Origin of the sequence: Hydrogenophaga sp. ZJX-1 (genome assembly GCF_048590325.1) — a bacterium.
GTDB lineage: Bacteria > Pseudomonadota > Gammaproteobacteria > Burkholderiales > Burkholderiaceae_C > Hydrogenophaga.
The window spans coordinates 1-55676 of sequence record NZ_JBMBRA010000007.1 but is presented as its reverse complement, the minus strand read 5'-3'; the positions used below and the strand labels follow the sequence as shown (position 1 = coordinate 55676).

General features: G+C 66.5%; 53 protein-coding genes (1 of these 53 running past the window's edge). 28 read left to right on the top strand and 25 right to left on the bottom strand.

Annotated features, from left to right (window positions below; translation table 11 throughout):
* From ACN5W5_RS19045 to sufT, 8 genes are all read left to right on the top strand, one after another.
* Positions 1 to 273 carry the final stretch of a Bug family tripartite tricarboxylate transporter substrate binding protein gene (locus tag ACN5W5_RS19045; protein ID WP_420050036.1) on the top strand. 705 nt of this gene lie to the left of the window's left edge, so only the last 273 of its 978 coding nucleotides appear in the window; its start codon lies off the left edge, out of view; the stop codon is at positions 271 to 273.
* Between the two features lie 4 nt (positions 274 to 277).
* Entirely contained in the window at positions 278 to 1792 is a 1515-nt protein-coding gene (locus ACN5W5_RS19040) for an amidase (protein ID WP_420050035.1), read from the top strand.
* A 195-nt stretch (positions 1793 to 1987) separates the two neighbouring features.
* Positions 1988 to 3442, top strand: a complete 1455-nt coding sequence (gene sufB, locus ACN5W5_RS19035; protein WP_420050034.1) for a Fe-S cluster assembly protein SufB — start codon at positions 1988 to 1990, stop codon at positions 3440 to 3442.
* A 34-nt stretch (positions 3443 to 3476) separates the two neighbouring features.
* Positions 3477 to 4247 carry a Fe-S cluster assembly ATPase SufC gene (gene sufC, locus ACN5W5_RS19030; protein ID WP_420050033.1) on the top strand — a complete coding sequence of 257 codons (771 nt, stop codon included), beginning with the start codon at positions 3477 to 3479 and terminating at the stop codon, positions 4245 to 4247.
* Between the two features lie 2 nt (positions 4248 to 4249).
* A complete protein-coding gene (locus tag ACN5W5_RS19025; protein ID WP_420050032.1) occupies positions 4250 to 5560 on the top strand; it encodes a SufD family Fe-S cluster assembly protein in 1311 nt (436 codons plus the stop codon).
* Positions 5553 to 6809: an aminotransferase class V-fold PLP-dependent enzyme gene (locus ACN5W5_RS19020; protein ID WP_420050031.1), complete on the top strand. Its 1257-nt coding sequence runs from the start codon at positions 5553 to 5555 to the stop codon at positions 6807 to 6809. Before ACN5W5_RS19025 ends, ACN5W5_RS19020 begins: the two co-directional genes overlap by 8 nt.
* Positions 6806 to 7279: a Fe-S cluster assembly sulfur transfer protein SufU gene (gene sufU, locus ACN5W5_RS19015; RefSeq protein WP_420050030.1), complete on the top strand. Its 474-nt coding sequence runs from the start codon at positions 6806 to 6808 to the stop codon at positions 7277 to 7279. Before ACN5W5_RS19020 ends, sufU begins: the two co-directional genes overlap by 4 nt.
* Positions 7276 to 7821 carry a putative Fe-S cluster assembly protein SufT gene (gene sufT / locus ACN5W5_RS19010; protein ID WP_420050029.1) on the top strand — a complete coding sequence of 182 codons (546 nt, stop codon included), beginning with the start codon at positions 7276 to 7278 and terminating at the stop codon, positions 7819 to 7821. Before sufU ends, sufT begins: the two co-directional genes overlap by 4 nt.
* Before the next feature lie 43 nt (positions 7822 to 7864).
* Here sufT and fdxA read toward each other — a convergent pair whose 3' ends face one another.
* From fdxA to ACN5W5_RS18995, 3 genes are all read right to left on the bottom strand, one after another.
* Positions 7865 to 8188, bottom strand: a complete 324-nt coding sequence (gene fdxA / locus ACN5W5_RS19005; protein WP_420050028.1) for a ferredoxin FdxA — start codon at positions 8186 to 8188, stop codon at positions 7865 to 7867.
* Between the two features lie 15 nt (positions 8189 to 8203).
* Positions 8204 to 8500, bottom strand: a complete 297-nt coding sequence (locus ACN5W5_RS19000) for a DUF2249 domain-containing protein (protein ID WP_420050027.1) — start codon at positions 8498 to 8500, stop codon at positions 8204 to 8206.
* Positions 8501 to 8565: 65 nt separating this feature from the next.
* Positions 8566 to 9783 (bottom strand): NnrS family protein, encoded by a 1218-nt coding sequence (locus tag ACN5W5_RS18995; protein WP_420050026.1) that lies wholly within the window; start codon positions 9781 to 9783, stop codon positions 8566 to 8568.
* A gap of 123 nt (positions 9784 to 9906) precedes the next feature.
* Here ACN5W5_RS18995 and ACN5W5_RS18990 point away from each other — a divergent pair, with 123 nt between their 5' ends.
* Positions 9907 to 10416 carry an Rrf2 family transcriptional regulator gene (locus ACN5W5_RS18990; protein WP_177139336.1) on the top strand — a complete coding sequence of 170 codons (510 nt, stop codon included), beginning with the start codon at positions 9907 to 9909 and terminating at the stop codon, positions 10414 to 10416.
* A 43-nt stretch (positions 10417 to 10459) separates the two neighbouring features.
* Positions 10460 to 10717: a DUF2249 domain-containing protein gene (locus ACN5W5_RS18985; protein WP_177139334.1), complete on the top strand. Its 258-nt coding sequence runs from the start codon at positions 10460 to 10462 to the stop codon at positions 10715 to 10717.
* 310 nt (positions 10718 to 11027) lie between these two features.
* On the opposite strand, the gene ACN5W5_RS18980 is transcribed toward ACN5W5_RS18985, so the two are convergent.
* The 4 genes from ACN5W5_RS18980 to ACN5W5_RS18965 all read right to left on the bottom strand — a co-directional run bounded on the left by ACN5W5_RS18980 (position 11028) and on the right by ACN5W5_RS18965 (position 14026).
* On the bottom strand, positions 11028 to 12176 hold the full coding sequence (locus ACN5W5_RS18980) for a DUF3883 domain-containing protein (RefSeq protein WP_420050025.1): 1149 nt from the start codon (positions 12174 to 12176) through the stop codon (positions 11028 to 11030).
* Positions 12177 to 12411: 235 nt separating this feature from the next.
* Positions 12412 to 12915 carry a DUF3616 domain-containing protein gene (locus ACN5W5_RS18975; protein WP_420050024.1) on the bottom strand — a complete coding sequence of 168 codons (504 nt, stop codon included), beginning with the start codon at positions 12913 to 12915 and terminating at the stop codon, positions 12412 to 12414.
* Positions 12916 to 13335, bottom strand: a complete 420-nt coding sequence (locus ACN5W5_RS18970; protein WP_420050023.1) for a hypothetical protein — start codon at positions 13333 to 13335, stop codon at positions 12916 to 12918. It lies immediately after the preceding gene.
* A 97-nt stretch (positions 13336 to 13432) separates the two neighbouring features.
* Positions 13433 to 14026: a nucleotidyltransferase family protein gene (locus tag ACN5W5_RS18965; protein ID WP_420050022.1), complete on the bottom strand. Its 594-nt coding sequence runs from the start codon at positions 14024 to 14026 to the stop codon at positions 13433 to 13435.
* Positions 14027 to 14055: 29 nt separating this feature from the next.
* On the opposite strand from ACN5W5_RS18965, the gene ACN5W5_RS18960 reads away from it, so the two are divergent.
* A complete protein-coding gene (locus ACN5W5_RS18960; protein WP_420050021.1) occupies positions 14056 to 14352 on the top strand; it encodes a hypothetical protein in 297 nt (98 codons plus the stop codon).
* Positions 14353 to 14577: 225 nt separating this feature from the next.
* On the opposite strand, the gene ACN5W5_RS18955 is transcribed toward ACN5W5_RS18960, so the two are convergent.
* From ACN5W5_RS18955 to ACN5W5_RS18915, 9 genes are all read right to left on the bottom strand, one after another.
* Positions 14578 to 15462: a hypothetical protein gene (locus ACN5W5_RS18955; protein WP_420050020.1), complete on the bottom strand. Its 885-nt coding sequence runs from the start codon at positions 15460 to 15462 to the stop codon at positions 14578 to 14580.
* Positions 15463 to 15624: 162 nt separating this feature from the next.
* Entirely contained in the window at positions 15625 to 16326 is a 702-nt protein-coding gene (locus ACN5W5_RS18950) for a VOC family protein (protein WP_420050019.1), read from the bottom strand.
* Between the two features lie 19 nt (positions 16327 to 16345).
* Entirely contained in the window at positions 16346 to 17128 is a 783-nt protein-coding gene (locus ACN5W5_RS18945) for a hypothetical protein (RefSeq protein WP_420050018.1), read from the bottom strand.
* A gap of 72 nt (positions 17129 to 17200) precedes the next feature.
* The gene (locus ACN5W5_RS18940) at positions 17201 to 18520 is read right to left on the bottom strand and encodes an enoyl ACP reductase FabMG family protein (RefSeq protein WP_420050017.1); all 1320 of its coding nucleotides are present in this window, start codon (positions 18518 to 18520) and stop codon (positions 17201 to 17203) included.
* A 175-nt stretch (positions 18521 to 18695) separates the two neighbouring features.
* Positions 18696 to 19562, bottom strand: a complete 867-nt coding sequence (locus ACN5W5_RS18935; protein ID WP_420050016.1) for a shikimate dehydrogenase family protein — start codon at positions 19560 to 19562, stop codon at positions 18696 to 18698.
* 88 nt (positions 19563 to 19650) lie between these two features.
* Positions 19651 to 20667: a TRAP transporter substrate-binding protein gene (locus tag ACN5W5_RS18930; protein WP_420050015.1), complete on the bottom strand. Its 1017-nt coding sequence runs from the start codon at positions 20665 to 20667 to the stop codon at positions 19651 to 19653.
* Positions 20668 to 20739: 72 nt separating this feature from the next.
* The gene (locus ACN5W5_RS18925) at positions 20740 to 22017 is read right to left on the bottom strand and encodes a TRAP transporter large permease (protein WP_420050014.1); all 1278 of its coding nucleotides are present in this window, start codon (positions 22015 to 22017) and stop codon (positions 20740 to 20742) included.
* Complete coding sequence (locus tag ACN5W5_RS18920) at positions 22014 to 22523, bottom strand: TRAP transporter small permease (RefSeq protein ID WP_420050013.1); 510 nt, start codon at positions 22521 to 22523, stop codon at positions 22014 to 22016. The genes ACN5W5_RS18925 and ACN5W5_RS18920 overlap by 4 nt, the downstream gene beginning before the upstream one ends.
* A gap of 20 nt (positions 22524 to 22543) precedes the next feature.
* Positions 22544 to 23053 (bottom strand): gluconokinase, encoded by a 510-nt coding sequence (locus tag ACN5W5_RS18915; protein ID WP_420050012.1) that lies wholly within the window; start codon positions 23051 to 23053, stop codon positions 22544 to 22546.
* A 180-nt stretch (positions 23054 to 23233) separates the two neighbouring features.
* On the opposite strand from ACN5W5_RS18915, the gene ACN5W5_RS18910 reads away from it, so the two are divergent.
* Positions 23234 to 24277: a LacI family DNA-binding transcriptional regulator gene (locus ACN5W5_RS18910; RefSeq protein WP_420050011.1), complete on the top strand. Its 1044-nt coding sequence runs from the start codon at positions 23234 to 23236 to the stop codon at positions 24275 to 24277.
* A gap of 107 nt (positions 24278 to 24384) precedes the next feature.
* Here the strand turns inward: ACN5W5_RS18910 and ACN5W5_RS18905 are convergent, their stop codons facing one another.
* Both ACN5W5_RS18905 and ACN5W5_RS18900 read right to left on the bottom strand, forming a co-directional pair.
* Complete coding sequence (locus ACN5W5_RS18905; RefSeq protein ID WP_420050010.1) at positions 24385 to 25467, bottom strand: YadA family autotransporter adhesin; 1083 nt, start codon at positions 25465 to 25467, stop codon at positions 24385 to 24387.
* A gap of 200 nt (positions 25468 to 25667) precedes the next feature.
* The gene (locus ACN5W5_RS18900) at positions 25668 to 26819 is read right to left on the bottom strand and encodes a hypothetical protein (RefSeq protein WP_420050009.1); all 1152 of its coding nucleotides are present in this window, start codon (positions 26817 to 26819) and stop codon (positions 25668 to 25670) included.
* 766 nt (positions 26820 to 27585) lie between these two features.
* Here ACN5W5_RS18900 and ACN5W5_RS18895 point away from each other — a divergent pair.
* The 8 genes from ACN5W5_RS18895 (at position 27586) to xylB (ending at position 36667) form a co-directional block, all read left to right on the top strand.
* Complete coding sequence (locus ACN5W5_RS18895) at positions 27586 to 28893, top strand: ABC transporter substrate-binding protein (RefSeq protein WP_420050008.1); 1308 nt, start codon at positions 27586 to 27588, stop codon at positions 28891 to 28893.
* A gap of 182 nt (positions 28894 to 29075) precedes the next feature.
* A complete protein-coding gene (locus ACN5W5_RS18890) occupies positions 29076 to 29936 on the top strand; it encodes a carbohydrate ABC transporter permease (RefSeq protein ID WP_420050007.1) in 861 nt (286 codons plus the stop codon).
* Between the two features lie 7 nt (positions 29937 to 29943).
* Positions 29944 to 30774 (top strand): carbohydrate ABC transporter permease, encoded by an 831-nt coding sequence (locus ACN5W5_RS18885; RefSeq protein WP_420050006.1) that lies wholly within the window; start codon positions 29944 to 29946, stop codon positions 30772 to 30774.
* Between the two features lie 142 nt (positions 30775 to 30916).
* A complete protein-coding gene (locus ACN5W5_RS18880; protein ID WP_420050005.1) occupies positions 30917 to 31960 on the top strand; it encodes an ABC transporter ATP-binding protein in 1044 nt (347 codons plus the stop codon).
* A gap of 28 nt (positions 31961 to 31988) precedes the next feature.
* A complete protein-coding gene (locus ACN5W5_RS18875) occupies positions 31989 to 32723 on the top strand; it encodes an SDR family oxidoreductase (protein WP_420050004.1) in 735 nt (244 codons plus the stop codon).
* 21 nt (positions 32724 to 32744) lie between these two features.
* A complete protein-coding gene (dalD, locus tag ACN5W5_RS18870) occupies positions 32745 to 34163 on the top strand; it encodes a D-arabinitol 4-dehydrogenase (RefSeq protein ID WP_420050003.1) in 1419 nt (472 codons plus the stop codon).
* A 26-nt stretch (positions 34164 to 34189) separates the two neighbouring features.
* Positions 34190 to 35125 (top strand): AraC family transcriptional regulator, encoded by a 936-nt coding sequence (locus ACN5W5_RS18865; protein WP_420050002.1) that lies wholly within the window; start codon positions 34190 to 34192, stop codon positions 35123 to 35125.
* An 81-nt stretch (positions 35126 to 35206) separates the two neighbouring features.
* Positions 35207 to 36667 carry a xylulokinase gene (xylB, locus tag ACN5W5_RS18860; RefSeq protein ID WP_420050001.1) on the top strand — a complete coding sequence of 487 codons (1461 nt, stop codon included), beginning with the start codon at positions 35207 to 35209 and terminating at the stop codon, positions 36665 to 36667.
* A gap of 13 nt (positions 36668 to 36680) precedes the next feature.
* On the opposite strand, the gene ACN5W5_RS18855 is transcribed toward xylB, so the two are convergent.
* On the bottom strand, positions 36681 to 37472 hold the full coding sequence (locus tag ACN5W5_RS18855) for an IclR family transcriptional regulator (protein ID WP_420050000.1): 792 nt from the start codon (positions 37470 to 37472) through the stop codon (positions 36681 to 36683).
* A gap of 222 nt (positions 37473 to 37694) precedes the next feature.
* Between ACN5W5_RS18855 and ACN5W5_RS18850 the strand changes: the two genes are divergently transcribed.
* The 5 genes from ACN5W5_RS18850 (at position 37695) to ACN5W5_RS18830 (ending at position 43035) form a co-directional block, all read left to right on the top strand.
* Positions 37695 to 38150 (top strand): type II 3-dehydroquinate dehydratase, encoded by a 456-nt coding sequence (locus tag ACN5W5_RS18850; RefSeq protein ID WP_420049999.1) that lies wholly within the window; start codon positions 37695 to 37697, stop codon positions 38148 to 38150.
* Between the two features lie 63 nt (positions 38151 to 38213).
* Positions 38214 to 39203, top strand: a complete 990-nt coding sequence (gene dctP / locus ACN5W5_RS18845; RefSeq protein ID WP_420049998.1) for a TRAP transporter substrate-binding protein DctP — start codon at positions 38214 to 38216, stop codon at positions 39201 to 39203.
* A gap of 82 nt (positions 39204 to 39285) precedes the next feature.
* Complete coding sequence (locus ACN5W5_RS18840; protein WP_420049997.1) at positions 39286 to 39792, top strand: TRAP transporter small permease; 507 nt, start codon at positions 39286 to 39288, stop codon at positions 39790 to 39792.
* Positions 39789 to 41090, top strand: coding sequence for a TRAP transporter large permease (locus tag ACN5W5_RS18835; RefSeq protein WP_420049996.1), 1302 nt, complete (start codon positions 39789 to 39791; stop codon positions 41088 to 41090). Before ACN5W5_RS18840 ends, ACN5W5_RS18835 begins: the two co-directional genes overlap by 4 nt.
* 118 nt (positions 41091 to 41208) lie before the next feature.
* Positions 41209 to 43035: a sensor domain-containing diguanylate cyclase gene (locus tag ACN5W5_RS18830; RefSeq protein WP_420049995.1), complete on the top strand. Its 1827-nt coding sequence runs from the start codon at positions 41209 to 41211 to the stop codon at positions 43033 to 43035.
* Here the strand turns inward: ACN5W5_RS18830 and ACN5W5_RS18825 are convergent.
* Positions 42984 to 46046 (bottom strand): transglycosylase domain-containing protein, encoded by a 3063-nt coding sequence (locus tag ACN5W5_RS18825; RefSeq protein WP_420049994.1) that lies wholly within the window; start codon positions 46044 to 46046, stop codon positions 42984 to 42986. The two genes, ACN5W5_RS18830 and ACN5W5_RS18825, sit on opposite strands and share 52 nt — an antisense overlap.
* Before the next feature lie 134 nt (positions 46047 to 46180).
* Between ACN5W5_RS18825 and ACN5W5_RS18820 the strand changes: the two genes are divergently transcribed.
* A complete protein-coding gene (locus tag ACN5W5_RS18820) occupies positions 46181 to 48490 on the top strand; it encodes a penicillin-binding protein 1A (RefSeq protein WP_420049993.1) in 2310 nt (769 codons plus the stop codon).
* A gap of 18 nt (positions 48491 to 48508) precedes the next feature.
* On the opposite strand, the gene ACN5W5_RS18815 is transcribed toward ACN5W5_RS18820, so the two are convergent.
* The gene (locus ACN5W5_RS18815; RefSeq protein ID WP_420049992.1) at positions 48509 to 49297 is read right to left on the bottom strand and encodes an SDR family NAD(P)-dependent oxidoreductase; all 789 of its coding nucleotides are present in this window, start codon (positions 49295 to 49297) and stop codon (positions 48509 to 48511) included.
* 105 nt (positions 49298 to 49402) lie between these two features.
* On the opposite strand from ACN5W5_RS18815, the gene ACN5W5_RS18810 reads away from it, so the two are divergent.
* Together ACN5W5_RS18810 and ACN5W5_RS18805 are read left to right on the top strand one after the other, a co-directional pair.
* Positions 49403 to 50326, top strand: coding sequence for a LysR family transcriptional regulator (locus tag ACN5W5_RS18810; protein WP_420049991.1), 924 nt, complete (start codon positions 49403 to 49405; stop codon positions 50324 to 50326).
* Between the two features lie 243 nt (positions 50327 to 50569).
* Positions 50570 to 50809 (top strand): osmotically-inducible lipoprotein OsmB, encoded by a 240-nt coding sequence (locus tag ACN5W5_RS18805; RefSeq protein ID WP_420050198.1) that lies wholly within the window; start codon positions 50570 to 50572, stop codon positions 50807 to 50809.
* A gap of 230 nt (positions 50810 to 51039) precedes the next feature.
* Here ACN5W5_RS18805 and ACN5W5_RS18800 read toward each other — a convergent pair whose 3' ends face one another.
* The 4 genes from ACN5W5_RS18800 to ACN5W5_RS18785 all read right to left on the bottom strand — a co-directional run bounded on the left by ACN5W5_RS18800 (position 51040) and on the right by ACN5W5_RS18785 (position 55675).
* Positions 51040 to 52017 carry an NAD(P)H-dependent flavin oxidoreductase gene (locus ACN5W5_RS18800; protein ID WP_420049990.1) on the bottom strand — a complete coding sequence of 326 codons (978 nt, stop codon included), beginning with the start codon at positions 52015 to 52017 and terminating at the stop codon, positions 51040 to 51042.
* A gap of 91 nt (positions 52018 to 52108) precedes the next feature.
* Positions 52109 to 53899: an acyl-CoA dehydrogenase gene (locus ACN5W5_RS18795; RefSeq protein ID WP_420049989.1), complete on the bottom strand. Its 1791-nt coding sequence runs from the start codon at positions 53897 to 53899 to the stop codon at positions 52109 to 52111.
* Positions 53900 to 53980: 81 nt separating this feature from the next.
* Complete coding sequence (locus ACN5W5_RS18790) at positions 53981 to 54913, bottom strand: electron transfer flavoprotein subunit alpha/FixB family protein (protein ID WP_420049988.1); 933 nt, start codon at positions 54911 to 54913, stop codon at positions 53981 to 53983.
* 12 nt (positions 54914 to 54925) lie between these two features.
* On the bottom strand, positions 54926 to 55675 hold the full coding sequence (locus ACN5W5_RS18785; RefSeq protein WP_420048748.1) for an electron transfer flavoprotein subunit beta/FixA family protein: 750 nt from the start codon (positions 55673 to 55675) through the stop codon (positions 54926 to 54928).
* Position 55676 lies beyond the last annotated feature (1 nt).

Genomic DNA, 55676 nt, shown 5'->3' with positions numbered 1-55676 from the left:
ACCGTGCCGACCATCGCCGAGGCCGGTTTCCCCGACTACGAGATGGTGCCGTGGATCGCCATCGTCGCGCCGCGTGGCCTGCCCGGGCCGGTGCGCGCGGCCCTGGGCAAGGCGCTGGCCGACACGGTGAACGACCCGGCCACCCGGGCCGAGCTGGAAAAAATCGGTGTGGAGGTGGCCTACGAGCCGGGCAGCGCCTACGACACGCGCGTGGCGCGCGAACTGCCGCTGCTGCGCGCCTACGTGCACAAGGCCGGCATTCCGCTGGAGTGAACGGATGTCCCTGGTCCAGCTGAGCGCGGTCGAACTGTGCCGACGCATCGGCAACAAAGACATCTCACCGGTCGAGCTGCTCGACGCCTGCATCGCGCGCATCGAAGCGGTGAACCCGGCGGTGAACGCGATCTGCGCCACCGATTTCGAGCGTGCCCGCGCCACCGCCCGCGAAGCCGAGGCGCAGGTGCTGCGCGGCGAGCCGCTGGGCGCGCTGCACGGCCTGCCTCTGGGCGTGAAAGACCTGCAGGACACCGCCGGCCTGCTCACCACCAGCGGCAACGTGGGGCGGCGCGGCAACGTACCGCAGCACGACAACGCGCTCGTGGCCCGGCTGCGCGCGGCCGGCGCCATCGTCACCGCCAAGACCAACGTGCCCGACATGGGCGCTGGCGCCAACACGCGCAACCCGGTCTGGGGCGCCACCGGCAACCCCTTCAACCCCCTGCTCAACGCCGGCGGTTCGTCGGGCGGATCGGCCGCCGCGCTGGCCACCGACATGCTGCCCCTGTGCACCGGCTCCGACACCGGCGGCTCGCTGCGCATCCCGGCCGCGCTGTGCGGCGTGGTGGGCCTGCGGCCCTCGCCCGGCGTGGTGGCCAACGACGCGCGCCCGCTGGGCTGGTCGGTGATCTCGGTGCTCGGTCCCATGGGCCGCACCGTGGCCGACACCGCGCTCTTGCTCTCGGCCAGCGTGGGCCGCCACAACATGGACCCGCTCAGCGTGTCCGGTGTCTGCCAGGGCTGGCCACTGCAAGCCGCCGATCTGTCCAGCCTGCGCATCGGCACGGTCGAAGACTTCGGCACCTGCGCGGTGGACCCGGGCATCCGCCGCAGCTTCCGCCAGCGCGTGGCCGCGCTCGCGCGCCACACCCGGTCTTGCGAGCCGTTGGCGCTGGACCTGAGCGACGGCCACCGCTGCTTTGACATCCTGCGCGCCGAGAACTTCGTGGCGGCCTTCGCCGACACCTACCGCCAAGACCCTCAGTCGCTCGGCCCCAACGTGCGCGCCAACGTGGAGATGGCCCACGCCATCACGCTGGGCGACCGCGCCTGGGCCCACCTGGAGCAGACGCGCATCGCGCGGCGTTTTGAACGCGCCTTCGAACACGTGGACCTGATCGTGGCGCCGGTCACGCCGGTCTCGCCCTTCCCCTGGAGCGAGCTGTACGCCGAGCGCATCGACGGCCAGGACATGCGCAACTACTACGAGTGGCTGGGCCTGACCTACCTGGTGACGCTGGCCACCAACCCCGCGCTCTCGCTGCCCTGCGGCGTGGACGAACACGGCATGCCCTTCGGCCTGCAGCTCATCGCCCCGCTGCGCGCCGACGACCGCCTGCTCGCCATGGCCAGCGCGATCGAAGCCGCCTTCGCCACGAATGCCGAACTGTGCCGCCCCCGCCCGCCGGAATCCGTTCTCGCGCAGGCCCAGCCGGCGCTGAAAAGTCTGGTGACACACCCGCCCCTGATGCATGGGGATGCAGGTGCTCCGGGGTCCGCGCACACGGCGGTGTGAACCAGGGCCCGAAACTGGGCCCCGCCCCGGTCTGGCTCAGGGCACGGGCGCTTGCCCAATGACCCTGGCAGACAAGCGGGCAACACGGTTTTTGATGGTGCGGACATTTAAAGAGGCATACACTGTGCATCTTTAAAAGAGGGTTCAGTTCGGTCGCGCATCGAAGCTGCACCCCATCGCCGCAGGAGCCCCGCCATGACCACCGTTGAACAAGCACCGCCGCTGACCCAGGCGTTGCAGCAGTCCTACCGACACGGGTTCGTCACCGACGTGGAGAGCGACTCGCTGCCGCCGGGGCTGGACGCCGACACCGTGCGCGCCATCTCGCGCCGCAAGCGCGAGCCCGATTTCCTGTTGCAGTGGCGCCTGGCGGCCTTCGAGCGCTGGCAGTCCATGGCACATCCGCACTGGGGCCAGCTCCGCATCGAGCCGGTGGACTTCCAGGCCCTGAGCTATTACTCGGCGCCCAGGTCGCAGAAGGACGGCCCCAAGAGCCTGGCCGAGGTGGACCCCAAGCTGCTGGAGACCTACGAAAAACTCGGCGTGCCGCTGCACGAGCGGGCGCGCCTGGCCGGGGTGGCGGTGGACGCGGTGTTCGACTCGGTGTCCGTCGGCACCACCTTCCGCGAGCAGCTGGCCGAAGTCGGCGTGATCTTCTGTTCGTTCTCGCACGCCGTGCAACACCACCCGGAACTGATCGAGCGTTACCTCGGCACGGTGGTGCCGCCGGGCGACAACTTCTACGCCGCGCTGAATTCGGCGGTGTTCTCCGACGGCTCCTTCGTCTACATCCCCAAAGGTGTGCGTTGCCCGATGGAGCTGTCGTCCTACTTCCGCATCAACGCGGCCAACACCGGCCAGTTCGAGCGCACGCTGATCATTGCCGAGGAAGGCAGCCACGTGAGCTACCTCGAAGGCTGCACGGCGCCGCAGCGCGACGAGCACCAGCTGCACGCGGCGGTGGTCGAGCTGATCGCCCACGACGACGCCCACATCAAGTACTCGACGGTGCAGAACTGGTTCCCCGGCGACGAACGCGGCCGGGGCGGCATCTACAACTTCGTCACCAAGCGCGGCCTGTGTGCGGGCCAGCGTTCGCACATCGCCTGGACGCAGATCGAGACCGGATCGGCCATCACCTGGAAGTACCCGAGCGTGGTGCTGCGCGGCGACGATTCGCGCGGCGAGTTCCATTCGATCGCGGTCAGCAACCACTTCCAGCAGGCCGACACCGGCACCAAGATGATCCATCTGGGCCGCAACACCAAGAGCCGCATCGTCTCCAAAGGCATCAGCGCCGGACACGCCCAGAACAGCTACCGCGGCCTGGTGCGCGTGGCCCCGACCGCGGCCGGCGCCCACAACCACACGCAGTGCGACTCGCTGCTCATCGGCCCCGACTGCGGTGCCCACACCTTCCCGTACATCGAGGCCGCGCGCGACGACGCCCTGGTGGAACACGAAGCCACCACCACCCGCATCTCCGAAGAACGCCTGTTCTATTGCCAGCAGCGCGGCATCCACCCACAGGACGCCACCGCCCTCATCGTCGGTGGCTTCTGCCAGGCGGTGCTGGACGAGCTGCCGATGGAATTCGCGCTCGAAGCCAAGGCGCTGCTGGCCGTCTCGCTCGAAGGCGCTGTCGGCTGAGCCCCCCCACACGATCCATCAGGAAAGACACACCATGACCCATGCCGAACCCCTGTTGCAGGTGCGCGATCTGCGCGTTGACGTTGGCGGCCGCCACGTGTTGAAGTCGATCTCGCTCGATGTCCCGGCCGGTGCGCTGGTGGTGCTCATGGGCGCCAACGGCAGCGGCAAGAGCACCCTGGGCCTGACGCTGGCCGGCCATCCGCGTTACAGCGTGGTCGGTGGCCAGGCCCGCTTTGGCGGCCAGGACCTGCTGGCCATGAGCCCCGAGGCGCGCGCACGCGCCGGGCTGTTTGTCTCGTTCCAGGCGCCGCCCGAGATCCCCGGTGTGAAGAACAACCTGTTCATCCGCACGGCCCTCAACGCCGTGCGCGAAGCGCGCGGCGAAGCACCGCTCGATGCGTTCGATTTCCTCGGCGACGCGCGCGCCGCGGCCACCCGGCTGGGCCTGCCCGAGGCGATGCTGGCGCGCCCCGTCAACGACGGTTTTTCTGGCGGGGAGCGCAAGCGCAACGAGCTGCTGCAGCTGGCCCTGCTGCGCCCGCGCCTGGCGATGCTGGACGAAATCGATTCGGGCATGGACGTGGACGGCACCCGCGCGGTGGTTGAGCTGGTGCAGTCGTTGCGTGCCCAGGGCACCGCCTTTGTGGTGGTCTCGCACTACCTGCAGCTGATCGAGTCGCTGCAGCCCGACGCGGTGCTGCGGCTCGACCAGGGCTGCATCGCCGAGACCGGCGACCTGGCGCTGGCCCAACAGATCGCGCGGACCGGCTTCGTGCGCGCAGCCGACGCACTGGAGGCCTGAGCATGGACCACGCACGCGCCGACATCCTGGCCGCCCGCCACCGGCTGCAAGACGCGGGCTGGATCCCGCGTGACGCCGAGGCGTTTCGCCATCTGCCGCCACCGCCGGCCGCCGTCTGGCTGGGCGAAGCGCCCGAGGCCGCATCGGCCGGCTGTGATGCCCACCCACTGAGCGGCGCCGGCTGGACGCTGCACCCGCTCGGTCAGACGCCGCAGGGCCGTGTGGACGCCCGCTGGCTCGATGCCGCCGACCCGGCGCAGCGCAAGGAGCTGTTCGCCGGCCTGCCGTTGCCCATCCACCCCGATGGTGCGGCCCCCGGTGACACCGCCCAGCACGATGCCGCGCCGTTTGCCTGGGTGCACCACGCGCTGTGCCGTCACGGCCTGCGGCTGCGCATCGGTGGCGAACACGACAGCGGGCGCGGGGCCGCCGAGACGGTGTGGATACAGCTGCGGCACCAGCCGCGCAGCGCGGTCGAAGCGCCGATGCTGGTGATCGATGTGCAAGCCGGCGTGCACTGCGTGCTGGTGGAAACCCACCACCGCCATCATCGCGAAGGGGTGGCCTGCGAACAGCCGGTGGTGCAGAACCTGCACACCCACATCCGGCTTGGCGCGGGCGCCACCCTGCAGCACCTGCGCAGCGTGCAGCCCGGTGCGGCCGACCGGGTCGCCCACCACCTGCAGCTGCAGCTCGGGCCGGACGCGCGCTACGAACAAGGCCTGATCGCCACCGGCAGCCGCTACCACCTGCAACGCCAAGTGGTCGAGCTGGCGGGGGACCGCGCAGAGGCCCGCAGCGCCGGTTTGCTGCTGGCGGCCGGCGCCGACCTCGAACAACAGGTGCGCATGCATCACACCGGCGAGCGCACCCGCAGCCACGTCGAGGCGCTGGCGCTGGCCAGTGGTGCGGCGCGCGCGGTGGTCAACGCCCACACCCGCATCGCACCGGGTGCGGCCAACGCCGAGGTGCGCCAACGGCTCACGGGCGTGCCCACTGGCGGCCAGCCCAGGCTGGTGTTGCGGCCGCACCTGGAGATCCACCACGACCAGGTGCAGGCGGCCCACGGCGCCACCTGGGGTGCCTTGCCGGAAGACGCGCTGTTCTATGCCCGCCAGCGCGGCCTGGACGAACGCAGCGCGCGCGGTCTGATCATCGAAGGCATGGCCAGCGCCTTGCTCGCGCGGGCCTTTGGTGATCCCCTGTTCATCGAGTCGCTGGACCTCGCGGGCCTGCTGAGCCAGGCGGTGACCCAACACCTGAGCGATGACCCCACCGACCCCACCACTCCGCAGGAGGTCGCCCATGGGTGACGCCCTTTTTACCGACCGCAGCGCGCTCGATACCGTGCGCTCGCAGTTTCCGGTGCTCGCCCAGCGCATCCACGGTGCCGAGCTGGCCTACCTCGACAACGCCGCCACCACCCAGATGGCCCTGGCGGTGCAGGACGCGATGCGCGCCTTCGAGCAGCACGACCGGGCCAACATCCACCGCGGTGTGCACACGCTGAGCCAGCGCGCCACCGACGCCTTCGAGCGCGCCCGCAGCGATCTCAAGCGCTTTGTCGGCGCCGGACCCGACCACGAGCTGGTGTTCACCTCGGGCACCACCGACGCGCTGAACATGGTGGCCCATGGCCTCTCCACCTCCGGGATACAGCCCGCCTGGTTGAAGGCCGGCGACGAGATCGTGGTGAGCGGCCTGGAGCACCACGCCAACCTCGTGCCCTGGCAACAGGCGGCGCGGCGCACCGGCGCGGTGTTGCGCGTGTTGTTGCCCGATGCCCAGGGGCGGCTGCATGTGGCCGACCTGCGCCGCCTGCTCAGCCCCCGCACCCGCGTGCTGGCGCTCACCGCCTGCGCCAACGCCACCGGCGAGTGCCCGCCCTACGAGGCCCTGCTCCAGCTCGCCGCCGACGCGGGCGCGTTGACCGTGCTCGACGCGGCCCAGGCCGTGGCCCACGGTGTGCCCGACCTGTCGGCGCTGGCCTGCGACTTCATGGCCTTTTCGGGCCACAAGATGTACGGGCCCATGGGCACCGGCGTGCTGGTGGGCCGTCGTGCCGCGCTGGAGCGGCTGGAGCCCTTGCGCTACGGCGGCGACATGGTGGCCTGGGTCAGCGCCACCGAGGCCAGCTTTGCCGAACTGCCGGCGCGGCTGGAAGGCGGCACGCCCAACGTCGCGGGCGCGATCGGCATGGCCGCTGCGGCGGGCTTCATTCAACAGATCGGGCGCGAGCGCACCGACGCCCACCTGAGCGCGCTGCGCGAACACGCCGCCGCGGGCCTGGCCGCGCTGCCCGGCATCACGGTGCTGTCGGCCCACAGCCGCGCATCGGCCATCGTCTCGTTTGTCGCCGACGGCGTGCACCCGCACGACATCGGCACCTTGCTGGACCAACTCGGCATCGCGGTGCGCACCGGTCACCACTGTGCCCAGCCGCTGCTCGAACACCTGGGCCTGGGGCCCACCACGCGCGCCTCGTTCGCGCTCTACAACACGCACGCCGAGGTGGAGCGCCTGCTCGCCGGCGTGGCGCATGCCATGAAGGTGCTGAGATGAGTAGTGAAACCGCCACCGAACTCGACCTCTACCAGGACGTGGTGATGGACCACAAGCGCGCGCCGCGCCACTTCGGCACGCTGGCCGCGCCGACCCACCAGGCGCGCGGCCAGAACCCGCAATGCGGTGACGACCTGCGCGTGGCCCTGGTGGTCGACGACGGGCGGGTGAGCGACATCCGCTTCCACGGCCAGGGCTGCGCGATCTGCATCGCGTCCGCGTCCATGATGAGCGAGGCGGTGCTCGGGCAAGAGGTGGCGCTGGCGCAGGCCTTGCAGGGCCGTTTCCGGGCCGTGCTCACCGGCCAGATGGAAGCCGAAGAAGCGCACCTGGGCAAGCTGATCAGCCTGGCCGGTGTGCGCCGTTACCCGGGCCGCATCAAATGTGCGCTGCTGGGCTGGCACGCGCTGATGCACGCGCTGGGCAGCGAAACCGATCACGCGGACAACGCGACGGAGGCCAGGCCATGAGTACAAAGCGCGAACGGGTCATGGTCACGCGCGAGGTGGCCGTGACCTGCGTGCCCGATGGTCGCCCCGCCGAATTGCCGGCCGGCACACTGGTGCAGATCACCCAGGCGCTGGGCGCCTCGTTCACCTTGCTGGTCGACGGCCAGTTGATGCGCCTCGCCGGCGCCGATGCCGACGCCATCGGCAAGTCGGTGCCGCTCGCGCCGGTGCTGCCGGACGTTGCGGGGCCCGCCGGCCTGCGTGGTCAGGTCTGGCAAACGCTCAAGACCTGCTACGACCCGGAGATTCCGGTCGACATCGTCGAGCTCGGTCTGGTCTATGTGTGCGACGTGCTGCCGATGGACGGCGGCGAATTCAGGGTGTCGATCAAGATGACCCTGACGGCGCCCGGCTGCGGCATGGGCGACATGCTGGTGGACGAGATCCATGAGAAGTTGCTGGCCTTGCCCCACGTGGCCGAGGTGGACCTGGAATTCGTGTTCGATCCACCCTGGGACCGTTCACGGATGTCCGAAGCCGCGATGTTGTCACTGGGCCTGTGACGCGTCCCGGTGGCGGCCCCGGGGGCTTGCACCCGGGGTGGTTTCAGCGTTCGAGCTGGTCCCGTTTGTCCTGAACCGCGCTCCACGCGTCGGCGTCGGGCAGCGCGGGTTTGGTCCGCGTGATCGGTTTCCACACCAGCGCCAGCTCGGCGTTGAGCGGCGTGAAGTCCCGCTGGTCCTTGGGCACGTCTTCTTCGGCGTAGATCGCCGAGACCGGGCACTCCGGGACACAGACCGCGCAATCGATGCAGTCGGCGGGATCGATCACCAGGAAGTTCGGTCCCTCGCGAAACGCGTCGACCGGGCAGACGTCGACGCAATCGGTGTATTTGCACCGGATGCACGATTCGGTCACCACAAAGGTCATGGCGCTGGCTCCTGGTCAGCCGCCGCAGGAACCGCAGCAGGAATCCACCCCGTGCACGGGCTTGCTCTCGGCGGGTTTGGCGATCTGCACGCGCCATTGTTCGGGTCCGCTCTCCAGCTCGGTCCAGCCGAAGGCGCCGTAGAGACCGCTCTCGAACTGCCCGCGCAGCGGCTGCGGGTTGTGGTCGTTGATCAGTTCCATGGCCGCGCCGGGTGGCAAGGCCTTGAAGGTGGCGAACACCAGCGAGTGGCGTTCGCGCGGAGCGATGGTGCGCAGGTCCACGGTGGGGGCGGGAGCGGAGGTGGTGTTCATGAACGGGTCCTGAGGTGGGTGAAAAGGGATGGGTTGAAAAAGCGGAGCGGGATGAAAAAAGGGCGTCAGCCGTCCTTGCCGTCAGAGCGCGTCTGGAGCAGCCAGGGGGTGTAGATGAAGAGGTAGATGGCAAACGCCACCGACCAGGCCGCTGCAGATATCACCAAAGCCATTGGCAGCCATGGCGGCGCGGCCAGCGGCAGCAGCACGCGCACCGCAGCCGCCAGCATCACGAGCACATAGGCCGCGATCTCCGGGCGGGACACCTGCAGCGCGCGCCCGGTGTGGCCGCGGGCGGTGCGGGTCATCATGCCGATGATGAGACCGGCGGTGGCACCGATCGCCAGCGCATGCACGCCGGCTGAAACACCGACCCAGCCGAACCGGGCCGCCGCCAGCAAGGCCAGGCCGAAGGGAATCCAGGCGTAGGACACGTGCAGGATCCACAGGATCGGGCGGTGCCGGGTCAACGCGGGCCGCCACTGCAGCAGCCGCTCCACCTGGGCCAGCGCCGCGAGCGAAAACGCCAGACCACCGGCCATGTTCCAGCCCGCCGAGGCCGGCGCAAACACCCACAGCAGCAAGGCCAGCGCGGTGAGCGCCAGCGCGGCGCGGTCCACCGGCGCGCGCACCTGGAGCTTCAGACCCGGGGTCGCGCTCATGGTGAAGGCCGGAATCACCCGCCCCGCGATCACGCACTCGATCATCACGATCAGGGCCAGGGCGGCGTACAACGGCGTCAGCGGGGAGATCTCGATGGCGCCGATCACCCCCAGGTGAAAGAAGCCGTTGGCCAGTGCGAGCAGCATCAGCATCCCCGCCAGCGGGAGGTTGCGCCGGTTGCGCGCGCGCAGCAGCACATGGGTCAACACCCCGGCCACCAGGGGCAGCAGCGCCAGGTCCAGCACGGCGTACAGCGCGTAGGGCCCGGTCACGGCGGCCACCCGGGCCGCCAGCCACAACAGCGCCAGGGCACCCAGAAAGGCACCGCGCGGCGTGACCAGCCCCGTCCAGGCTTTGACCGCGGTCAGCAAGAAGCCCAGGATGACCGCGATCGCGAAGCCGAACAGCATTTCGTGCGCGTGCCACAGCAGCGGTGGCAACGCCATCGTGAGGTTCCACTGGCCCAGGAACAGCGCCACCCACAGGGGAATCGACAGCAGCGCGAACGACGCAGCCCCCAGATAAAAAGGGCGGAATCCCAGCCTCAGCAACGGCCAGCCCGGGGGCTGTGGCGCGGCGGCGGACTCGGGCGGCGAGGCGTGCAAGGTGGGGAGGGCCATGGTGTGGTGGGCGTTGCAGGGACCGTCGGTCCGCTGCGAAGACCTCATAAGAAGTATGTGAGATGAATCTTATACCCAAACCACCTCTAAAGAAATATACTTCGTGCCTCTTTAGGGGTTTCCATGCGACTAGCCGAGTACACCGACTACACCTTGCGCGTGCTGATGTATTGCGCGGCCCGCCCGCATCAGATGGTGACCATCAGCGAACTGGCCGAACAACATGGGGTGTCCAGGAACCACCTGATGAAGATCGTCACCGACCTCGGCCGCCAGGGCGTGCTGGAAACCACGCGTGGCCGCGGCGGCGGACTGCGCCTGCTGAAAGACCCGGCCCAGCTGCGCATCGGGGACGTGGTGCGCGCCTCGGAGACCGACTTCCGCCTGGTCGAGTGTTTCGACCCGGGCTCCAACCAGTGCACGCTGTCGCCGACCTGCCGCCTGAAAGGCCTGTTCAACGCCGCGCTGGGGGCCTACTTCAAGGAACTTGACGGCATGACGCTGGCCGACATGGTCGAGCCCGCAGCGGCGCCGGCCAAGGGACGCGCCCTGTCGCCGGGGCTGGCTCCGGTGGTGGCGCCCCGCAGCCTTCGCAAGCCCGCCAGCAAGGCCAAGCCCTCCCCCACCGCCTGACGCCTGGCGCCGGGTCCCTCCACCGTCCACCCAAGGAACCAACATGTCACAAGCTCACGCACACCTGTCACCCGACGCCATCTACCCGTTCGACGCCCGCGGCGTGGCCAAACGATTCCGGCACGCCGCCATCTTCGGCGCGCTCGACAGCCTGCAGCCGGGCGAGACCATGCGATTCGCCAACGACCACGACCCCCTGCCCCTGCTGTCGCAGATGGCGCAGCGCTACGGCGACCGCATCGCCGTGGCATACCGGCAGCGCGAGCCAGGCGCGATCGTGATCGACTTCAGCGTGCTTTGAACGGTTGTGGCGGTGCGGCCCGGCCATGAGGCTCGGGGCACCATGAAGATCCATCGCCAGCGCAGAGGCCGTGGGACGGGAACGCAGCGCAAAAACCGCTGGGAGGCTGCTTGGTTGCGCGCCACTGTTGCCGCGCGCTGAGCGGGCGTTCTGCTGTTCCTGACAACGGACCGGCCGGCGGGTACCGGCCAACTGCTGACCCTCCTTCTCGCCAAAAACCGTCATCAACATGACCGATAAAGTTCGTGAGCTGCCTGCCTGCTAGTTGTTCCTGTTGCTGGAGGGTGGCCTCTGAATACAGCGAACGCGCCTATTTCTCAGAGCGCCTAAAGTCGAAGCGAACCACGTATGCCGCAGGCAACATCTCGCTCTGCTGGTAGAGCTCATCTGCACGTATCGGCCGCAATTCAAAAGGTTTTCCATCCGTATCAAAGAACACCAGATAGAAGAAATATGCTTCTTGGTGTTCGTCTGACGTGGAGACGATGTGCTCGTTATCTGACAAGAAAAACCGATGACCTTTGCCACCGGGAAGCTTGCCAACCGCTTTGACCTCGATGAACCGCTTCTGCTTCGGTGACGTATGTGAGAGGAAGTCATAACCATAGCCGGGCCGGTCTCGGCGATCATCAATCTTGGACGCAAGTTCCGTATAGCCAATCCCCTCAAGGCGTCGTCTTTCCCATTCAAGAGCATACGCCTCCGCCGCCTTGCCGATTCTGTCTCGCTGTCCTTGGATATCCTCGAAATTGACCTTGCGGTGGTTCTTTTTCTTGGGAGCAAGAATGGTCGCCACCGATTTTTTTCCATCATTTGGAAAATAGGTTCTGTACAGAAACGACATGAACTTGGGGTTGCTCCAAGTTCGAGTCGTCGTGTTCGAGAGCTTGACGCTCAACAACCGATGCTGATATTCGCTGGATGGACGATCATTTCCACAGCCAAGCTCTGCTCCGAGTGTCTCCAGATGGTCTGCGCTACAGACGTTAAGGAATTTGTCCGCAAAGTAGAGGCTCAGAATTTTGGCCTTGAACATCTGCGACAGCGGGTTTTTGTCAATCTCCGAAAAATCCAATTGAGCCGCTTGTCCAAGTTTAATTAGCTGCAAAAGGGCCGTCTTCACGGAACGAAATGCATCATCTCGTGTATTCCCAAATCGGCGCGTGAAGCGGTATTTCTTTTGAAGATCAGTTTTCGTCTTTCCGAAGTAGATGCCGAACTTTTCGGACGTTGCCCCTTGGATGTTTGCCCATGGCCGCGTTTTAGCCTCGACGTGCGCACAAAACGTCGGTCGTTGGTGACCAATGACGTAATTGTCGAGTTCCAAGTGCGAAAGACTCTTTAACGGAAACGCTTTTAGGAATTCTCCACGTGCCTGCGCAGCAATGTCCTCATGAGTCACGTCATAAGCACTCTCGAAAGCACGCAGCTGCGCCTCATTGAACTTATGCCCTACCATTTGTTCTCCCTTTGGTATTCACACATCAAGATCGGCAGCATAGCGACTTTGTGAAACCTGCCGTTGGAACCCTGGCGAATCGTATGACAGGTATGGGTCGAGAGGCGTCTTTGCCGATTCGATCAATCCACCCCAAACCGGTCAGTCGCATCGGACCGGCATGAAGCCACCGGACTAGAAAGCAGCCCTCCCTGGCAGCCCGAGGAAACACTGGCGCTCCGGTGCCGTCAATCGATCAAGAGGCCGTCTGCAGCTGGCCCGGGTCGAGCAGAAGATAGCCAGCAAAGTGCCCGGCGTCCCGGTCGCCGTCGTCGCTGACGATGACGATCCGCTCCAGTCCGCCGACGATGGCTGGGCTCACGCCCTCGGCCTTCTCGATGCCGCCCAAGCCGGGCACCGTGACCCGGTGTGCCGGCGCACCGGGCTCGCCGCTCCAGCGCCACAGGGCAAAGCTGGCCCGTTCGCGTGAAACAGGGCCAGCAATGACCAGATACGCACCCAGGGCGGGAACATAAGACAAACCCCGGATGCCCTGGCCGCCCAGATCCAGTTCTTCGAGCTCGGGCGCGATACGGGGTGCCTCATCCGATTCAAAGAGGGCCGTGGGGTTGACGACACTCGCGATGAGCGCCCGGCCGTCGCGCAACGGGCTGCGGAATCCGATCAGCAGTCGCTTCTGGTCCGGGCTCATTTCAAGGGCTTCGATGTTGAGTCCACCACCGCCTTTGACGTCCCGCACCTAGGCCGCTGCCGCGAGCACAGGGTGTTGCTTCACAAGGGCCTGTTTCAAGCCGTCGACGATCTTGGCGTCGGCCACCCGCGCACCCTCGATCCGGAACCGGACCAGCCTTTCACGGGACTTCTTCTTGCCGCCATCGTCATCGCGCGAGTGCGAGGTGATGGCGTAGACGAACCCTGCCCGGTCGATGGTCAGTCCTTCGAGGTCGTCGAGCTTCCAGAATTCGCTGAACATCTGAAACAGCCCGGCTGTGAGCGCCGCGCTCTCGACACCGCCATCGGCACCCAGGGTGACCAGACTCAAAGGGCGGCTTTTCTCGTCCTCGACAACGAGAAAACGCCCGTCTGGCAGTTGAACGATCGCCGACGGCTCGTAGATGCCGGTCAACGGCTGGAAGGCGGTCGTTGGTTGGTCGGTCATGGGGGCATGTGGACTTGTGCCGTTCAGATGCGCGCCGAGTGTGGTCCCTCAGGCTCGATGAACATGAAGGGGTGGTCGATATCAAGTCGGCGTGCGGTCATGGGCCTCCCTCTTCTTCCGCCGGCACCACGCTCAGCCAGGGCCAGCGTTGCTGGTAGCTGCGCGCCTTGTCGCGGAACATGGCGGGCTGGGCGAAGCGCGGGTTCATGCGCAGGACGCCGCGCTGCAATTCGCCCAGCCCGTTGGGCGCATACAGCGCGCGGGTTTGCACGTCGATGCCCACGCAGGTGCAGGTCACGAGGTAGCGGTCGATGCCGTCGGTGGTGCGGGTGAGTCGGGGGTAGTCGGCCTGAAAGCGGTCGCGGTACCAGAGGTGGACCCGGGCCTGGTTCTTCACCTCGACCTTCACGCCCAGGTCGGCGGTGCTCGCCTGCACCGCCTGGATCACGCGGTCTTCGGCTTCCCACGACAGGTCGTCGCCGTCGAAGTAAAAAACATCGTGGTCATTCACGCCCCAATCCGGCGCCCTGCCCGCCTGCCGGTTCCACACCGCCTGAAACAGGCAGCCGGCGGTGAGGTGGCACTGGGGCAGTCGCAGGCTTTTCAGCCGCTGCAAGAGCTCGGCGTTGATGGGGTTGCTGAGCGCTTGCGCGATGAAGGATGCGGGGGTCAGCCCGCTGGCTGGGGGCATGCCTGTGCGATTCAAGGTGGTGGCCGAGCATGTTACCTGCCGAAGCCGACGCCGCGCTCATGCGCCTGTCACGCTTCTGCGGTGTGGACGAACAAAGCGCGCCCTTCGGCCAGCAACTCATCGCGCCGCTGCGCGCCGACGACCGCTTGCTGGGCATGGCCAGCGCGATCGAAGCGGCCTTTGCCACCGAGCCGGAACTGCGCCGCCCGCTCCCGCAGGAAGCCATACTCGCGCAGGCACAACCAGCCCTGAAAAGCTTGGTGACGCACCCGCCGCATATGGCGGGGATCGCGGGCGACTTCGGAACCGTGCACAAGACAGTGTGAACTGAACCGGGCGGGTCAGAAGTTGGTGGGGCGAACGCTCGCATAGCGGTCGCTGTGCGGCGAATGGGTGACAGCTCGGGTGTTGTTGGGTGGAGTTGTGAGGGTCTGTGAAATCCCGTATAGCAAGGCATATTCCAACATCCATATTGGGCGCTGAATTTTGAGCTTACACAGAGATTTCCTATAGCCATATTCCCATCAATCTGAATTCCGAAGTCGAAATTATCAAATTTTTGATGCAGTGTACGAGGTTGGCGTCTTAGAGAATCTATCGCGCAGGTTTTTCAAGAAGAGCCTATTTAACTCATTATCCGATTTCATTATCGAAAAATACAGGTCTTCCTGTTGTTTATAGACCTTACTTGCATGATCAGAGGATTTTTTCAACCCCGACTTCAGTTTATCAACAACTGCCAGAGTTCTTGACTGATTTCCGTTCATTCCATCACTCAGTGCGAGCATCATAGATATCCCTGATTTCGGATTGGTGATCAACTGCAAAAATATATCATCATCGCGAATTACCCCCTCCAACCCCGACATCGCCTTCATCCTAATTGCTGCAATATTTGAAAACTCTTTATCAACACCCACTACGATTGCAAGCGTCATCCAGCCATCCATATTCTCCCTCTCGCAGGCGATTACTATAGTACTATATTTACCTATTTCATCGAGGGAAATCGTTACCTTATCGACGAATTCACCGTAGTTTTTCGAAGTCGGCATTAGATTTCCATTAATTTCGTCGGATCGTGAATTGCTGGAAAACTCTGCCAGATAGCCGGATGCAATCTTCAACCACCCCTCATAATGAGCAAGACTATTAAGCAATTTTATTCTATTGGAGTTACATTCGGATGATGACTTGATAAGCGGCCGATACAGATCATTTAATGCAAGCTGTCTCAAATTTTCCTCCGCCTTAAAGGACTCAAGTGTAGTGAGCGTTATCCACAGCGTCAGGATAGAAGCAAGGCTTGCTCCAAAGAATGAGGCCGCTCCTGACCTCAACAACTCTGACCACTTATTGTCGTTTAATTTGGAAGACATCTGAGGTTGCAGGTTCTTGACAAGAAGCCTGCGGCGATACGGAAGTTTGATTTTCATGTTGAGCCCCAAAGAAGGGTCGAAGACAGTAGTAATCAGTGGTCATTTACCACCCGTTAAATCCTCATGATAGCTCTATGGGGATTAGCTTGGTTGACTGAAATGACATGGGCTTTTGGTTGCGACAGGTTTTGGAGACTCGTCAAGCTCACGAAAAGGCCGTTAATGCAGTGTTTCCTCGTTCAGCGACACTTCCCATGGCCCGTCGTCGGTGGACACGATATCCAGCACATGGCTTCGTTTCTCGGACCGATCACCCAACAGCAGCCGCAAGCCAAATCGCCCGTCTGGCCGCGCTGCAAAACCGAGAGCGTTGCCCGGCACCACGAGCGAGTGCAGAGGCGCGGATGCCGCGCCGCCTGGCAGCGCCAGCTCCACCGACAGCACCGGGCCGAAGCCCGCCGCGCTTTGCAGGGCGCTACGCCGCGACTCGGGCCAGCCCAGCGGCGCCTCCCGGCCCGGCGAGACGAACAGCATGGGCTGCATCGGGTCGTCGCTGTCGGTGGCGACCGGGATGCTCATGTCCAGTGGCAAATATGGCGGCCGGTAGTCCCAAGTGGGCACGCCCGCGCTGGCGAGATCGCCACGGACCGCGATGCCCAACGGGCAGGTGCCCAGCGTGCGCCATTGGCTGCGCTCCCACAGACGGGTGCGCGCGATAGCCGGGCTGCGGGCTTCGGCTTCGCTGGTGAGCCAGAGCAGTTCGAGGTAGAGGTTGTCGAACGCGAAGCAGACGTTGGCAGTGCCCTGCCCGGGGTGGGCGCGGCGGTAGGTCTCGGTAAGGCCCAGGCGCAGGAGTGCATCGATCTCGGGTCCGCCGGGCTCGATGAACATGAAGAGGTGGTCGATCTCCATGCGGCTCATTCACGCAGCTGGCGCAGTGTCAGCTCGGCGCGTCGCCGCCACCCGGCAGCAAAGCCTTGGCCGCGTCGATGCGCAGGGCCAGCGCGACCGTGGGGTCGTTCATCACGTCGAGCAGGAAGCGGCGCGGGTCCTGGTAGGGGCCTTGCAGGGCGGCGTGTGCGGTCACCGCCGACGATGCCGGGGTGGACAACGCGGTGTGTGCCGTCGTGACCACGGCGGCAACAGGCGCCACGGCCTGCAGTTGCGCCAGCGCCGCCTGCCAGGCTTCCGGCGGGATGCTGGCGAGGCGGCCGAGCTGTTCGGCCTGCGCGTCGTCCGCCGGCTGGAAATCGAGCGAGGGGTCGTCGCCGAACACCGCGGGCAGGTCGGGCGCGACAAAGGCGGACCAGCGGCCGGTGGCGGGCTGCAGGGCGGGAATGCGCGCTGGACCTGGGGACGCCGATGGAACCGCCGCGTCAGGCCAGAGCCGCAGGCGCGCGGGCTTCACGTCGGCCAGGTAACGCTGGCGCAGGCCCTGCAGAAAGGCGGCCGCCTCGGCCACCGGCACCGGTTCGGCCAATGAGAACCAGAGTTCAAACGCGTCGACGCCGTTGACGGCGATGGCCGGGGCCGGCAGTTCCAGGTCGGACTGCACGCCGCGCCACAGGGGCGAGAGTGCGTCCCAGTCGGCCGGGCGGCTGAGCGCGAGCACCAGGGCCCTGACGCGGCCGTCGGCACCGATCAGGCCCAGGGCATCGGCGCTGTCTGGGCCGGCTGCGGGCGGCAGGTAGAGGCGCTGGTATTCGGTTTGCAGTCGGGTCATGCGGGCATGTTACCCGCCGACTGCGCTGTCGCCGCGCCCTCCGCGGGGCGCTGCGACCCCGCGTGGTCGCACTCAGGCGTGCGTCTGGTTGAGCTGGCGGGCGATGATGTCGTGGTTGAGCCAGAGCACCGGGCCGCCGGGTTCCGAACACTCGCGGAACATCAGGGCGCCCGAGGCTTCGATCACGAGCGCGCTGAGCAGGTCGGTGATGAGCGCGCTGCGCTCCTTGTGCAGCGCGACCATGTCATCGGAGGCGCCGATCATCAGGTCGGCCAGGCCCTGGCTGTTGGGCATGGGCCAGGCGGCGAAGTCGCCGTAGCCCTTCATCACGTCGCTGGCGTAGAAGTCGGCGATGCGCTGCATCACCACGGCCAGGCCGGCCTCGCCATCGTTCAGCAAACCGGCACAGGCGGCCCACTGGGCTTCGGCCCAGGCGCCGCCGTTTTCCTTGCGCAGGGCGCGCAGCAGCGAGAACAGGGGCAGCTCCACGCCGGCAAAGATGTCCGACGAGTTGGTGCGGATCTCGGGGCAGTTGAAGACGGTGGCGCGAACGCCCCGCTCCCAGGCGGCCTGGGCGATGCGCTCCAGGCGCATCTTGGCGTAGCCCTGGGTGTAGTTGCTGTAGGTCTGCCACTGGTATTCATCACCGATGAGGATGCCGGTGCCGTGGTAGCCGTAGGCGCTGTAGCGGACCTGGCCGCCGCTGCGCTCGGCGCGCTCGCGGATGGCGGCGCTGGCTTCGATGAGGTGGCCAAAGGTGTTGGCCGACACTTCGTCGAAGTTCTGCAGGATGAGCTTGCCCAGGTCGCTGTCGAGCAGCACCTGCGAAGACTGGTGGCGCTCGCCACGGCCTTTGTAGACGCGGTTGGCGATGGCGAGGAAGACCTTGGCCTTGGGGATGCCGCCGGCCATGGTGTGGGCGAAGAAGACGTTGCGGCCGTCGGGGATCATGCCGTCGAGCGTGGCCATGACCTGGGCCAGGGAGGTCTTGAAGCGCTCGACGCCGATCTCGCGGCATTGGGCGATGTGGTCCCAGTCGAGCTTGTCTTCGGTCCAGGACTTGAGGGTGAGCTTGCCCAGCATTTCGGTGGGCGTGGGCGTGCCGGCGGGCGCGTCCATGTCAAAACCGGCCATCAGGGGCACGTTGATGATCTTGCCGCCCAGGTTGTCTTCGGCGGCGGCGAGTTCTTCGTCGTTCAGCGGGCGCAGCGTGCCGTCGGCCTCCCGGCGGCCCACGGTGATGCCGATGATGCTCATGCCGGCCTTGCGTGCTTCGGCGACGAGGCCGTTGGCATAGCCGCGGCCGAAAAGCTCACCGAACAGCACGAACACGTCGCCGGCGCGAAAGATGTTTTTCTGGGGGAGTTGATTCAGGGCGATAGGACCGTTCATGTCGATTCTGTGGGTGTTTGAAGAGGGAGCACCGCGGCTTGGGCCGCGTCGGTCAGGCAGTCGGGAGCGGTTTGGGCCACCCCCAACCAGAGGACCGTTTGAGGGGCGTACTCTACCGGAGAGCGAGGGCCAACGTTTCCGGTCGGTTTCCGGCGCTTCGGCAGGTGGTGGGACTTCAGAGCGTGTTGGCGGTCTCCCTGAGACCCAGCACATGCTCCAGCTCGCGGCGCATGACGCTGCGGTCCACGTCCACCCCGGACCAGAGCCGGATGGCGATGGCGCCCTGGTTCACCAGCATGTCCAGCCCGTCGAGCACGGTGCAGCCGGCGGCTTCGGCGGTGCGGATCAGGTGGGTGCGTGGCGGGTTGGGGATGGCGTCGGCCACCACCATGCCGGGGCGCAAGGTGGCCCAGTCCACGTCGAGCTGCTCGTCCACGCCGGGCGCCAGTCCGATGGACGTCGCGTTGACCACGATGCCGGTGCCCGCCGGGATGGGCATGGCCGGGAGCCAGTGGGCGTATTCGGCGGTGGCGCCGGTCTTGGCGCAGACAAGGTCGGCCAGTTCCTGCCCACGCGGGCGCGAGCGGTTGACCACGGTGATGTGTGCCGCGCCCGCCAGGGCCAGCTCCACCGCCACGGCGCGCGCCGCACCACCGGCGCCGAACAGCGTCACGCGCTGGCCTTCGAGGTCGCACACCGGGCGCAGTGCCTCAATGAACCCCTGGCCATCGGTGTTCTCGCCGATCCACAGCCCGTCGCGCATCACCACGGTGTTGACGGCGCCGATGATCTCCGCCGAGGGCGCCAGCCCGTCCAGGTGCTCGATCACCGTCAGCTTGTGTGGCAACGAGCAGTTGAACCCGGCCCAGCCCATGGCACGCGCGCCGCGCACGGCCGCGGCCAGGTCAATGGGCGCGACCTCGCAATTGACGTAGCGCCATTCGAGCCCGTGGTGCCGGTAGGCGGCTTCGATCATGGCCACGGTGGGGTTCCCGGCTGCGGACTGGGAGAAGGAGCCGGTGAGCGCGTGCAGGAAGTTCATGGCGGGTCCCCGGTGGACGAAGGTGCCCATCAAAACAAAAAAGCCGGCCTTGGGCAAGGCCGGCTTCATCGAGCAGAAGAAAAGGCGCTTACTTGCCGCCGCGCGCCTGGGCCACTGCGCCCTGCACTTCTTTCCACAGGCCTTCGCCCACGTTGGCGGAGATGCTGGCGTTGATGGCGCCCAGCTTGTCACGCATGCGGTTGGCTTCGGCCGGCGACAGTTCGTTGACCTGCATGCCCTTGCTGCGCAGGTCGGCCAGGGCCTTGTCGGCTTCAGCGCGGGTGTCCTGACGCTCAAAATCGCGGCTCTTCTTCGCGGCGTCGAGCAGGACCTTCTGCTCGTCTTTGCTCAGGCCGTCCCACCACTTCTTGCTCACCAGCACGATCCAGGGGCTGTAGACGTGGTTGGTGACGGTCAGGTACTTCTGCACCTCGTAGAACTTGCTGGACAGGATGGTGTTGTACGGGTTCTCCTGGCCGTCGACCGTCTTGGTCTCCAGCGCGGTGAACAGCTCCGAGAACGGCAGCGGCACGGCGTTGGCGCCCAGGGTCTTGAAGCTGTCGATGAACACGTTGTTCTGCATCACGCGCAGCTTGATGCCGTCCATGTCTTCGAGCTTGGTGACGGCGCGCTTGTTGTTGGTGAGGTTGCGGAAACCGTTTTCCCAGTACACCAGACCGACCAGGCCTTTTTCCTGCAGCTTGTCCATCACCTTCTGGCCCACCGGGCCGTCAAGCACGGCGTCGGCTTCTTTGGCGTTGTTGAACAGGAAAGGGGTGTCCCAGATCGCCATTTCCTTGGTGATGCCGACCAGCGTGGCGGTGGAGCCGACCATCATTTCCTGCGCGCCGCCGATCAGGGCCTGCTGCATCTGCACGTCGGAGCCCAGCGCGGCGGCACCGATGGCACGCACCTTCATCTTGTTGCCCGAGGCCTTGGCCACTTCGTCGGTGAACACCTTGGCGGCGCGGCCCTGGTTGGACACCTCGTTGAGGCCGTAGCCGAAGCGGATCAGGCGCGGCTTGATGTCCTGCGCCTGCGCGAAGCCGGCGCCGAGCGTGGCCAGGGTGATGGCGGCCGTGAGAGCGAGTTGCTTAAATTTCATGGGGGGTATCTCCTTCTGGATGGATGGGCACAGGGCCACGGGGGTGAACGGAAAAGAAAAGGGAACAGCGGGTCAGAACATCAGCTTGAGCGGCCACAACACGATGGCCGGGAACACGATCAGCAAGGCCAGCATGGCGAAATACACCGCCAGGAACGGCATCACGCCCTTGATCACCGGCTCCATGCGCAACCGGCCCACGCCGGCCACCACGTTGAGCACCGTGCCCACCGGCGGCGTGAGCAAGCCCAGGCAACCGACGAAGATGAAGACGAAGCCGAAATACACCGGGTCGATGCCGGCCTTGGCGGCCAGCGGTGCGAGCACCGGCGCCAGGATCAGGATGGTGGGTGTGAGGTCCATCACCATGCCCACGGCCAGCAGGAACAGGCAGACCACGGCCATGAACAGCATGGGGCTCTGCAGCAGCGGGCCCATGCTCTCGGCGAGCTGGCTCGGCAGGTCGGCCAGGGTGATCATGTAAGAGGCAGCCGTGGCTGCGCCGCAGAGGAACATCACCACGCCGGTGGTGCGCGCGGCGTCCACCAGCACGCGGTACAGGCGCTGCAGGTTCAGCTCGCGGTAGATGAAGGTGGCCACCAGCAGGGCGTACACCGCGGCGACCACGGCCGCCTCGGTGGGCGTGAAGAAGCCGAAGCGCAGGCCGCCGATGATGATCACCGGCATCATCAGCGCCCAGGCGCTTTCACCCAGCACGCCACGCCGTTCGACCCAGCTGCTCTTCTCGGCCACCGGCAGCTGCTTCTTGCGCGCAATGCCACGCCACACCATCACCAGCGCCACCGCCATCAGGATGCCGGGCACGATGCCGGCCAGGAACAGCTTGCTGATCGAGGTGTTGGTCGTCACGCCGTAGATCACCATCGGCATGGACGGCGGCACGATGGGCGCGATGATGCCGCCCGAGGCGATCAGGCCGGCGCTCGATCCGTCGGGGTAGTGCTGCTTGCGCATCATCGGCAGCAGCAGCGTGGCCAGCGCGGCGGTGTCGGCGATGGCCGAGCCGCTCATGGACGCCAGCATCAGCGAGGCCGCGATCGCGACATAGCCCAGGCCACCGGGGATGTGGCCCACCAGCGAACGCGCCAGATCGATGATGCGGCGGCTCAGGCCACCGGCGTTCATCAGTTCGCCGGCCAGGATGAAGAAGGGCACCGCCAGCAGCGGGAAGCTGTCGAAGCCGGCCTGCACGTTTTGCGCGAGCAACTGCGCGTCGAAGAAGTCCAGGTGCACCATCAGCGCCAGCGCGGTCAGCATGAGCGCAAACGCGATGGGCACGCCCACCGTCATGGTGGCGAACAGCACCAGCAGAAAGATCGCGACGGTCATGTCCGTGCTCCTTCATCGGTGTGGCCGGCGTCCGGCGGCGTGTGGCCGCGCAGCTCGTTCCAGCTTTGCAGCAGCAGGAGCAGCGCCATGCAGCAGCCCATCACCAGCGTGCCCGCAGCGCCCAGGGCCAGCGGGTAGTTCATCACCGGACTGCGGCTTTCCATGCCCACCAGCACCTGTGCCCAGGAGCCCGTGATCAGGTAGAAGAGCGCGAGCGCCATCAGGCCGCGCGACAGCCAGCGACACAGCGCAGCGGGCACCCCGTGCAGGCGCTCGGTCACGAGATCGAAGCCGAGGTGCTGGCGATCGCCGAAGGCCAGCGTGGCCGACAGGCAGACCAGCCAGACGAACAGCAGGCGCGACAGCTCTTCCGAAACCACCCAGCCCGTTCCCCAGAAATAGCGCAGCACGACATTGCCGAACACCGCGATCACCATGCCCAGCAGGCTCAGGGCCATGAGGGCCTCGACCACGTTCCGGATGGAGGAATAAATGACTTTGCTCATACCAGTCTCCATGCCAGCCTTCATGCCGGGACGTTCAACCATTCAGCGGTCTGCTCCACCAGCGCCTGGAGCGGGGTGGTGGCGTCCAGCCGCAGGACACCGGGTTCACCGCTCGGATCTTCAAGCGTGGCGAACTGGCTGTCGACGAGTTTGCTGTTGAAAAAATGGGCCGAGCGCTCTGCCACCCGTGCCCGTGCCGTGTCGGGGGTGATGTGGAGGAAGGCGAAGCGCAGACTTGGGGCGGCCGCGCGCAACTGGTCGCGATAGGTCCGGCGCAGGGCCGAGCAGGTCAGGACGATGTCGCCGGGCGCGTTCTGGAGCAATCCGGCCAGCGTGGCCAGCCAGCCGGCGCGGTCGGCATCGGTCAGGGCGACACCCTGCCGCATCTTGTCGCGGCTTTCCGGGCTGTGGTAGTCATCGCCTTCGATGAGATCGCCGCCCAGCCGTTCGGCCAGGGCGGAGCCCAGGCTGGACTTGCCGCAACCGGCAACGCCCATGACCACGAGGCGAACATGTTGTGAATCATTCATTTTAAGATAGCGCTATCTCAGTGCTGTCAAAAAAGGCGCCCACACATGGACGCCCGGGGTCTCGTCGAGGGAACGCAGTGGAATCTGCAGCACAATGTCAGGCTTAGCCTGCTTGGCACCGTTGACAAGATAGCGCTATCTTACGAGTCCGCGCCCTTTTGAAACTCGGTATTTACCCTGATGCCCTCTTCGCCCGCCCCACCATCCCCGTCGACCCGCCGCCGAGCCACCGGACGCGTCACCCTGGCCGATGTCGCATCGCTGGCCGGGGTGAGCCCGATCACGGTTTCGCGTGCCCTGCGGGGGGAGCCCACGGTGGCGCCGGCCCTGGTGGCCAAGGTACGGGAAGCGGCTGACCAGCTGCGCTACGTGCCGGATCCGGCGGCCCGGGCGCTGGCTTCACGGCACAGCTCGCACGTGGCGGTGCTGATTCCGATGCTGTCGAACACCTTGTTCGTCGACCTGCTGGAGGCCATCCAGAAGACGCTGCGCCCGGCTGGGTATCAGACGCTGTTCGGTATCACCCACTACGATCCGGACGAAGAAGAGCAACTGCTGCGCGAGCAACTGCAGCACCGGCCTGCCGGCCTGCTGGTCACGGGGATGGACCACAACCTCGCCACGAAGGAGTTGATGGCCCGCAGCGGCGTGCCCTGCGTGTACCTGATGGAACTGGATGCGTCGCCAGACGCGTACTGCGTGGGCTTCTCGCAGATGGAGGCCGGTGAAGCCATGACGAGCCACCTGCTCGACAAGGGGCATCGGCGCATTGCCTTCGTCGCGGCACAGCTCGACCCGCGCACCCTGCAACGCGCCGAAGGCTACCGCCGTGCGATGCGGGCGGCAGGCGCATACGACCCGTCGCTGGAGCTGCTGGACCCCCGCCCCTCTTCCATGGCGCTGGGCGGCGAGTTGTTTGCCGCCGTGCGCCAGTCACATCCGGGTTGCGATGCCATCTTCTTCTGCAACGACGACCTGGCGCAAGGCGGCCTGCTGGCTGCGCTCCGCATGGGGGTGAAAGTGCCCAGTGAAGTGGCGATGGCGGGCTTCAACGACCTGTCGGGCAGCGACCAGATGGTGCCCCCGCTCACCAGCGTGGCCACCCCCCGCGGTGCCATTGGTGAGGCCAGTGCGCAGATGTTGCTGCAGCTGATGCGCGGCGAACAACCGCCGCAGCAGGTCATCGACCTGGGGTTCGCGCTGGCGGTGCGCGAGAGCACGTAGGCAACACCACGCCGGGCCTGCCGCGGCAGAAAAAAAAGGGAGCCGCTGACGAACTCCCTTCGATCCCAAGGCGCCGATGTCTGGGTCACAGACCAGCGCTGGCCGGGTCAGAACTCGAAACCGGCACCCACCTTCACCAGGTGGCGGCTGTTGGAGCCCATGCCCACGCCACCACTGAACACCCAGTCCGGCGTTGGGCGGTGTGCAATTGAAATCCCCAAGGCCGCCTGTCCGCCATACCCTGCAACACCCGCGTTCACGGTGGTCTTGCCCACCGCGGAAGGCAGCAGAGGGTCGATGGCGGCTGCTTGTGCAATGCCGGCATAGGCTTCCTTGCGCAGGGCCGAAATCTGGCTGCTCAGCAGCGCAACCTGACCGTCGGTGTAAGCCCTGGCGCTGCTGAGCGTTTGGGCAGCCGTCTGGTCGGTGTAGGCGGTGGCGGCCTTCAACGTGCGGGCATCGCCGACGTCGGCGTAATCATTCGCCGCTTCGAGCGTCGAGGCATTGGTCGACTGCAGCTGTGACAGGTTCACCGCATCGGTCGCGTTGACACCGGCTGCCACGTTGGTGATGCGGCGCTCGTTGCCAGCGCTGCCCACGGATACCGTGTTGGCGGCAGAGGTGGTGGAGTTGGTGCCGATGGCCACCGCATTGGTGTGGGTGGCCGTGGCGCCATTGCCAATGGCGATGGCGTTCTCGGCCGAGGCGTTGGAACTGGTGCCGATGCTGATGGTGTTGCTGGCCGTGATGTTCTGGCCAGCGTTGCGACCGATCGCGATGTTGTTGTCACCGGTGACGTGCTGGCCCGCGGCCGCACCGTTGGCCAGATTGTGATCGCCCTGGACATCACGACCGGAATGGACGCCTGTCGCCGTGTTGCCGTTGCCAGAGACGTTGGAGCCCGCCTCAAAGCCGGTGGCTGTGTTCCGCAGCCCTGTGACAGACTGACCGGCAGAGGCCCCTGTCGCGGTGTTGCCGTCGCCGGTAACGTCGGTTCCCGCCTCGAAGCCAACAGCGGTGTTGTCGGTGCCGGCCACGGGAACCCCGGCACCCGTACCGACTGCGGTGTTGTCGGCCAAAGCACTCTTGGAGGCAATCGCCAGCACGATGGCGCTCAGCACCAGCTTGCAGGAAGTGGCAGTTGCGGTGGAGGAGTGGAAAGAGGAAGAGATAGAGGATCGGATTTTCATGGCGGTGACCGCTTTGAAGGTGATAAGGGACGACTCAGGGAGGATGGCAAAGGACAAAGAGCAAAGGAGACGATGGAGCGCAAGCCCATGCCGCTCGCTTCAGGCGCAACCGGCCTTGTGACACCCCCACCGAGAGGGGCATCACCAGAAGAGGCCGCTCAGTCGCCTGAAGGAGCGGAAAGGACATTCCGCTCCCCGGCTCAGTCTTCGTGAGCCTGCAGGATGGCCTGGCGCACTTTGTCTGCCATGTCGGCAATGGCAGCGTCGTCGCCGAAGTCAGCTCCCAGCAACGTCTCCATGGCCTTCACAGTGTCCGTCGTGATCGCCACGGTCTTGTCCGACGCGCTGCCCAGGAGCAATGCGGCAAAGGCCTCATTGGTCATGGACGGGTCAACCACCGCTGTGCCGTTGAAAAGGGTGGAATAGTCACCGTCCAGCACGCCATCCGATGTGAAGTCCTTCAACAGGGCCAGGTTCTCCAGTGGAGAGTCGATCCGGGTTGTGTCATTCAACAGCATGGTGATGGCCTCGTCCAGCGTCAGAGCCTGGTAGACAGAATTACCGGAGACCGCCAGATCGGCCAGGGCAGAAAGTGCCTCCACCAACTGTTTGTCCAGCAGCTTGCCCGGCGCGCGTGCCACGTTCAGGCGGCCCAACTCCACTTCGGGGATACCCTCTTGAGCCCAGACAGGTTTGCCGCCGGTGCTGCCCGTGCCGGCGCCACCGCTGAACCGGGGGCCCTTGGCATCGTTGGGTTCATTGTTGATGCCGCCAGGGCCAGGGGCGCCAGCGCCACCGGTCTGCTTGTTGTCCTGGTAGGACCCTTGGCCGTGAACACCACCGCCCATCTGGCCTTGGCCGCCCTCTTCTGTCGCGGTCGCTGTGGAACCGGGCTTGCCCCCCTGCCCACGGCCACCGCTGCCGCCCGAACCGGCAGAACCCGCCCCCGAGCCTGCAGAGCCGGAGCCGCTGGTCGAGCCCTTGCTGCCGCCCGCGTCGCTGCCACCACCACTGGTGCTGGAACCGCTGCCCGATGTGGACGACGACCCGGAACCGGTGGCAGAACTGCCAGAGCCGCTGTCCGTCCCACTTCCGCTTGCGGCACCGCCTTTGCGGGCCGGGCCACCACTGCCACTGCCACTGCCGCCGCCACTGCCGGCGCCACCACTGCCGGCGCCCATTCCGCCTTTGTCTGCGTCGCCTGAGGATGCATCAGCCGCATGAGCAGCGCTCAAGAAAACGTTGTGATCGGCGTGCGTGATGTCGGCGATCAGGGGGACAGCCAACAGCGTGAACACCGTGGTGCTGCCCAAGGCAATCATCTTCTTGAAACTGAATTTGCGTGCATCCATGCTTTTCTCCTGGTAAGTTGATCGTGCGTGTCAGGTAACGGGGAAGGGAAACGAAGCCTGTTACGTTTGAAGTAACAACTTCTTACCTCCGATTCAATTCTATTCTGGGGGGAGTATCGGAACGGCATATTGATTATGCTCAAAAAATGTTGATCCATCACCAAGTGACGCGATCCAGTTGCCTAGAATTCGGCGGCTCTTTTCGACCCCGAGAGACCCGGAAATCTGGCTGGATTGGTGGTTGAATACACATGTAAATACACACATATCCATCTGCGCACCTGAAAGCGAAGGGGGATGAGCACACCCACCTGGATGCCCGATGCACCCGCGAAATCCAGGGGGCCAGGACGGGCCGGTCCAAACCCGGAAAAGCAGGCAGGGCGTTGTGGACGCGCTCACCCGGTCAAGCCCTTGAGGTGATGGATGGGTTGCGAACGGCTGATGTCGAGCGGTTCATCGCAGAGGAACAGGCGGCTCCGCCCCCCCGCAAAGGGTGCCCAGGCTTCGGCCTGAACGCCGTCGGCCGGCATGAAGGCGATGGCATCGACCTGGAAAGGCTCGACGACCCATCGAGCAGCGGCCCGGACCAGCCATAGCCAAACTTTGCACCGGAATATAGGGTTATTCCCGGCCTACAAATGCAAAGGAGTACAGAAACCACTCCCTGGCGTACAAATTTCGATGGCGTTCGTCTCCAGAATTCCGTCACGGTCAGAAAAAGCCGTCGCACAGACAGTTCCCCCCCATCCACCAGGAGACAAACGTGAAATTCCGCATCGCTTCCGTCCTCACCGCCGCGCTCTTGGGCGCCGGCGTGGCGCACGCCACCACCGAACTCGTGATCGCGACCGTGAACAACGGCCACATGATCGAGATGCAGAAGCTCGGCAAGAACTTCGAGGCCGCCAACCCCGACATCAAGCTCAAATGGGTGACGCTGGAAGAAGGCGTGCTGCGCCAGCGCGTGACGACCGACATCGCCACCCAGGGCGGCCAGTTCGACATCATGACCATCGGCATGTACGAAGCGCCGATCTGGGGCAAGAAAGGCTGGCTCACCGAGCTCAAGACCGACGCCGCCTACGACGTGGACGACCTGCTGCCCGCCGTGCGTGGCGGCCTGACCGTGGGGGGCAAGCTCTACGCAGCCCCGTTCTACGGCGAAAGCTCGATGCTGATGTACCGCAAGGACCTGGCCGACAAGGCCGGCGTGACCGTGCCCGAGCGCCCCACATGGACGCAGGTCGCCGACCTGGCCAAGAAAATCCACAATCCGGCGGCCGGCGTCTACGGCATCTGCCTGCGCGGCAAGCCGGGCTGGGGCGACAACATGGCCTTCCTGTCCACGCTGGTCAACACGCACGGCGGCCAGTGGTTCGACATGCAGTGGAAACCGCAGATCGACACCAAGCCCTGGAAGGATGCGATCACGTTTTACGTCGACCTGCTGAAGAACTACGGCCCGCCCGGCTCGTCGTCCAACAGCTTCAACGAGATCCTGGCACTGACCAACTCGGGCAAGTGCGGCATGTGGATCGACGCCACCATCGCCGCCTCGTTCGTGAGCGATCCCAAACAATCGAAGGTCGCCGACCAGATGGCCTTCGCCCAGGCACCCACCGCCGTGACGCCCAAAGGCGCCAACTGGCTGTGGTCCTGGAACCTGGCCATCCCGGCCGGTTCGAAGAAAGTGGACGCCGCGCAGAAGTTCGTGAGCTGGGCGACCAGCAAGGACTACGTGCAGCTCGTGGCCAAGACCAATGGCTGGGCCAACGTCCCGACCGGCACCCGCAAGAGCACCTACGCATCGCCCGAGTTCCAGAAGGCCGCCCGCTTCGCCGCGGCTGAAAAGGTGGCCATCGACTCGGCCAACCCGACCGACTCGACCCTGCCCAAGAGCCCGTATGTCGGCGTGCAGTTCGCCGCCATCCCCGAGTTCCAGGCGATCGGTATCGCCGTGGGCCAGCAGATGAGCGCTGCGCTGGCCGGCAAGACCTCGGTGGACGCCGCGCTGAAGGCCAGCCAGAACGCGGCCGAGCGGGAAATGAAGAAGGCTGGCTACTACAAGTAAGCCGGTCCGCAAAAGACCCCCTCCCCCTCGGGGGGAGGGCTGGGGTGGGGGCACGCCAGCAGCAGCCCTGTCGGCGACAACCCGGGCGCCGAACCGGCCTCCACCGCTACCCTCCCCCTACGGGGAGTGAGTTTTGAAGCCAAACGGCTTCCGTTCGTTTTTGTCGCCTCCAGGGTCTCCCCATGAACCGACTGCTCCCCCGACTGCTGCTCACGCCCGCCGTGGCCACGCTCTTCCTCTGGATGATCGTGCCGCTGGTGATGACGATCTACTTCAGCGTCATCCGCTACAACCTGATGCAGCCCGACCAGACCGGCTTCATCGGCCTGGAAAACTTCGAATACTTCGTCACCGACCCGTCCTTCGGCACGGCGGTGATCAACACCCTGCTGCTGCTCGGCAGCGTGATCGGGATCACGGTGATTCTTGGCGTGGCGATTGCGCTGCTCATCAACGAGCCATTCGCCGGCCGCGGCCTGGTGCGCGTGTTGCTGATCTCGCCCTTCTTCGTCATGCCCACGGTCAACGCGCTGCTGTGGAAGAACATGATGATGAACCCCATCTACGGCGTGCTCGCGCAGGTGTGGATGTTCTTCGGCGCCACGCCGGTGGACTGGCTGACCGATCACCCCCTGTTCTCCATCATCGTGATGGTGTCGTGGCAGTGGCTGCCCTTTGCCACGCTGATCTTCATGACCGCGCTGCAGAGCATGAACCGCGAGCAGCTCGAAGCCGCGCGCATGGACGGCGCCACCTACGGCCAGCAGCTGCGCTACCTCTACATCCCGCACCTCGGCCGCTCCGTGGCCGTGGTGGTGATGATCGAGATGATTTTCCTGCTCAGCGTGTTCGCCGAGATCTACACCACCACCGGTGGCGGCCCGGGCGACGCGAGCACCAACGTGGCGTTCCTGATCTTCAAGCAGGCGCTGCTCAACTTCGACGCTGGCGTGGCCTCGGCCGGTGCGCTGTTCGCCGTCGTGCTGGCCAACATCGCCGCGATCTTCCTGATCCGCATGGTCGGAAAAAACCTGGACAAGTGAGATCAACATGGCACGTCAATCCACCTTCACCCCCGCCTACGCGGCGCGCACCGTCGGCGCCTGGGCCGTGGCCCTGCTGCTGTTCTTCCCGCTCGGCTGGCTGCTGCTGACCGCGTTCAAGACCGAGCTGCAGGCCATCGCCATCCCGCCGGAGCTGTTCTTTTCGCCCACGCTGGAGAACTTCCACGAGGTGCAGGAACGCAGCGACTACCTGCACTACGCCTGGAACTCGGTGGTCACCAGCGTGGCGTCCACCCTGATCGGGCTGGCCATCGCCGCACCCGCGGCCTACGCCATGGCCTTTCACAAGGGCAAGCGCGACAAGGACATCCTGATGTGGATGCTCTCCACCAAGATGATGCCCGCCGTCGGCGCGCTGGTGCCGATCTACGTGCTGGCGCAGAAGAGCCACCTGCTCGACACCCAGCTCGCGCTGATCATCGTGTTCACACTGTCCAACCTGCCCATCATGGTGTGGATGCTCTATTCGGCCTTCAAGGAGATCCCGAACGAGATCCTGGAAGCCGCGCGCATGGACGGTGCCACGCTCTGGCAGGAGGCCAGCAAGGTGCTGCTGCCGCTGTCGCTCGGTGGCTTCGCGTCCACCGGTCTGCTGTGCCTGGTCTTGAGCTGGAACGAGGCCTTCTGGAGCCTGAACCTCACCGCCGCCCAGGGCGGCACGCTGGCCACGCTGATCGCCAGCTACTCCAGCCCCGAAGGCCTGTTCTGGGCCAAGCTCTCCGCGGCCTCGCTGATGGCGATCGCCCCCATCGTGATCTTCGGCTGGTTCAGCCAGAAACAGTTGGTCCAAGGCTTGACTTTCGGAGCCGTCAAGTGACGGCCCACCCCCGCCGCGCTGCGCGCGACCCCCTCCAGGGGGCGGCTGCTGGCGGCCCGGCAAAGCCGGTTCCGCGGCAGCCCTGGACTGGGCACGCGAATCGTGGCTCTGTAGGTTCAACAGATTTTTGAGGACTACTGAAATGGCTTACCTGCAACTCAAAGGCATCGAAAAATTCTTCGGTGAACACCGCGCCATCAAGGGCATCGATCTCGACATCCAGCAAGGCGAATTCATCGTCTTCGTCGGGCCCTCAGGCTGCGGAAAGTCAACCCTGCTGCGACTGATCGCCGGGCTGGAGCACATCGACGGCGGCACGCTGAGCCTGGAAGGCCGCGACATCACGCACCTGCCGTCGAGCAAGCGCGATCTCGCCATGGTGTTCCAGAGCTACGCGCTGTACCCGCACATGAGCGTGTATGAAAACATGTGCTTCGCGCTCAAGCTGGCCAAGGTCGACCCCAAGGTCATTGACGACAAGGTCAAGCGCGCGGCCGACATCCTGAACCTCACGCCCTACCTGCAGCGCACGCCCAAGGAGCTCTCGGGCGGCCAGCGCCAGCGTGTGGCCATCGGCCGTGCCATCGTGCGCGCGCCCAAGGTGTTCCTGTTCGACGAACCGCTGTCGAACCTCGACGCCGCGCTGCGCGGCCAGACGCGCGTGGAGATCGCCAAGCTGCACCGCGACCTCGGCGCGACCACCATCTACGTGACGCACGACCAGGTAGAAGCCATGACGCTGGCCGACCGCGTGGTGGTGCTGCGCGACGGCGTCATCGAACAGGTGGGCACGCCGCTGGAGCTCTACGACCACCCGGCCAACCAGTTCGTGGCGCAGTTCATCGGCACGCCGCAGATGAACGTGACGCCACTGCAGCAGATGCCGGCGCTGATCCAGCAACAGGCCCCGGCAGGTGCCGTGGGCGGCGCCATCGGCCTGCGGCCCGAGAGCGTGTCCGTGCGCGGCACCGGCGCCACACCGGTGGCCGGCACGGTGGACCTGGTCGAGGCGCTGGGCGCCGAGACGCTGATCTACGTGACAACACCCACCGGCGCGCAGTTCGTGGCGCGCCAGAACGACCGCACCGGCCTGCACGCCGGCGAAACCGTGAGCCTCGACATCGACGCCTCGCAGGCCCACTGGTTCGACACCGCCGGCCGCGTGATCGCCCGCGCGGCCGCGTGACCACCGGACCCCCTTGCCAGCCACTCACATGAACACACCCCTCCCTCTGAGCGGCCAGGTGGCCGCCGTCACCGGCGCGGCGTCGGGCATCGGTTTCGCCAGCGCCCAGGCCCTGGTGGCGGCCGGCGCGATGGTCGTGCTGATCGACCGCGACGCACAAGCCCTGTCCAAAGCCTGCGCAACGCTGGGCGCCGCCGCCCTGCCGCTGGTGATCGACCTGCTGGACCCCGCTCAATGCGCAGCCATGCCCGAGCGCATCCTCGCGCTGGGCGGCCGGCTCGACGTGTTCCACGCCAACGCCGGGCTCTACGTGGGCGGCGATCTGGTGGATGCCAGCGACGACGCCATCGACCGCATGCTCAACCTGAACATCAACGTGGTCATGAAGAACGTGCGTGGCGTGCTGCCCCACATGATCGCGCGCGGCAGCGGCGACATCATCGTCACCAGCTCGCTGGCCGCGCATTTCCCCACGCCCTGGGAACCGGTCTACGCCTCCAGCAAATGGGCCATTGACTGCTTCGTGCAGACCGTGCGCCGCCAGGTGTTCAAACACGGCATCCGCGTCGGCGCCATCTCGCCCGGCCCGGTGATCACCTCGCTGCTGGCCGACTGGCCGGCTGAAAAGCTGGCCGAAGCCAAGGCCAGTGGCAGCCTGATCGAAGCCTCGGAGGTGGCCGATGTCGTGATCTTCATGCTCACCCGCCCACGCGGCATGACGATCCGCGACGTCGTGATGATGCCCACGAATTTTGATCTCTGACCCTGTCTTTCATCACACACCATGAACACCATCCTGCACCTGGGCCTGGGCTCGTTTCACCGCGCCCACCAGGCCGTCTATGTGCACCAGTTGCGCCAGCTCGGTGACACCCGCTGGTCCATCGCCGGCGGCAACCTGCGCCCCGACATGCTGGACACGATCGCCGCACTGCAGGCGCAAGGCGGCGCCTACACGCTGGAAACCGTGACACCGCAAGGCGAGCGCAGCTACACACGCATCACGTCCATCCAGCGCGCGCTGTCCTACCAGGAGGACCTGGCCCCGCTGGTGGCCGTGGCCGCCGACCCGGCCACGCGCATCATCAGCTTCACCGTCACCGAAGCCGGGTACTACCTCGACGCCAGCAACCAGCTGGACTGGGCCAGTTTCCCCGACCTGCGCGCCGATCTGGCCGCCGTGAAAGCCGGGCAGGCTGGCCACACGCTCTACGGCGCCCTCGTCACCTTGCTGCGCGCGCGCATGAACGCGGGCGCCGGCCCGGTCACGCTGATGAACTGCGACAACCTGCGCCACAACGGTGACCGCTCGCGCGGTGGCCTGCTGCAGTTCATCGATGCCGTGGGCGACACCACCTTGAAGGTCTGGGTGCAGGCCCACACCAGCAGCCCCAACGCCATGGTCGACCGCATCACGCCCCGCCCCACGCCCGACGTGGCCGAGCGCGTCAAGGCGGCCACTGGCGTGGACGACCCGGCCGCCCTCATGGGCGAGAGTTTCATCCAGTGGGTGATCGAAGACCGCTTCATCGCGGGCCGCCCGGAGTGGGAACGGGTCGGTGTTGAAATGGTGGCGTCGGTGGACGCCTACGAAGAGGCCAAGATCCGCCTGCTCAACGCCACGCACAGCTGCATCGCCTGGGCCGGCACGCTGATCGGCTACCGCTACATCCACGAAGGCACCCACCACGACGTGATCCGCCGGTTCGCCTACGATTACGTCACCGATGACGTGATCCCCGTGCTGGACACCCCCGAACACCCCTGCCCCATCCACCTGCCCCGGTACCGCGACGTGGTGCTCGACCGCTTTGGCAACCCGGCCATCGCCGACACCAACCAGCGCGTGGCCATGGACGGGTTCAGCAAGATCCCGGGCTTCATCGCCCCCACCATCCGCGAGCGGCTCGCCCGCGGAGAAACCATTGACAGCGTGGCCCTGTTGCCCGCATTGTTTCTGGCCTACCTGCAGCGCTGGCACGCCGGCCAGATTCCCTACACCTACCAGGACCAGGCGATGCAACCCGAAGCCGCCCACGCGATGTGCGAAGCGTCCGACCCGGTGGCGGCGTTCTGTGCCGACACCACGCTGTGGGGCGAACTCGCCGGCGATGCGCGGCTGGTGGACGCGGTGCGACGGGCCAGCGAACGGGTGAGCCGCTTCGTCACCGCCCACACCGGCGTGCGCCCTGTGTCGTCCTGAGCCTTAACCACCTCCAGGGGACATCCATGACCGTTCGCAGCCGCACCGTCCCACGCCAGATCAAACCCGAGCTGGAGCACGAGCTCGCCCGATCGCCGAACCTCGGCTACGAGTCATCGACCGATGTGGGTTTCGTGCGCTGCCTGTCACACGGTTTTCCCACGCCCCTGGCGCGCTGGCATTACCACGACGAATACGAGCTGCACCTGATCACCAGCACCAGCGGCAAACTGTTCGTGGGCGACTGGATCGGCCCGTTCCAGGCCGGCCAGCTCGTGCTCACCGGTCCGCGCTTGCCGCACAACTGGGTCAGCATGGACATGCCCGAGGGCGGCGTGCCCCTGCGCGACCTGGTGATCCAGTTTTCACACGAACCGCTGATGCGCGCGAGCGAAAACATCCCCGAACTCGCCGAGGTGCTTCCGCTGCTGGAGCGCGCCAAACACGGCATCGAGTTCTTCGGCATGTCCGAGTCCGCCGAGGCCCACTGGCACAAGGTCAAGAGCACCCGCGGCCTCAAGCGCTTCACCGCCTTCTGCGACTTCCTGAGCGACCTCGCCGCCTGCACCGACTACCGGCTGCTCTCCAGCGTGCAACTGCAGAGCACCGACGACGATGCTTCGCTCGACCAGATCGACGCCGTGGTCAACCGCATCACCGACCACCTTGCGGAAGAACACTCGGCCGCCGCGCTGGCCGCAGAACTGGGCATGAGCGAGAGCAAGTTCAGCCGCTTCTTCCGCAAAGCCACCGGCAACACCTTCACCGATTTCGTCAACCGCGTGCGCATCAGCCGCGCCTGCCAGCTGCTGATGGACACCGACCAGCAGGTCACCCACATCTGCTACGAAGTCGGCTTCAACAACGTGGCCAACTTCAACCGCCGCTTCCTCGAAATCAAGGGCATGACGCCCTCTGAGTTTCGAAAGCAGTCTTTGACTCGCTTCCGCGGCGCAGCTTGACCCGTCTTACCCCCTCTCCCGCTGCGCGGGAGAGGGCTGGGGTGAGGGCCGCACCCAACCACACAACACGCTCCCAGCACCATGTACCTCGGTCTCGACCTCGGCACGTCCGAACTCAAAGCCCTGCTGCTCTCTGACCAGCACCAGGTCATCGCCACCGCGCGCGCGCCACTCACCGTGCAACGCCCCCAAGCCCTGTGGTCGGAGCAGGACCCGGCTGCCTGGTGGAAGGCGTTGGAGACCGTGATGGACCGGCTGCAGCGCGAACAGCCGCAAGCCCTCGCCCGGCTGCGCGGCGTCGGCCTCTCGGGCCAGATGCACGGTGCCACCCTGCTCGACGAACACGACGCCGTGCTGCGCCCCGCCATCCTGTGGAACGACGGCCGCAGCGGCGCGCAATGCCAGCAGCTCACGCGCGAGGTGCCCGACCTCGCTGCCATCACCGGCAACCTCGCCATGCCCGGCTTCACCGCGCCCAAGCTGTTGTGGGTGCGCGAACACGAACCCGAGGTGTTCACCAAAACCCGGCGCGTGCTGCTGCCCAAAGACTGGCTGCGCCTCATGCTCACCGGCGAAGCCGTGAGCGACATGTCCGACGCCGCCGGCACACTCTGGCTGGACGTGGAAAAACGTGACTGGTCCGACACTGTGCTCGCCGCCACCGGCCTGGCGCGCCACCACATGCCGCGCCTGGTCGAAGGCAGCGAGGTGTCCGCCTATGTGATGCCCGCGCTGTGCGAGCGCTGGGGTCTGCCCGACCAGCTGCCGGTGGCCGGTGGTGCGGGTGACAACGCGGCCAGCGCCGTGGGCATGGGCCTGGTGCGTCCGGGCCAGGGCTTCGTCTCGCTCGGCACCTCGGGCGTGGTCTTCGTCAGCGGCGCGGCCTTCGACCCCAACCCGGCCCAGGCGCTGCACGCCTTCTGCCACGCCCTGCCCGACCGCTGGCACGTGATGAGCGTGATGCTCAGCGCCGCCAGCGCCGTGACCTGGGCGGCGAAGATGCTCGGCTTCGACAACGAAGCCGCCTTGCTCTCCGCCGCCGCCACGCTGAGCGCCGAGGACCAGCAGAACGCGCCCCTCTTCCTGCCCTACCTGAGCGGTGAACGCTCACCGCACAACAACCCGCTGGCCAGCGGTGCCTGGACCGGCCTGCGCGCGCAACACGGCCGCGAACACCTGGCCTACGCCGTGGCCGAAGGCGTGGGCTTCGGCCTGCTCGACGGTCTGCGCACGATTCCCGCCACCGAGCCCCCACTGGCCACGCTCTCGCTGGTGGGTGGCGGCTCGCGCAGCGCCTGGTGGGCCCAGCTGTTGGCCGACACCTTCGGCCTCACGCTGCAGGTGCACCAGGATTCCGAAAGCGGCGGCGCCATGGGCGCCGCCCGTCTGGCCTGGCTCGCCACGGGCGGCGAACTCGAAACGGTGTGCACCACGCCGCCCGTGCTGCGCAGCTTCACGCCCGATGCCGCGCGACACGCGGCGCTGCAGGCGCGCCATGCGCGGTTCGTGGCGCTGAACCCGGCGCTGAACCCTTCGGTCTGAAGGCGAAACCGTTTCAGCCCTTGCCCAGCGGGGGGCGGCCAAACAAGCTCGATCCGTTGCTGATCGGGCCCAGTTCGGCGGCAGCGTCCAGCAGCGCCGGCGCCAGTTCGTGCATGCGCGCCGGGGTCAGGCGGATGCGGGGCCCGGCGATGCTGATGACGCCGATGGCGTCCTTGCGCCGCAGCACCGGCGCCGCCATGGCGCTCATGCCGGGCGCGAACACCTCGTCGATCATCGCGTAGCCGCGCACCCGCGCGGCGTGCAGAAATCCCAGCAGCGCCTTGACGGTGGTCGGCGCCTTGGGCCCGTAGTCCGCCGGTGAACCAAAGCCTTGCCGGGCGACGAGTTCCATCGCCCGTTCGTCGCTCATGGTCAGCAGCCAGGCATGGCCCGAAGCGGTGCAGGACAGGCGCGCGTCCATGCCCATGTCGGGGTCGTAGCGCAGGCCCTGGCGCATGCCCTGGGCCTTGGCGATCCAGGTCAGCCGGTCTTCGTCCACGATGGACAGGCGCACCAGCTCGCCGGATTTCTGGGCCAGCCGTTCCAGCAGCGGCTCGGCGATGTCCACGATGCCCGCGTTGCTGAGATAACCCAGCCCCATCGACACGACCTTGGTGGTGAGCGCGTAGTCGCCCTGCTTGCGCGCCTGGCGCACGTAGCCGCGCCGTTGCAGGTCGCCCAGCAGTCGGTGGCAGGCACTCAGGGGTATGTCCAGCTCCGAAGCCATCAGCGCGAGGGGCAGGCCGTCGGGGTGCGCGGCCAGGTGTTCGAGCAACGAAAGTCCCCGGTCAAGGGCCAGACTCATGATGGATGGTCTTTCATATTACAAAATTATTTTCCAATCTGGAAAGACTTTCCCATGGCGACCCAAGAATCGATCTCAGGGCGGGTCCGATCGATGGATCCGCCGGAACACCACAGGAGGCCCAATGTATGCGCAACAGACCGAACCGGGTACACCGGTTGACCCCCGCCGCGCGGCGGACCCGGCCGTCTGGACGCTCCCGGCCCGCACGGAGCCCCAGCCATGAATGACACCGTCTATGTTCTCAACGGACCCAACCTGAACCTGCTCGGGGTGCGCGAGCCCCACCTGTACGGCAGCACCACGCTGGCGCAGGTCGAGCAGATGTGCCGACGGGTCGCGGGCGAGCTGGGCCTGGCTTGTGAATTCCGCCAGTCCAACCACGAAGGTGTGCTGGTGGACTGGGTGCAGGAGGCGCGTGAGCGCGGAGCCGCGGTCGTCATCAACCCGGCGGGCCTGTCGTTCCGATCGATTCCGCTGCTGGACGCGCTCAAGACCCTGGAGCGGCCGATCGCTGAAGTCCATGTCACCAACATCCATCGCCGCGATGCGCTGTATCAGCACTCGCTGGTCTCGCTGGCGGCCACCGGAGTGATCTGCGGCTTCGGGCCCTACGGCTACGAACTGGCGATCCGCGCGGTCGCGCAGCAGATGGCCGCGGCGGCTGCGCCCGCTTGACCATCCTCCCGAGTTGTTTTCGCCCCGCATTTTTCACCTCACCCACAAACAGGAGACATCATCATGAACTTCACCACCAACCGCCGTGCCGCGCTCTGCGCCGGCGCCTCGCTCGCCGCTGCCGCCATGATGCCGGCCTGGGCACAGGCCCAGCCCACCCTGCGCTTCGCCGCCGTGTTCTCCGACAAGGACATCCGCGCCGACATGATGAAGATGTTCGCCAAGGACGTCGAGGCCGATTTCAAGGTCGAGGTGTTCCTCAACTCCACCCTGTTCAAACAGGGCACCGAGCTCGTGGCCTTGCAGCGCGACAACCTCGAAATGGGCAACATCGGGCCGCAGGACATCGCCAAACAGATCCCGGCCTGGTCGCTGCTCACCTCGGCCTACCTGTTCCGCGACGCCAACCACCTCAACAACTTCTTCGCCAGCGACATGGGCGCGCAGATGAAGAAGATGGTCGAGGACCAGCTCAAGGTCAAGATCCTGGGCCCCACCTTCTTCGGCACCCGCCAGGTGGGCCTCAAGACCAAGAAAAAAATCAACGTGCCCGCCGATCTGGCGGGCGTGAAACTGCGCATGCCGCCGGGTGACAGCTGGCAGCTGCTGGGGCGTTCGATCGGCGCAAACCCGACGCCCATGGCCTACGCCGAAACCTACACCGGCCTGCAGACCGGCGCGATTGACGGCCAGGACAACCCGCTGCCCAATGTGCAGAACATGAAGTTCAACGAGGTGATGTCGCAGATCGTGCTGACCTCGCACCTGGTGGGTTACGACCTGCTCACCGTCAACATGAAAACCTGGCAAAGCATGACACCGGCCAAGCAGCAGGCCTTCCAGGCCGCCGCCAGCAAGGCCATCGCCTGGAGCACGGCGGAGCACCTCAAGCGCGAGGCCGAACTCGCCGAGGGCTTCAAGCGCCAGGGCCTGGACGTGTACACGCCCAACGTGGCCGCTTTCCGCGAGCACGCGCAGAAGATCTACCTGGCCTCGGACGAAGCCAAGAACTGGCCAGCGGGCATGCTCGACAAGATCAACGCCATGAAATGAGCCAGACCGCAGCGACTGGGGGCTCCGGGGCCCCCAGCGCGGCGGTTGTGGACACGCCCTCCTCCACGGACCCTTGAGCCAGATGCCCAGAACCCTCCTGTCTTCCCTGCACCGCGTGGCCGAGGCGGTGGCCGCCGGCTTGCTCGCGATCATCTTCGTCGCCTTCATCCTGCAGATCGCCCTGCGCTACCTCTTCAACGGGCCTGTGGGCTGGACAGCGGAGCTGTCCGTCGCGGCCTGGCTCTGGCTCGTGCTCTGGGGCGCGGCCTTCGTGCTCAAGGACCATGAAGAGATCCGCATCGACTTCCTGTCGGTGCACGCCGGGCGGCGCGCGCGCATCGGCATGGGCATCCTGGGCTCGGCCAGCATGGTGGTGCTGTTCGGCATGTCGCTGCCAGCGGCCTGGGACTACGTGAGTTTCATGAAGGTCGAAAAAAGCTCGTACATGAACATCCGGTTCGACGTGCTGTTCTCGATCTACATCCTGTTTTCGGTGGCCGTGATCGCCCGCCACCTCTGGAACCTCGGCCAGCTCCTGCGCGGCAGGGACCCCGCGAGCGCCGAAACCCAAGCCTCGTCCTCGCCATGAACTTCACCAGTCCCTTCTCGCTGGCCCTCGGGGCCATCATCGCCCTCAGCCTGCTCGGCGTGCCCATAGGCCAGGCGATGATCGGTGGCTCGGTGCTGTACCTGTACCTCAAGGGCATGGACATGGGCACCGCGGCCGAGCAGTTGCTCAACGGCACCTACTCCAGCTTCCTGCTGCTGGCGATTCCGCTGTTCATCCTGGCCGCAACCATCATGAGCACCGGCAGCATCCTGGACCGCCTGCTGCGCTTCTGCAATGCCATCGTCGGGCGCTTCCCCGGTGGCCTGGCTCAGGTCAACGTGCTGCAGAGCATCGTGTTCGCCAGCATGTCGGGCTCCGCCCTGGCCGACGCGGCCGGCTCGGGCAAGATGATGCTGGCCATGATGACCCGCGACGGCCGGTACACCCGCGGTTTTGCCGCCGCGCTGACCGCTGTCTCGGCCGTCATCGGCCCCATTCTTCCGCCCTCGATCCCGCTGGTGCTCTATGCCCTGGTCTCTGGCGCCTCCATCGGCTACCTGTTCATCGCGGGCGTGTTGCCCGGGCTGCTGCTGGGCGCCGTGCAGATGGGTCTGATCTATTTCCTGGCCAAGCGGCGGAACTATCCGGTCGAGGCCAGGGTGGCCCTGCGGGAGATGCCGGCCATCACGCGCGCGGCGTTTCCTGCCCTGATGCTGCCGGTGATCTTGTTGGGCTGCCTCTACAGCGGCATCACCACGCCGACCGAGGCCGCGGGCCTGGCGGCGGCCTACGCCCTGCTGATCTCGGTGCTGCTCTACCGCAGCATCGGCTGGCGCGACATGTACGACGCCCTGCTCACCAGCGCGCGCACCAGCATCTCCATCGGCATGCTGATCGCTGGCGCCCTGGTCTTCAACTTCGTCATCACGGCAGAGAACATTCCCGCGTCCCTCAGCGAGATTCTCAAGACCCTGGACCTGTCGCCGCAGGGCTTTCTGCTGCTGGTCAACCTGATGCTGCTGGTGCTGGGCTGCTTCCTGGAGGGTTCGACCATCATCCTGGTGATCCTGCCGGTGCTGCTGCCCACCGCGACGGCGCTCGGCATCGACCCTGTGCACTTTGGCGTGGTGGCGGTGCTCAACATCATGATCGGGCTCGTGACCCCGCCCTATGGCCTGCTGCTCTTCATGATGACCCGGATCGCCGACGTATCGCTGATGGAACTGGTGCGCGAGGTGATGCCCTTCCTGGGGGTCATGCTGGGTGCACTCGTCATCGTGACCCTGTGGCCCGACATGGTGCTGTTTCTGCCCCGTCTCGCCGGCTACTCGGGCTGAACCCGCTCCGTTGAGGCCAGCCACCGCCCGTGGCGTCTAAACAACCTTGCTGGCCCGGCCCCTGAAACACGGCCGTCCCCTACGCAGTGTCGGGTCGATGGCCGGTACGATAGAGCCGATGCGAAACCTCGCCCCTTTCCACCACTGGCTGACACGCGCCATGCTGCTTGCGCTGCTTGCGCTGCTGGCGCTGCTGGCGGGCGGCATGGGATGGGCAAAGGCGGGAACGGGTGGAAAGGACGCGCCCCCGCAGACCCGCTACTGGGTGGACCCGACCGGCCAGGCCGGCATCGACGCGGTCGCGCAGGCACCGGTTGATCAGTTCCTGCCCATGGCACAGCAGCGCAGCTTCACGCTCGGCGACGGCGCGCTGTGGCTGCGGCTGGAGTTGCCCGCGCTGGACCCGGCGCAGCGCTGGTTGCTCATGCTCGATGGCGCGGCCTTCACCGATCAGGCGAGCCTGTTCCAGTCCGATGCGGCTGCTGGCTGGCGGGCGCAGCACGCGGGCGACCGGCTGCCGGTGGCGCAATGGTCGATCCCCGACCGGTCGCCGGTGTTCGCGCTGCACGACACGGTAGCGCCGCGCACGGTGTGGCTGCGGCTGGCGAACAAGCCGGCACCGGTGAGCCCGCGCACCTACCTGTTGACCGCCGACGAGTTGCAGCACAAGCGCTCCTGGACCTTTCTGCTGGTGGGCGGCTACCTCGGCTTTGGCTTGCTCGTGATGTTCCTGGGCTGGGTGCACGCGCGGCTCTACGGCGACCGCGCCTTTGTCGCTTACGTGGTCTACGTGGCCTGCATGCTGGGTTTTCAGACGGCCTTCACCGGTCTGGGTGGCCTGTTCTTCTGGCCGCAGTGGGCGGCGTGGAACAACGCGGCGCCTGCAGTGTTCATGCTCTGGCTCACGGGCTCGGGTATCTGGTTCGTGCGCGAGGTGTGCTCCCTGTCGCGCTACCACCGCGGGCTCGACCGCCTGGCGCTGGCGTGGTCGGTGTTCGGCCTGCTGTACCCGGCGGCCTACCTCACGCTGCAGAGCGCGCCGGCGCTCGCCGTGCTGAACATCTATGGCCTGCTATCGGTGTTGCTGAGCATCGGGCTGTGCCTGTGGGCCTGGCGCCAGGGTGAACGGTATGCGGGCTGGATGGCGCTGGGTTTTCTGCCGGTGCACCTGGGTTACCCGTTTCCGGCGCTGCGCGCGGTCGGCGTGTTGCCCGACAACTGGGGCGCGCAGTACGCGGTGCTGATCGGTTCGGCGATCGAGATCCCGCTGCTGCTCTACATCCTGCACCGCCGTGCGAAGGACTTCAGCGAAAACCGGGCGCGCCTGCGTGCGCTCGATTCCACCGACCCGCTGACCGGTCTGACCATCGTGCCGGTGCTGAACCTGCGGCTGCGCGACGCGATCCGCCGCGCGCGGCGCTACGGTCACCACTGCGCCCTGCTGCTGGTGGAGCTGTCCAACCACGCCGATCTCCGCGTGCGCCTGGGGCAGGACACGGGCGACCGCGCGCTGGTGCTGGCGGCGGCGCGGCTCACGCGCGTGATGCGCGATGTCGACACGGTGTGCCGCGTGACCAACACCCGTTTTGTGATCCTGGTGGAGGGACCCCAGCGACCGGAGCACCTCAAGCTGCTGGCGCAGCACATCGTGGCCAAGGGGCTGGAGCCGGCGTCCATCCTGCCGGACGACGCCACGCTGCGGTTTCGCCTGGTCTCCACCCTGCTGCCGGCCGAGCGCGAAATCGCCACGGAAGAAGATGAGCGCGTGGAGGCCAGGCGCACGCTGCAGCGCCTGCACCGAGCGCTGGATGAACTGGCCGACGACCCGCGCAAAGCGGTGATGCACCTGCCACGCGAGCAGCCGGTGAATCCGGCACTGGCGGACACCCCGGGTCAGGAAGACGGTGCGATCGGGCAGCCGTTGCCGGACGCCGCATCCAGATAGGGCATCAGGGTCGGCCCCAGCGACCCCAGGACCTGCACCGGCAGGCCCGAGGTGAAGCGGTAACGCGCGGCATCGGGTCCCACAACATAGGCGGTGACGCTGCCGAAATAGCGCGGACCGAGGTGAAAGACAAAGGTGGCGGTGCGGTTGAGCGCCAGCGTGGCGCGCCCGCGCACGACCACGCGGTTGTCGCCGGTGCCGGTCTTGCCGCCCGGTGACAGGTCTTCGCCACCCGGGGTGCGGAAGCTGCCGGCCAGGCGACGCGCGGTACCCCGCTCCACCACCTCGGACAAGGCCCGTTGCAGCGCCCGCGCCACCTCGGGCGCCATGACGCGTTCCCCCTTCACGGGCGCGCTCCCCAAGGCGGTGGACCAGGGGGTGCCGCTGGCGAAATGCATGCCCGTGAGGTGGCGGGTGGGCAGGCGCACGCCGTCGTTGAGGATGATGCCCATCAGCTCGGCGAGCGCCGCGGGCCGGTCGCCGGAGCTGCCCAGCGCCGTGGCCAGCGAGGGCACGAGGTGGCCAAACGGGTAGCCCAGCCGGGCCCACTGCTGGTGGATGTCCAGGAAAGCCTCAACTTCCAGCAGGGTGTAGATGCGGGTGTCTTGCGCGCTCTTGACGCGGGTACGGAACAGCCAGCCGTAGACCGCTTGGCGCTCGCTCTGGCTGGCGCTGATGGCCTCGCCCAGAGTCGCCGTCGGGTGCTGCAGGCGAAAGGCGACGAGCCAGAGTTCAAGCGGGTGCACACCGGCCACATAACCGCGGTCGGGCAGATCGAGGGCATCGGGCGCGTAGCGGCTGTAGAGGCTCTGCACGCGGGTCGCGTCGGGTGCTTCCTCGCCGATGCGCTCGCGCAGAAACTGGCCCAACGCTTCGGGCGTTGCCGCGGGTTCGAGGTAGCGAAACACGGCGGTGAGGCGCTCGGGCGTGGGGCGCAGGCCTTCGAGCAGCACCGAACGCAGTTCGTCGGTGCTGCGCCGGTCGGTCTTGCGCCAGAAGCGGCGCAGGAAGACCTGGCCTTCGCGGTCGGCGAAGCGGGCGAGGTAGGCCCCGCGGCGCGGGTCGCTGTTGTCTTCGAGCAGCCGCGCGGTGCTGCCGGGCACCTGGTACATGGTGTGGCGCACGACTTCGCGCAGCACACGCACGAACGGCAGGTTGATGGAGGCCTGCATGGCTTCGCGCACGGTGGGCGTGCGCGTGTTGTCGTCGTCGCTGAAGTTGTTGAAGCTGTGCACGCCGCCGCCGGTGAAGAAGCGCTCGCCGGGATCGGCCGAAAAGCGGCGCTCCAGGGCTGCGAGCAGCATGGCGTCGAGGCTGCGGTCTTTGGCGCTGGCGAGGTGCTGCACGGCCCAGCGGGTGAGCGTGTCCTGCCGGTCGAAAGCGGTCGCGCGCAGGGCCTTCGGCTCCAGCGGGGCCAGGCGCGCGTGCAGCCCGGCCACCAGTTCCAGGTAAGTGGCCAGCACGCGCAGCTTGGCGGTGGAGCCGAGTTCGAGCTTGCTGCCTTCGTTGATGTCCAGCGGCTGTGTCGTGGTGTCGGTCTGCACGCGCACCAGATTGCCCTGGGGCGTGCGCTCCAGCAGGGTGAAGCTGTAGCGCACAGCGCCCAGTGAAGCGGGCTGCAGCAGGCGCTCGCCCATGAGGCCCTGCGAGCGTGCAAAGGCCGGATCGGTGAGGCGGCCCAGGTAGGCGCTGACGGTGTCCTGCAGCTCGCCGTGCAGCGTGGTGTCGAGGGTGGCGTCAAACCGGTCGAGGCTGTAGAGCGATGTGCCCAGCCACCCGGCCAGGCGGCTGCGCGCCGCGGTGCTGCCTTTGCCATGGCTGGTCGGCAACAGCGGTGGGTGGCGGACCATGTCGCGGAACACCAGCCGCTGCCGCAGGGCGGCGTCGCGCCAGCCGGTGTCGATGATGCCTTCGGTGGCCAGCAGGCGCAGGTAGGCGTCGGTGGTTTCGTCGAGGTCTTTGCGTCCCTGGGCAAGGTACCAGGAGGGGCGGCGGTGCGCCACCATGAGGGCCACCACCTGGCGCAGGACCTGACCGCGCTCGGTCTGGTTCTCGCCCAGGCCCGGCCCGGGCGTGAGCAGGAAGCGGGCGCGGTCGAGCTCGGTCCCGAACCACACCCACAGGCCATCGGCCAGCCCGTGCACCTCGCCATGGCGCGGCGCGGCCGACAGCGGAACGGTGTTGAGGTAGTCGAGCAGGATCTGGCGCCGCACCGGCAGCGTGTCCTGGCCCTGCTGGTAGGCCCGCACCGCGGCAGACATCATCTGGTGCAGCTTCTCGCGCTCGTTGTGGGTGATGCCCCCGGGCGAATGGCGGAATTTTTCGATCTGCGTGGCCAGGGTGCTGCCGCCGGGCGTGTCGAACTCGGCGTCGATCCGGCTGCCGAGCTGCCCGAGCACGGCACGGGTGAAACGCACCCAGTCAACGGCCGGGTTCATCTGCGGCCGGTCGGGGTCGAGCAGGTCGCGGTTTTCGATGAACAGCAGCGCCTGCGCGACCACCGGAGGCACGCTCCCCAGGCGATCGAACTGTCGGTACGGGTAGCTGAAGCTGTGGATCGGCGTGCGGTGGCAGTCGAGCACGGTCAGGCCGGCCTGGGCCTTCTCGGCGTACGGGGCGTACAGGCCGCGGTCCTGGTACGCGAGCAGGGCCTGGTTGTGCCGGGCTTGCGCGGTGACCTCAAAACCGCGGGCCTGGAGGCTGGCGACAAAGGCGGGAATGTGGGTGTAACCCAGGCGTTCGTCGAACGGGCCTTGTTTCGGAAACCGGATGTGATTGCTGGGCCCCGAAGCCACCTCGAAACCGAGCGGTGCGGCGTAGCGGCCCAGCACCCAGGCCTGCAGACGGGAGGTGCGCGCCTCAAAGGGCAACAGCACGGCGGCCGCGGTGCCCAGCAGGAGCAGCGCAGCCACACCCAGCCACCACAGGCGAAAGCGCCCTCTCCGCCCAAGCGCGGGGGCGTGGTCGCTGGAGACCGTGTGGCCGTTCTCCCTCAAGGGTTTTTCGGTCATGGGGGGCTCGTTCTGCTGCATTGCAGCAATTGTGGGCCGTCAAGCGAGAAACCAGTGTGTCGAAAAGCATGATGGCACATTCGGTTACGCCCCGTTCATCAGCGGCATACCCGGGCACAGGATAATCCTTCCCCATGTCATTGCGTCATTCGCGCCGCCTGTTTCTCAGCCTGGCGCTCATCATCCCTGCCCCACTGCTGCTGACCGCGTCGGTGGTTCAAGCGTCCACTTTCGATCTGCCGCCGATCGACCGGATCGTCAATTACCAGCCCAAACTGCCGCTGCAGGTCTTCACCGCCGACGGCGTGGAACTGGCGCAGTTCGGTGCCGAACGGCGCGAATACGTGCCGCTTGCCCGCACGCCCAAGCGGCTGCAGGACGCCGTGCTGGCGGTGGAGGACGCGCGTTTTCGCGAACACTCGGGCGTTGACCCGAAAGGCATGGCGCGGGCGGTGGTGGCGGCGCTGACCGGGGGTCGCCGCCAGGGAGCGAGCACCATCACGCAGCAGCTCGTGCGCACCATGCTGCTCACGCGCGAGTTTTCGGTGGAGCGCAAGGCCAAGGAAATCGTGCTCGCCTTCAAGGTGGAAGACGCGCTCTCGAAAGACCGCATCCTGGAGATCTACCTCAACGAGATCTTCCTGGGCCAGCGAGCCTATGGTTTCGCGGCCGCCGCACAGACCTACTTCGGCAAGTCCATGGACCAGCTCTCGCTGGCCGAAACCGCGATGCTCGCGGGCCTGCCCCAGAACCCCTATTACGCGAACCCGGTGGCGAACTTCGAGCGCGCCGTACAGCGCCAGCGTGTCGTGTTGCAACGCATGCTCGCCGTGGGCGCCATCACCGAGCAGCAGCTGGCCGCCGCGCGCGCCGAAAAACTGAAATTGCGGTCGCCCGGGCAACGCAGCGTGCACGCCGCCCACGTGGCCGAAATGGCGCGCCGCGTGGTGGTGGAGCGCTTTGGCACCGAGGCCTACTCCACCGGCCTGCGGGTCACGACCTCGTTGCGCGCGGCCGACCAGCGCGCGGCCCACGACGCGGTGCAACGCGGCGTGCTGGCGTTCGACCGGCGCGGCAGCTGGCGCGGTCCGGAAAGCCAGGAAACCCTGCCCTCGGGCAACGGCGCCGAGCTGGAGCGTGCCGCAGCCGAAGCGCTGAAGGACCACCACGACGATGAAACCCTGCGTGTGGCCATCGTCGTGACGGCCAGCGCGAAAGAGGTGCGTGCCCAGCTGGCCACGGGCGAGCGCATCACCCTCCAGGGCGAAGGCCTGCGCTGGGCGCAGCGCGCGCTCCAGCCAGCGGCCAAGGCCCCGCTCAAGCTGCAGCGTGGCTCGGTGGTGCGGGTGGTCAGGAACGGCAAGAGTTGGGCGATCTCTCAATGGCCCGAAGCCGAGGCGGCGCTGGTGGCGCTGGACACCCGCACCGGCCGCGTGCGTGCGCTGGTCGGGGGTTTCGACTTCACGCGCCAGCCCTTCAACCACGTCACCCAGGGCTGGCGCCAGCCGGGATCGGCGATCAAGCCGCTGCTGGTGTCGGCCGCGCTCGAAGAGCGCGTGATGCCCGCCACCATCGTGGACGACCTGCCCTTCACCGCACCCAACGGCTGGAGCCCGGACAACAGCAGCGGCGACTACAGCGGCCCGATCACGCTGCGCGAAGGCCTGGCGAAATCAAGCAACCTGGTGAGCGTGCGCGTGTTGCAGCATGTGGGCACCCAGCGTGCACGCGACTGGACCACCCGCTTCGGCCTCGACGCCAACCGCCAGCCCGACAACCTGACACTGGCGCTGGGCACCGGCCTCGTGACGCCGCTGCAGATGGCGCGGGCCTACGCCACACTGGCCAACGGTGGCTGGCGCGTGGAACCGGTGGTGGTGGAGAAGATCACCGACGCGCACGGCAAGGTGCTGTTTGAAGCGCCGCCCCCGGCGCCGCTGACCAACGAGAGCCGCGCGATCCCCGAGCGCAACGCCTTCGTGATGGGCAGCCTGCTGAACGACGTGACGCGCACCGGCACCGCGGCCCGCGCCCAGGCGCAGCTCAAGCGCAACGACGTCTACGGCAAGACCGGGACCACCGACGATGCGGTGGACGCCTGGTTCACCGGTTACCACCCCACGCTGGCCACTGCCGTGTGGATGGGGTACGACAAACCGCGCAGCCTGGGCGGCCGCGAATCGGGGGGCCGGGCCGCCCTGCCGATCTGGATGGACTACATGGGTGCAGCGCTCAAGGGTGTGCCGGAGGCAGCGCCGGGCGAAACCCCGGCCGGACTGGTGTACGAAAACGGAGACTGGCTTTACAGCGAATGGACCAATGGCGGCTGGGCCGAACGCATCGCCGATGACACGGGCGTGCAATACGCCCAGCCACCGGGCTTGCTCGAATCGTTCCGCCCATCGTCCTTGCTGGAGCTGATCCAGAACGCGATCAAGCCCTGAAGCACAGGCGCCTCGGCCTCAGAGGAACATGCCGCCCGAGGCCTCGATGCGCTGGGCGTTGATCCAGCGGTTGCCGGGTTGCAGCAGCGAGGCCACCACGCCGCCGATGTCGTCCGGCTGGCCCACGCGGCCGAGCGCCGTCTGCGAGGCGATCACCGCGTTGAGCTGGGCGTTGTCGCGCACCGCGCCGCCGCCAAAATCCGTTTCGATCGCGCCCGGCGCCACCACGTTGACGGCGATGCCGCGCGGGCCCAGCTCCTTGGCCAGGTAGCGCGTGAGCACCTCCACCGCGCCCTTCATGGCCCCGTAGGCGGCGTACCCGGGCAGCGCGAAACGCGCCAGGCCGGACGACAGGTTGACGATGCGCCCGCCGTCGGCCATCAGTGGCAGCAGCTGCTGCGTCAGGAAGAACACACCCTTCAGGTGCACGTTCACCAGCTCGTCGAACTGCGCTTCGGTGGTCTCCATGAAGCTGGCGTGCACGCCGACGCCGGCGTTGTTCACCAGGTGGTCGAAGCGCTCGCGCTGCCAGTGCCGCGCCAGCGTGTCGCGCAGCGTGGCGGCAAAGGCGGGGAAGCCGCGGCTGTCGGCCACGTCCAGCGGCAGGGCCACGGCGCGCCGGCCCTGCGCCTCGATCTGCGCCACCGCGGCCTGGGCCTCGACCTGCTGGCTGCGGTAGGTGAGCACGACATCGCTGCCCAAGCTGGTCAGGTGCAGCGCGGTGGCACGGCCCAGGCCACGGCTGCCGCCGGTGATGAGGGCGATGGGGGTCACAGCGGCGGATGCGGTGGGGGTGGTCGGGTTCATGGTGGGTTCCTTCATTCGGATTGGGTCGATGGAAGGCAGTCTATTGATCTGCTCTTATCTGATAAATTGCCTTTCATTGATTTGTTTGTTCGGATTAAAAGAACAATGAGCCTCATCCAGCGCATGGAAATTTTTGCCCGGGTGGCCGAGCTGGCCAGCTTCACCCAGGCGGCCGAGCAGCTCGGCCTGCCCAAGGCCAGCGTGTCCACCGCCGTGCAGCAGCTGGAAAACCAGCTCGGCACGCGCCTGCTGCACCGCACCACGCGGCGCGTGCAGCTGACGCAGGACGGCCAGGTCTTCCACGAGCGCTGCAAGGACGTGCTGTCCGACATCGACGAACTGCAGTCGCTGTTCCAGCAGCAGGGTGGCGCGCCGCTGCAGGGCCGGGTGCGCATCGACATGTCCACCGGCCTGGCGCGCAACGCCGTCATCCCGCGCCTGCCCGAGCTGCTGGCCCAACACCCGCGGCTGGCGCTGGAGATCAGCACCACCGAGCGGCGCGTGGACGTGGTGCGCGAGGGCTTCGACTGCGTGCTGCGTGTGGGCCCGGTGGCGGACAGCAGCCTGGTGGCGCGGCCGCTGGGGCAGATGCAGATGGTGAACTGCGCCAGCCCCGGCTACCTGCGTTCGCACGGCGTGCCCCTGACGCTGCAAGACCTGTCGCAGCACCAGCTGGTGCACTACGCCACCACCCTGGGCGCACCGGCCGGCGGCTTCGAGCACATGGACGGCGCGCAGGACCACAGCATGCCCATGGCAGGCGCGGTCACGGTGAGCAGCGCCGAGGCCTACACCGCCGCCTGCCTGGCCGGGCTGGGCCTGATCCAGGTGCCGCTGCTGGGGGTGCAGGAATTGCTGGCGCAGGGCCGGCTGGTGCGCGTGCTCGACGCCTGGCGGGCGCGCCCCATGCCACTGACCCTGCTGTACGCGCACCGGCGCAACCTGTCCAAGCGGGTGCGGGTGGTGATGGAATGGCTGGCGGGCGTGCTGGCCGATCACCTGGCACAACAGGACGCCACGGCGAGCTGAACAGCGGGCACAACCCCGCTTGAACGGCGCGCCGAGCAACCCTGCCGAGGCCGCTTGCATTTTTTTGTAACCCAGGCAACGCCAGATGCGACGGCCTTGTTGGCTCGATCAGGCGGCTCTTCGCCGGATCGGGCAACGCCTTGATACAGCGTCCATTGCCCGCGGTGCCCACAATGAAATCGCCCCCGGGATCGCCCCCGGTCCCGGGCCGGCTTTTTGCAGGAGAGCACCATGAACAAGCACATGACTCCGGCCCGGCGCTGCGCGCTGCCGGGCCTGCTGCTGGCCGTGGCCCTGAGCGGTTGCGCCGGCATGTCGCCACGCGACCAAAACACCGCCATCGGTGCCGGCATCGGTGCCGTGAGCGGCTCCGTGCTGACCGGCGGCGACGCCCTGGGCACCCTGGGCGGCGCCGCGATCGGTGGCCTGATCGGCAACCAGATCAAACCCTATCGACACTGGCACCGGCAACACCACCGCTGAGCCGGCGACACAAGGCGTGGCGACCGCCGTCGGTAGCGTGACCTGCCACTGAAGGGCCATTTCATGCTCAATGGCCAGCGCCGGGTGTCTCCGCGCACCACGCCGTGCCGCTGCGGTCATTCGGCCCACAAGCCCTATCGCGACGGCTGCCACAAGGCGGCGGGATTCACCACACCCTGAAAACAGACAACCGGCCACAGGGGCCGGTTGCAGGAAGGCGTCTGACCTGGTCAGCCCATGCAGATGCGCGCCTTGGCCTCGGCGTATTCGCGCTTGAAGCGGGCCACCAGATCGGCCGCCGGCAGCACCTCGCGAATCGCACCGATGCCCTGACCACAGCCCCAGATGTCCCGCCAGGCCTTGGCGCTGTTGCTGCCTTCGCCGGTAGCGAAGTTCATCTTGCTCGGATCGCTCTCGGGCAGGTTCTCGGGGTCCATGCCGGCATTGCGGATGCTGCCCTTGAGGTAGTTGCCGTGGATGCCGGTATAGAAGTTGCTGTAGACGATGTCGTCCGAGTTGGACTCGGTGATCATCTGCTTGTAACCGTCGACCGCGCGCGCCTCCTCGGTGGCGATGAAGGCCGATCCGATGTAGGCGAAATCGGCGCCCATGGCCTGCGCGGCCAGAATTGCACCGCCCGAAGCGATGGAGCCCGAGAGCGCCACCGGACCATCGAACCACTCGCGGATTTCCTGCACCATCGCAAAGGGACTCTTCACGCTGGCATGCCCGCCCGCACCCGCTGCCACCGGAATCAGACCGTCAGCGCCCTTCTCGATCGCCTTGTGCGCGAACACGTTGTTGATCACGTCGTGCAGCACCACACCGCCCCAGCTGTGCACGCCCTGGTTCACATCCTCGCGCGCACCCAGGCTGGTGATGATGATCGGCACCTTGTACTTGGCGCACAGCTCCATGTCGTGTTCCAGCCGGTCGTTGCTCTTGTGCACGATCTGGTTGATCGCGAACGGTGCGGCCTTGTTGTCCGGGTTGGCGGCGTCGTGCGCGGCGAGGGCCTCGGTGATCTCGGCCAGCCATTCATCGAGCTGCGACGCCGGGCGCGCGTTGAGCGCGGGCATGGAGCCCACCACACCGGCCTTGCACTGGGCGATCACGAGTTTGGGGTTGCTGATGATGAACAGCGGTGAGCCGATCACCGGGAACTGGATGTTCTTCAGCACCGGGGGCAGGTAGCGTTGGCGGGTCATGTTGTCTCCGTTGGGGAATGCAGAAAGCAGGCTGGATTCTGGGTCAGCCATTCGCCGTGTCCTGTCGCCGCAGCAACAGAACACAGCCGCATCAGAACGCGTCGACCGCCATGGCGGTGACCGCGTCTGCACCTTCGCAGATGCTGTCGCGCACGCCCGGGGCACGGCTCAGGATGTGGTCGGCGTAGAAGCGAGCGGTGGTGATCTTGGCCTGCATGAACGCGGTCTCGGTGCCGGCGGCCAGCTGGTCTTCGGCCACCAGCAGCGCGCGCGCCAGCTGCCAGCCCGCCACCACGTTGCCCGCGAGCATGAGGTAGGGCACGCTGCCGGCGAACGCGGCGTTGGGGTTGCCGCGGGTGTTCGCTGCGATGAACTCGACCACATCCACGAAGGCCTGGCGTGCGGCCGTCAGGCGCTTGGCCACGGCGAGCGCATTGACGCTGCCGCGCTGCACCAGCTCGGCTTCGGTTTTTTCAATCTGCGCGGCAATGGCCTTGGCGTTGGTGCCGCCGTCGCGTGCCGTCTTGCGGCCCACGAGGTCGTTGGCCTGGATCGCGGTGGTGCCTTCGTAGATGGTCAGGATCTTGGCGTCGCGGTAGTACTGGGCTGCGCCGGTCTCTTCGATGAAGCCCATGCCGCCGTGCACCTGCACGCCCAGTGACGTGGTCTCCAGGCTCATTTCGGTGCTGTAGCCCTTGACCAGCGGCACCAGGAATTCGTAGAAGGCGGCGTTGTCCTTGCGCGCTTCGGCATCGGGGTGGTGGTGGGCCGCGTCGTAGGCGGCAGCGGCCACGGCGGCCATGGCGCGGCAGCCTTCGGTGCTGGCGCGCATGGTCATGAGCATGCGCTTCACATCGGGGTGGTGAATGATGGGCGCGGCGGCGCTCAGCGAGCCGTCGACCGGGCGGCTCTGCACACGGTCTTTCGCGTAACCCACGGCCTTCTGGTAGGCGCGTTCGGCGATCGCGATGCCCTGCACGCCCACAGCGTAGCGTGCGGCGTTCATCATGATGAACATGTACTCCAGGCCACGGTTTTCCTGGCCCACGAGGTAGCCCACGGCGCCGCCATGGTCGCCGTACTGCAGCACGGCGGTGGGCGAGGCCTTGATGCCCATCTTGTGTTCGATGCTCACGCAATGCACGTCGTTGCGCGCACCCAGCGAGCCGTCGGCGTTCACCATGAACTTGGGCACCACGAACAGGCTGATGCCCTTCACGCCTTCGGGCGCGCCGGTCACGCGCGCGAGCACGAGGTGGACGATGTTTTCGGCCATGTCGTGCTCACCGTAGGTGATGAAAATCTTGGTGCCGAACACCTTGTAGCTGCCGTCGGGCTGGGGTTCGGCGCGGCTGCGCACGGCGGCCAGATCGCTGCCGGCCTGCGGCTCGGTCAGGTTCATGGTCCCGGTCCACTCGCCGCTCACCAGCTTTTCCAGGTAGATGGCCTTGAGCTCATCGGACCCCGCCGTGATCAGCGCTTCGATGGCGCCGTCGGTCAGCAGCGGGCAGAGCGCGAAGCTCATGTTGGCGCTGTTGAGGATTTCGCCGCAGGCCGCACCGATGGTCTTGGGCAGGCCCTGGCCACCGAAGTCCACCGGGTGCTGCAGACCCTGCCAGCCCCCTTCGGCGTACTGCTTGAAGGCCTCCTTGAAACCGGGTGTGGTGGTGACCTTGCCGTCGTGGAAAGAAGACGGGTACTTGTCACCTTCCCAGTTCAGCGGCGCGATCACCCCTTCGTTGAGCTTGGCGCACTCCTCCAGCACGGCCTGTGCGGTATCGAGGCCAGCGTCTTCAAAACCGGGCAAAGCTGCCACCTGGTCGATGCGCGCCAGGTGCTGCATGTTGAACAGCATGTCTTTGAGGGGAGCGACGTAACTCATTCGAATGTCTCCAGTGGTTCTTCGGGAAGTACAGATACAACAAGGGCATCGCGAACGATGCCCTTGCCGGTGATGCGGTGCTTACAGCGCCTTGATCAGCTCGGGCACGGCGGTGAACAGATCGGCCTCCAGCCCGTAGTCGGCCACCGAGAAGATCGGGGCCTCGGGGTCCTTGTTGATCGCCACGATCACCTTGCTGTCCTTCATGCCGGCCAGGTGCTGGATCGCGCCCGAGATGCCGCAGGCCACGTAGAGCTGCGGCGCGACGATCTTGCCGGTCTGGCCCACCTGCCAGTCGTTCGGGGCGTAGCCCGCGTCCACCGCGGCGCGGCTCGCGCCCAGCGCGGCGCCGAGCTTGTCGGCCAGCGGGGTCATGACCTCGTTGAACTTCTCGGCGCTGCCCAGCGCGCGGCCACCCGAGACGATGATCTTGGCGGCGGTCAGTTCGGGGCGGTCGCTCTTGGCGATCTCGCTGCCCATGAAGGTGCTCTTGCCGCTGTCGGCCTGCGCTGCCTGGGTTTCCACGGCGGCCGATCCACCGGCGGCGGCGGCGGGATCAAAGCCCGTGGTGCGCACGGTGATGACCTTGGTGGCGTCGGCGCTCTGCACGGTGGCGATGGCGTTGCCGGCGTAGATCGGACGCTCGAAGGTGTCGGCGGCGATCACCTTGGTGATGTCGCTGATCTGGCCCACGTCGAGCTTGGCGGCCACGCGCGGGGCGATGTTCTTGCCGCTGGCGGTGGCAGGGAACAGGATATGGCTGTAGGCCGATGCAATGGCCAGCACCTGGGCGGCCATGTTTTCGGACAGGCCGTGCGCGAGGTACTCGGCGTCGGCGTGGATGACTTTGGCGACGCCCGCGATCTGGGCAGCGGCGGCTGCTGCGGGGCCGGCGTTGTGGCCGGCGATGAGCACGTGCACATCACCCCCGCACTGGGCGGCGGCGGTGACGGTGTTGAGCGTGGCGCCCTTGATGCTGGCGTTGTCGTGTTCGGCAATGACGAGTGCGGTCATGTTGTTTCTTCCTCAGATCACTTTGGCTTCGTTCTTGAGCTTGTCCACCAGGGCGGCCACATCGGCCACCTTGATGCCGGCACCGCGCTTGGGCGGCTCGCTGACCTTCAGGGTCTTGAGGCGAGGGCTCACGTCCACGCCGAGGTCTTCGGGCTTGACGATGTCCATCTGCTTCTTCTTGGCCTTCATGATGTTGGGCAAGGTCACGTAGCGCGGCTCGTTCAGGCGCAGGTCGGTGGTGACGATGGCCGGCAGGCTGAGGCTCAGGGTTTCCAGGCCGCCATCCACTTCACGGGTCACGTTGACCTTGCCGTCGACCACTTCGACCTTGCTGGCGAAGGTGCCCTGCGGCAGATCGGCCAGGGCGGCGAGCATCTGGCCGGTCTGATTGCAGTCGTCGTCGATGGCCTGCTTGCCCAGGATCACGAGGCCGGGCTGTTCCTTGTCCATCAGCGCCTTGAGCAGCTTGGCCACGGCCAGCGGTTGCAGTTCTTCGGCGGTTTCCACCAGGATCGCGCGGTCGGCGCCGATGGCCATGGCGGTGCGCAGGGTTTCCTGGCACTGCGTGACGCCACAGGAAACAGCGATGACCTCGGTGACGACGCCCTTTTCTTTCAGGCGCACGGCTTCTTCGACCGCGATCTCGTCAAACGGGTTCATGCTCATCTTGACGTTGGCCAGGTCCATGCCGGACTGGTCGGCCTTGACGCGCACCTTGACGTTGTAGTCCACCACGCGTTTGACGGGGACGATGACCTTCATA

Bases quoted from the DNA above. Each gene is read 5' to 3' on its own strand.
- ACN5W5_RS18930 (WP_420050015.1), bottom strand. From the start codon at position 20,667: ATGAAATTTAAGCAACTCGCTCTCACGGCCGCCATCACCCTGGCCACG.
- ACN5W5_RS18995 (WP_420050026.1), bottom strand. From the start codon at position 9,783: ATGGCCCTCCCCACCTTGCACGCCTCGCCGCCCGAGTCCGCCGCCGCG.
- ACN5W5_RS18925 (WP_420050014.1), bottom strand. From the start codon at position 22,017: ATGACCGTCGCGATCTTTCTGCTGGTGCTGTTCGCCACCATGACGGTG.
- ACN5W5_RS18815 (WP_420049992.1), bottom strand. From the start codon at position 49,297: ATGAACCCGACCACCCCCACCGCATCCGCCGCTGTGACCCCCATCGCC.
- ACN5W5_RS19040 (WP_420050035.1), top strand. From the start codon at position 278: ATGTCCCTGGTCCAGCTGAGCGCGGTCGAACTGTGCCGACGCATCGGC.
- ACN5W5_RS18880 (WP_420050005.1), top strand. From the start codon at position 30,917: ATGGCTTACCTGCAACTCAAAGGCATCGAAAAATTCTTCGGTGAACAC.
- dalD (WP_420050003.1), top strand. From the start codon at position 32,745: ATGAACACCATCCTGCACCTGGGCCTGGGCTCGTTTCACCGCGCCCAC.
- ACN5W5_RS18855 (WP_420050000.1), bottom strand. From the start codon at position 37,472: ATGAGTCTGGCCCTTGACCGGGGACTTTCGTTGCTCGAACACCTGGCC.
- ACN5W5_RS18805 (WP_420050198.1), top strand. From the start codon at position 50,570: ATGACTCCGGCCCGGCGCTGCGCGCTGCCGGGCCTGCTGCTGGCCGTG.
- ACN5W5_RS18795 (WP_420049989.1), bottom strand. From the start codon at position 53,899: ATGAGTTACGTCGCTCCCCTCAAAGACATGCTGTTCAACATGCAGCAC.
- ACN5W5_RS18865 (WP_420050002.1), top strand. From the start codon at position 34,190: ATGACCGTTCGCAGCCGCACCGTCCCACGCCAGATCAAACCCGAGCTG.
- ACN5W5_RS18825 (WP_420049994.1), bottom strand. From the start codon at position 46,046: ATGACCGAAAAACCCTTGAGGGAGAACGGCCACACGGTCTCCAGCGAC.
- ACN5W5_RS18945 (WP_420050018.1), bottom strand. From the start codon at position 17,128: ATGACCCGACTGCAAACCGAATACCAGCGCCTCTACCTGCCGCCCGCA.
- sufU (WP_420050030.1), top strand. From the start codon at position 6,806: ATGAGTAGTGAAACCGCCACCGAACTCGACCTCTACCAGGACGTGGTG.
- dctP (WP_420049998.1), top strand. From the start codon at position 38,214: ATGAACTTCACCACCAACCGCCGTGCCGCGCTCTGCGCCGGCGCCTCG.
- ACN5W5_RS18960 (WP_420050021.1), top strand. From the start codon at position 14,056: ATGTTACCTGCCGAAGCCGACGCCGCGCTCATGCGCCTGTCACGCTTC.
- ACN5W5_RS18850 (WP_420049999.1), top strand. From the start codon at position 37,695: ATGAATGACACCGTCTATGTTCTCAACGGACCCAACCTGAACCTGCTC.
- ACN5W5_RS18885 (WP_420050006.1), top strand. From the start codon at position 29,944: ATGGCACGTCAATCCACCTTCACCCCCGCCTACGCGGCGCGCACCGTC.
- xylB (WP_420050001.1), top strand. From the start codon at position 35,207: ATGTACCTCGGTCTCGACCTCGGCACGTCCGAACTCAAAGCCCTGCTG.
- ACN5W5_RS18890 (WP_420050007.1), top strand. From the start codon at position 29,076: ATGAACCGACTGCTCCCCCGACTGCTGCTCACGCCCGCCGTGGCCACG.
- ACN5W5_RS18955 (WP_420050020.1), bottom strand. From the start codon at position 15,462: ATGAAAATCAAACTTCCGTATCGCCGCAGGCTTCTTGTCAAGAACCTG.
- ACN5W5_RS18900 (WP_420050009.1), bottom strand. From the start codon at position 26,819: ATGGATGCACGCAAATTCAGTTTCAAGAAGATGATTGCCTTGGGCAGC.
- ACN5W5_RS18820 (WP_420049993.1), top strand. From the start codon at position 46,181: ATGTCATTGCGTCATTCGCGCCGCCTGTTTCTCAGCCTGGCGCTCATC.
- ACN5W5_RS18840 (WP_420049997.1), top strand. From the start codon at position 39,286: ATGCCCAGAACCCTCCTGTCTTCCCTGCACCGCGTGGCCGAGGCGGTG.
- ACN5W5_RS18810 (WP_420049991.1), top strand. From the start codon at position 49,403: ATGAGCCTCATCCAGCGCATGGAAATTTTTGCCCGGGTGGCCGAGCTG.
- ACN5W5_RS19000 (WP_420050027.1), bottom strand. From the start codon at position 8,500: ATGAACACCACCTCCGCTCCCGCCCCCACCGTGGACCTGCGCACCATC.
- ACN5W5_RS18785 (WP_420048748.1), bottom strand. From the start codon at position 55,675: ATGAAGGTCATCGTCCCCGTCAAACGCGTGGTGGACTACAACGTCAAG.
- ACN5W5_RS18985 (WP_177139334.1), top strand. From the start codon at position 10,460: ATGTCACAAGCTCACGCACACCTGTCACCCGACGCCATCTACCCGTTC.
- ACN5W5_RS18910 (WP_420050011.1), top strand. From the start codon at position 23,234: ATGCCCTCTTCGCCCGCCCCACCATCCCCGTCGACCCGCCGCCGAGCC.
- ACN5W5_RS18835 (WP_420049996.1), top strand. From the start codon at position 39,789: ATGAACTTCACCAGTCCCTTCTCGCTGGCCCTCGGGGCCATCATCGCC.
- ACN5W5_RS18940 (WP_420050017.1), bottom strand. From the start codon at position 18,520: ATGAACGGTCCTATCGCCCTGAATCAACTCCCCCAGAAAAACATCTTT.
- ACN5W5_RS18830 (WP_420049995.1), top strand. From the start codon at position 41,209: ATGCGAAACCTCGCCCCTTTCCACCACTGGCTGACACGCGCCATGCTG.
- ACN5W5_RS18965 (WP_420050022.1), bottom strand. From the start codon at position 14,026: ATGCCCCCAGCCAGCGGGCTGACCCCCGCATCCTTCATCGCGCAAGCG.
- ACN5W5_RS18905 (WP_420050010.1), bottom strand. From the start codon at position 25,467: ATGAAAATCCGATCCTCTATCTCTTCCTCTTTCCACTCCTCCACCGCA.
- ACN5W5_RS19025 (WP_420050032.1), top strand. From the start codon at position 4,250: ATGGACCACGCACGCGCCGACATCCTGGCCGCCCGCCACCGGCTGCAA.
- ACN5W5_RS18935 (WP_420050016.1), bottom strand. From the start codon at position 19,562: ATGAACTTCCTGCACGCGCTCACCGGCTCCTTCTCCCAGTCCGCAGCC.
- sufB (WP_420050034.1), top strand. From the start codon at position 1,988: ATGACCACCGTTGAACAAGCACCGCCGCTGACCCAGGCGTTGCAGCAG.
- ACN5W5_RS18920 (WP_420050013.1), bottom strand. From the start codon at position 22,523: ATGAGCAAAGTCATTTATTCCTCCATCCGGAACGTGGTCGAGGCCCTC.
- ACN5W5_RS18875 (WP_420050004.1), top strand. From the start codon at position 31,989: ATGAACACACCCCTCCCTCTGAGCGGCCAGGTGGCCGCCGTCACCGGC.
- fdxA (WP_420050028.1), bottom strand. From the start codon at position 8,188: ATGACCTTTGTGGTGACCGAATCGTGCATCCGGTGCAAATACACCGAT.
- sufC (WP_420050033.1), top strand. From the start codon at position 3,477: ATGACCCATGCCGAACCCCTGTTGCAGGTGCGCGATCTGCGCGTTGAC.
- ACN5W5_RS19020 (WP_420050031.1), top strand. From the start codon at position 5,553: ATGGGTGACGCCCTTTTTACCGACCGCAGCGCGCTCGATACCGTGCGC.
- ACN5W5_RS18950 (WP_420050019.1), bottom strand. From the start codon at position 16,326: ATGAGCCGCATGGAGATCGACCACCTCTTCATGTTCATCGAGCCCGGC.
- ACN5W5_RS18980 (WP_420050025.1), bottom strand. From the start codon at position 12,176: ATGGTAGGGCATAAGTTCAATGAGGCGCAGCTGCGTGCTTTCGAGAGT.
- sufT (WP_420050029.1), top strand. From the start codon at position 7,276: ATGAGTACAAAGCGCGAACGGGTCATGGTCACGCGCGAGGTGGCCGTG.
- ACN5W5_RS18970 (WP_420050023.1), bottom strand. From the start codon at position 13,335: ATGACCGACCAACCAACGACCGCCTTCCAGCCGTTGACCGGCATCTAC.
- ACN5W5_RS18790 (WP_420049988.1), bottom strand. From the start codon at position 54,913: ATGACCGCACTCGTCATTGCCGAACACGACAACGCCAGCATCAAGGGC.
- ACN5W5_RS18990 (WP_177139336.1), top strand. From the start codon at position 9,907: ATGCGACTAGCCGAGTACACCGACTACACCTTGCGCGTGCTGATGTAT.
- ACN5W5_RS18915 (WP_420050012.1), bottom strand. From the start codon at position 23,053: ATGAATGATTCACAACATGTTCGCCTCGTGGTCATGGGCGTTGCCGGT.
- ACN5W5_RS18800 (WP_420049990.1), bottom strand. From the start codon at position 52,017: ATGACCCGCCAACGCTACCTGCCCCCGGTGCTGAAGAACATCCAGTTC.